Source organism: uncultured Reyranella sp., from assembly GCF_945957355.1.
Classification (GTDB): Bacteria; Pseudomonadota; Alphaproteobacteria; order Reyranellales; family Reyranellaceae; genus Reyranella.
Genome location: NZ_CAMFKM010000009.1, coordinates 168,152 through 222,257, shown reverse-complemented (window position 1 = coordinate 222,257; position 54,106 = coordinate 168,152). Strand labels below are relative to the sequence as shown.

Genomic DNA, 54,106 nt, shown 5'->3' with positions numbered 1-54,106 from the left:
AGAACACCGTGTTCTCCGACGGCGTCGCCGGCGCGCCGGTGATGATCGTGGGCGAAGCGCCGGGCGCCGACGAGGACCGGCTGGGCAAGCCGTTCGTCGGCGTGAGCGGCCAGCTGATGGACCGCATGTTCTCGGCCATCGGCATGAGCCGCGAGCGCGACCTCTACATCACCAACATTCTCTTCTGGCGCCCGCCCGGCAACCGCACGCCGACCCTCGCCGAGCAGGCCATCTGCCTCGCCTTCACGCGCCGCCACATCGAACTGGCAAAACCGAAGATCGTGGTGCTGGCCGGCGGCACGGCGGTGAAGGCCGTACTGAACACGACCGAGGGCATCACCCGCCTGCGCGGCAAATGGACGAGCCTGACACTCGACGATGGCAGCGAAGTCCCGGCGCTCCCGACCTTCCACCCGGCCTACCTGCTGCGCACCCCCGCCAGCAAGCGCCAGAGCTGGGTCGACCTCCTGTCGCTCGACAAGCGGCTGAAGGAGTTGGGCGTTCGCTGACGCGAGGGCTGGGCCGGCTGCGCTCCTGTCATCCCGAGCGCGCGAGGGATGCAGGACTCGCCGAACGGGACTCTGGTGGATTCGCCAGGTCCTTCGCGGCGCCACGCCGACAAGGAACCAACAACCCATCGGAATAGGTCTCCCAGAAGCCCCGGTGCGCAATATTGTTGCGCCGACGGCCGCCGCGACCCAAATCGGGGAGGGTGCGACATCGGCTTCGTTTGTTTCGCTTAATTCGTTTGTTTCGTTTAGCGCCGGGACTCGGGCGTTCAAATGGCCTGCTGGAGGCTCTTCCTCAGGAAGAACTTCTGATGGCCCGGCGGGAAGTTGTCGAGGGTGGCGAAGACCTCGTAGCCGCGTTTTTCGTAGAACGGGCGAGCCTGCCAGGTGTGGGTGTCGAGATGCGCCGAGTGGCAGCCGCGCTGGCGGGCATAGTCCTCGGCGGCGTCCATCAGGCGCGTGGCGTGGCCCTGGCCGCGCAGCGCCTCGTCGACCCAGAGGATCGAGACGAACAGCCAGTCCGACCAGAGGTAGCCCAGCAGGCCCCCCAGGGTTTCGCCCTTCTCGCCCTTCAGGAAGATCTTACAGGGATAGTAATCGGACCGGCCCGTCCGGCTCGCATTGAACATCCCCAGACGTTTGCCGACATAGTCCGCGGCGCGCGTATTGTCGGGATCGAAGACGAGCTCGACCTTTTCCATCAGCGCCCAGCCCCCTCAGCGCATCGCGGCGCGCTGGCGGACCAGGGCCAGCACGCTGCGGCCGATCGGCATGTCGATGCCGACCCATTCCGCCATCTCGACGACGGCGCCCAGCAGCGCCTCGATCTCGAGCGGCCGGCCACGTTCAAGGTCCTGCAGCATCGAGGTCTTGTGGGCGCCGACCTCGGCGCCGCCGGCGATGCGCTTGTCGACGTTGATGGCGAACTTCACGCCGAGCTTCTCGGCGACGGCCTGTCCCTCGACCATGAGCGCGCGGCAGACCGCGTGCGTCCCCGGATCGCCGATCACCTTGTCGAGTGTCGCGCCGGTCAGCGCACTGATCGGGTTGAAGGCCATGTTGCCCCAGAGCTTGACCCACAGCTCGTCGCGGATGCGCGGCCGCACCGGCGCCTTGAGGCCGGCCTTGATCAGCAGCTCGGAGAGCTTCGCCGCGCGCTCGCTGCGGCTGCCGTCCGGCTCGCCCAGGGTGAAGCGATCGCCATAGGTGTGGTGGATCACGCCGGGCTCGACCACGTCGGCCGCGGGATAGACGATGCTGCCCAGGACCTGCGCAGGCGGCAGCGCGGCCGTCAGCGCCCCGCCGGGATCGACCGACTCGATGCGCTTGCCCTCGAATTCGCCCCCGAGCTTGTAGGTGTACCACCAGGGCACGCCGTTGATCGCCGCGACGATGGTGGTGTGCGGCCCGATCAGCGGCTTGAGCTGCTCCATCGCCGGCAAGAGCGAATGCGCCTTCAGGGTGAGCACGAGATAATCCTGCGGGCCGATCTCCTTCGGATCGGACGCGACGCGGGGTTCCGTCACCGTCTCCTTGCCTTCGCTCAGCAGGACGAGGCCCCTCGTGCGCAACGCCTCGCCATGAGGGCCGCGCGCCACCACGGTGACGGGCGTGCCGGCCATTTCGAGCTTGGCCGCCATCAGGCCGCCGATCGCACCGGCGCCGAAAACGCAGATCGATGTCACGTCGTTTTCCTCAGGCCTTCGCCTCGCCGAGACCGAGCTTGGCCGCAAGTCCGATGCGCTGCAGCTTGCCGGTGGCACCCTTGGGGATCTCGCTCACGAACACGACCTTGCGCGGCACCTTGAAGTCGGCGGCCTGCTTGGCCACGAAGTCGCGCAGCTCGCGCTCCGTCGCTTCCTGGCCCGCCCGCAGCACGACGACCGCGCCGACATCCTCGCCCAGCATCGGATGCGGGATCGCGAAGGTCACGACCTGCTCGACCGCCGGATGATCCATCAGGATCGTGTCGACCTCGATCGGGCTGATCTTCTCGCCGCCACGGTTGATGATCTCCTTGAGGCGGCCGGTGAGGAACAGATAGCCGTCCTCGTCGAAGCGGCCCTGGTCGCCAGTGCGGAACCAGCCGTCGGCGAAGGCTTTCAGGTTGGCATCCGGATTGTTGTCGTAGCCCGCCGTGACGTTGGGTCCCTGGATCACGACCTCGCCGATCGTGCCCTGCGGCAGGAAGTGACCGGCCTCGTCCATGATGGCGATCTTCGGACCCGCGGGCAGGCCGACGGCACCCGGCTTGCGCTTGCCGGGAGGCAGCGCGTTCGATGCCATCTGATGGCTGGCCTCGGTCATGCCGTAGGCCTCGATCACGGGGCAATCGAACGCGGACTCGAGCTCGAGCATGACCTGCGGCGGCAGCGAGGCCGAGGAGGAGCGGATGAAGCGCAGCTTGGCGGCCTTCGCCGCGTCGGCATGGCTGCGCAGGCGTGTCAGGATCGCCTGGTGCATGGTCGGCACGGCCGTGTACCAGGTGGGCTTCACCTCCTCGAGCTGAGCGAAGAAACGCAGCGCGTTGAAGCCCGGCGTGCACGAGACCGACGCACCGGCGCCCAGCGACGAGAGCGTCGCGGCGATCAGCCCGTGGATGTGGAACAGCGGCATGATGTTCATGCAGCGGTCGGCCGGCGTCAGCGCCAGCGAGGTCGCGATGTGGCGCGCCGACGCTGCCAGGTTCGCGGTCGACAACGGCACGATCTTGGGCCGCGCGGTCGTGCCCGACGTGTGCAGCACCAGCGCGATCTCGCCATCCACGGACGTGCCGGGCCTGGCGGCCTGCGCGGGCTTCAGCGCGGAGACGTCGAGCGTGAAGCTGCCCGCCGGACCGTCTTCCGTCGGCACCAGCTCGATGATCGGCACGCCGACCTTCTCCGCCATCGCGCGCACGGGGCTGTCCATGCCTTTCTGCACGATCACGGCCTTGGGCTTCAGGTCGTCGAGATAGAACTCGAACTCGTCGGCGCGATAGGCCGGGTTCAGCGGTGCCGAGCTGGTGCCCGAGGCAACGGCGATGAACGAGGACGCCATTTCCGGCCCGTTCGGCGCGACCATGGCGACCCTGTCGCCGCGGCCGATGCCGACCGCGTTGAGCGCGGCCAGCGTGTCGTCCGTCAGCTTCTTCAGGCCGGCATAGGTGAGCCAGGGGCGGCCCGGCGCGCCGATCGCCGGAGCATCGGGCTTGCCCGCGGACGTGACGTCATAAACGGTCTTGATCATCTTATGTCCCTCAGGCCGCCGCCTTCTCGTCGGCCATGATGCGGTCGTAGGCCGGCAGGGTCAGGAACTCGTAGAACTGCGGCTGCTCGACCAGGTCGATCATCAGCTGCGCGGCATCCTCGTAGCGCCCCTTGTTGTAGGCCTCCTCGCCGATCTGCGCCTTCACCTTGTCGTTCTCCTCGCGCACGATCTCGCGGACCAGTTCCTTGGTGATGGCGCGCCCGTCGTCGAGCTTCTGGTTGTGGCGCACCCACTGCCAGACCTGCGCGCGGCTGATCTCGGCGGTGGCGGCGTCTTCCATGAGGTTGAACAGCGGCACGCAGCCGATGCCGCGCAGCCAGGCTTCCACGTAGCCGATACCCACGGCCACGTTCTGGCGCAGGCCGGCCTCGGTCTTGGGACCGGTCGGGATCTGGATCAGGTCAGCGGCCGTGACGTGCACGTCCTGGCGCTTGCGCGCGATCTGGTTGGCTTCCTTCATGACCGCGTCGAACTCGGCCTTGGCGATCGGCACCAGGCCCGGATGCGCGACCCAGGTGCCGTCGTGGCCGTCACCGGCCTCACGCTTCTTGTCGGCATGGACGCGGGCCATCGCCTCCTCGTTGGCCTTGGTGTCGTTCTTGATCGGAATCTGCGCGGCCATGCCGCCCATCGCGTGGACCTCGCGGCGGTGGCAGGTCTTGATCACGAGCTGGCTGTAGGAACGCAGGAAGTGCGAGGTCATGCCGACCGTGCCGCGATCCGGCAGCACCGCCCACTCCTGCTCGCGGAACTTCTTGATGAAGGAGAAGATGTAGTCCCAGCGGCCGCAATTGAGGCCGGCCGAGTGATCCTTCAGCTCCCACAGGATCTCGTCCATCTCGAAGGTGGCGACGATCGTCTCGATCAGCACCGTGGCCTTGATCGACTTCTGCGGCACGCCGAGCGCGTCCTGCGCTGCCACGAACACGTCGTTCCACAGCCGGGCCTCGAGATGGCTCTCCAGCTTCGGCAGGTAAAAGTAGGGGCCGGTGCCGCGCGACAGCGCTTCCTTGGCATTGTGGAAGAAGTAGAGGCCGAAATCGAACAGCGAGCCCGACATCGGCTTGCCGTCGACCGTCATGTGCTTCTCGAGCAGATGCCAGCCGCGCGGTCGCACGAACAGCACCGCGGTCTTTTCGTTCAGCTTGTAGGACTTGCCGCTGACCGGATCGACATAGTCGATCTGGCGGCGCACCGCGTCGGCCAGGTTGTACTGGCCTTCGACCATGTTGGCCCAGGTCGGGGTCGAGGCATCCTCGAAGTCGGCCATGAAGACGTTGGCGCCGCAGTTCAGCGCGTTGATGATCATCTTGCGGTCGACCGGACCGGTGATCTCGACCCGGCGGTCGAGGATGTCCTTGGGCAGCGGCGCGACGGTCCAGTCGCTCTCGCGGATCTTGGCGGTCTCGGGCAGGAAGTCCGGCTTCTCGCCGGCATCGAGGCGCTTCTGGCGCTCGACGCGCAGGGCCAGGAGTTCCTCACGGCGGGCGTTGAACTTGCGCTGAAGGTCGGCAACAAAAGCGACTGCCTCTTTCGTGAGCACCTTTTCGAAGCCGGGCTTGAGGGCACCGTCGATCGCAACGCCCGCCGGAAGGTCCAAAGCCGCCATTCTCGTTCCCCTCGAATTTCTTTCGGATACAGTCGAAAGGGCGATTTACCGCCGTCCACTTCCTTAGGCGAGTCTCAATTGGCGTTTCCGCCGGGGGGCTCGGCGGTGGCGACCCCAGGAGCGAAGCGAACCGGGGAAGCGGTGGACATCGCTCGGGGGGGAGGAAGATCGATGCCTGACCGCACCGTGCAGCCGGTGGACGAGAAGCCGCCTTTGGCAAAGCTGCTTCCGCTCGGCCTGCAACACGTCCTCGTGATGTATGCCGGCTCCGTCGCCGTTCCCCTGATCCTGGGCAGCGCGATGAAGCTTCCCAAGGACCAGGTGGCGATCCTCATCAATGCCGACCTGTTCGCCTGCGGAATTGCCACCTTGATCCAGAGCATCGGCTTTCGCGGCTTCGGCATTCGGATGCCGGTGATGATGGGGGTCACCTTCGCAGCAGTCGGCCCGATGCTGGCGATCGCCGCCGATCCACGGCTCGGCCTGCTCGGCATCTACGGTGCGGTGATCGGCGCCGGCCTCTTCGGCATTCTGGTGGCGCCGTTCATCAGCCGGCTTTTGCCCCTTTTTCCGCCCGTGGTCACCGGCACCATCATAACGGTCGTGGGTGTCTCCCTGCTGGGCGTCGGCGTCAACTGGGCGGCGGGAGGTGCCGGCAACCCGCACTTCGGCGACCCGCTCTACCTCGCCGTGTCGCTCATGGTGCTCCTGGTCATCCTCGGCGCCACGAAGTACTGCACGGGCTTCTTCGCCAACATTGCCGTGCTCCTGGGCCTGATCGCCGGATTGATCGTGGCATTCGCGCTAGGCGAGGTGAGTTTTGCCGGCGTCGCGCAGGCCAGCTGGGTCCAGCTCGTCCACCCGTTCCAGTTCGGCTGGCCGACGTTCGACCCGCTGGCGATCCTCACCATGTGCCTGGTCCTGGTCGTGGTGATGATCGAATCGACCGGCGTCTTTCTGGCCCTGGGCGAGGTGACCGACCAAACGATCGGGCGGAACGAGATGACGCGGGGCCTGCGGGCCGACGGCCTGGGCACCGTGATCGGCGGCATCTTCAATACGTTCCCCTACACCTCGTTCTCGCAGAATGTCGGCCTGGTCGGCGTCACCGGCGTGCGCTCGCGCTGGGTCACGGCGACCGGCGGCGTCGTCATGCTGATGCTCGGCCTTTTCCCCAAGATCGCCACGATCGTCGCCTCGGTCCCGCAGTTCGTCCTGGGCGGCGCTGGCATCGTCATGTTCGGCATGATCTGCGCCACCGGCATTCGGGTGCTGTCGCGCGTCGACTTCCGCGGCAATCCGGGCAACACCTACGTCGTTGCCGTCAGCATCGGCCTCGGTATGATCCCCCTTGTCTCGGAGCACTTCTTCAGCCAGATGCCGAAGGCGCTGGGTCCGCTGCTCCACAGCGGCATCCTGCTGGCCTCGATATCGGCTGTCCTGCTCAACGCCTATTTCAACGGGATGAGGGGCAGTGCCGACGCCGCGGCCGAGGCGACGGCAGCCGGGCGGGAGGCCGAAGCGGCGCACTGAGGGAGATGGGATGGACGCCGCTTTCTTCGTCGACTGGCTGAACCTGCTGCTGCGCTGGGCCCACATGATCGTGGGCATCGCCTGGATCGGCGCCTCCTTCTATTTCATCTGGCTGGACAACCACCTGCACCAGCCGCTCGACCCGGCCGACGTCGCCAAGGGGATCGGCGGCGAGGTCTGGGCGGTCCATGGCGGCGGCTTCTACACGGCCAAGAAGTTCAAGGTGGCGCCGGAGCGGCTGCCGCCCGAACTGCACTGGTTCAAGTGGGAAGCCTACACGACCCTGGTCACCGGCTTCTTCCTGCTCTGCCTCGTCTACTACTATGGTGCCGAAGTCGCGCTGATCGATCCGTCGGTCCTGCCGCTGACCAGGCTGCAGGCGATCGCCATCGGGCTCGGGTTCCTCGTCCTGGGATGGCTGGTCTACGACTGGCTCTGCCGCTCGACCCTGGGCCAGGACGATGTCGTGCTGGGCGGCCTCGTCTTCCTCTACTGCGTGGCCGCCGCCTGGGCGCTTTGCCACATCTTCTCCGGCCGCGGCGCCTATATCCATTTCGGCGCGATGCTCGGCACCATCATGGTGCTGAACGTCTACTTCGTGATCATTCCCGGCCAGCGCGAACTGGTGAAGGCCAAGGAAGAAGGCCGCATCCCCGACCCGATCCACGGGCTGCGCGGCCGCCAGCGCTCGGTCCACAATACCTATTTCACACTCCCGGTGCTGTTCACGATGATCAGCAACCATTACGCCGGCCTCTACGGCCACGAATGGAACTGGGTGCTGCTGCTGACGATCTCGATCGCCGGCGCCCTGATCCGCGTCTGGTTCGTCCAGCGCCACAAGGGCAATGCCAATCCGCTGGTGCTGGCGGCGGGCTTCGTCTTCATCGCCTTCACCGCACTTCTTTCGCTGCCGAGGCCGAGCGCCGACGGCGGCGAACCGGTGGCCTTCGCCGAGGTCCAGCCCATCATCCAGGCGCGTTGCACGCCCTGCCATGCCGCAAAGCCGACGCAGGAAGGCTTCCTGGCGCCGCCCAAGGGGCTCGTGCTCGAGACCCCCGCACAAATTCGCGCCATGGCCGCGGCCATCAACCAGCAGGCCGCCGCCTCGCGCGTCATGCCGCCCGGCAACATGACGAACATCACCGACGCCGAGCGCCGCATGATTGCGCGCTGGTTCAAAGGCGGCGCACAATAGAGGCATGAACGTCCGCTCCCGCGGCTTGCTGTGGCGCCGTCTGCTTTCGGCGGCCTTGGCGGCGGTCGCGATCTTCCTCTTCTGGTCCCAGGTTTCCGAACGCGGACAGCGCGAGGTCGCGCGCGGGCCCGCGATCTCCGCCGAGGCACGCGAGGCGGGCCAGGGCTGGGGCGCGAGCGTGGGCTTCGCCGACCAGCGCCGCCTCGACGATCACTACGAAAAGCATGGCAGCGAGTTCGGTCGCATCACGAAGCAGGACTATCTCCGGCAGGCGCAACTGCTGCGCGACGCGAAGGCCGGCGGACCGATCCTCGAGACGGTGCGGCGGGATGGCGTCGTCACACGTTTCGACCGTGACACCGGCGCCTTCATCGCGTTCAATCCCAACGGCGTCATAAGAACCTTCTTCAAGCCCAACGACGGCGAGCGCTACTACCGTCGGCAGTCCGAACGAGGAAGCAATTGAAGCCGCCACCGCCGCCCGGCCCACCCGACGTCGCAGAGCTGCAGGAGCTGATCGACCAGTGGGCCGGCTTTGCCCGGGACCTCGAGCGGCAGGACTACAGTTTCGACCTCGACAACTGGCTGAACGATGTCGATGTGCGCGAGCTCATCCTCGAGGCGCTGCCAATGTTCAGCCGCGAGGAGATGGGTGATCATGCCCTGAAGCTCGACGAGGCCGACCGGGCCTTCATGGCTTCGACACGCGACTTCAAGCGCTGCGTCTGGGGCCATGGCACCGCGCGGAAGGAGAAATGGACCCCCCAGGATAACTGGTGGTACTTCCGCACACCGACCCGCTCCAACGCCCAGCTTGAAGACGAGCTTGCCACGGTTCGCTAAGACGATGGCATGAGCACGCCGAAAATTCTGGTCGAGGCCCAGGGGCCGGTGACCACCATCATTATCAACCGGCCACAAGCCAGGAATGCCCTCGACAACGAGGCCGCGCACGGGCTTGCCGACGCGCTGCGCGCCTTCGAGGCCGATCCCGAGGCGCGTGTCGCCGTGCTGACCGGCGCGGGCGGCGCCTTCTGCGCCGGCGCCGATCTCAAGGAGCTGGGCTCGGGAACGGACTATTTTCCCTGGGCCGGCAGCGACGAGGGCCCTCTGCGCGCGCCGCTGTCCAAGCCGGTGATCGGCGCCATCGAAGGCCATGCCTGCGCCGGGGGCCTGGGGGTCGCGCTGTTCTGCGACATCCGGATCGTCGACGACACGGCGACCTTCGGGGTGTTCTCGCGCCGCTGGGGTGTCCCGATGAGCGACGGCACGACCGTGCGCCTGCCGCGCATCGTGGGCCAGGGACGCGCCATGGACATGCTGCTGACCGGCCGCGCCGTCGGCGCCGACGAGGCGATCGCGATCGGACTGGCCACCCGCAAGGTTGCGCGTGGCACGACGCGGGCCGAGGCCGAGACGCTGGCGCGCCAGATTGCCGGCTTCCCGCCGATCGCCATGACGTCGGACCGCCAGTCCGCCTACGAGAGCTTCGATCGGGATGAGGCGTCGGCGATCCGGCGGGAGATGGAGCTGTCGCTGGAAGCGAGGCGGCAGGAATCGCAGAGCGGCGCCGCACGCTTCGCCCAGGGCGAAGGCCGGCACGGCGCCTTCAGGAAATAGAGTCCAAGAAGTAATCCGGGAGATAGCGATATGCGGGCACTGGTTTGTCATGCCTATGGTCCGATCGACAGCCTGAAGGTCGAGGACATTCCGCAGCCCGTGCCGAAGGCCGGCGAGGTGCTGGTCAAGGTCCGTGCCGCGGGCGTGAGCTTCGCCGCCATGCTGGGCGTGCAGGGCAAGCACCAGAACAAGCCCGCCCTGCCCTACGTGCCCGGCAACGAGCTGGCCGGCCATGTGGTGGCGCTGGGCGACGGCGTGACCAACGTGGCGGTCGGCGACCGCATCGCGACGGGCGTCAGCCAGGGCGCCTTCGCCGAATACGCGACGGCCGCTGCCGCGAACCTCGTGCCGATCCCCGAGATCATGCCCTACGCCGAGGCGACGAATTTTCCGACGCTCTATCCCACGGCCTACGGCGCCCTGAAGTGGAAGGCCAACCTGCAGCCCGGCGAAGTGCTGCTGGTGCACGGCGCGGGCGGCGGCTCGGGCCTCACCGCCATCGAGGTCGGCAAGGCGATGGGCGCAATCGTCATTGCCAGCGCCGGCGGCGCCGACAAGCTCAAGGCGGCGCGCGAGGCCGGCGCCGATCATCTGATCGACTATCGTGCGGAGGATTTGCGCACGCGGGTGCTGGAAATCACCGGGGGACGCGGCGCCGAAGTCATCTACGATCCGGTCGGCGGATCGGCTTTCGATGCCTCGCTGCGCTGCGTGGCGCCCGAGGGGCGCATCATCCCTATGGGCTTCGCCAGCGGCACCGTCCCGCAAATCCCCGCCAATATCCTGCTGGTCAAGAACGTGACGGTGATCGGCTTCTACTACGGCTACTGGAACGGCTGGGGCGGCAAGGGTGTGCCGTCCCCGAAGGAAGCGGAGGCGCTCGTGAAGCGTCGTGCGCTGGTGGCTGAGGCCCAGAAGGACCTCACGCGCTGGTTCACCGAGGGCAAGCTCAAGGCGACGGTGGCCGCGACCTACGACCTTGCAGATTGGGTGAAGGCATTTCGCCTGATCGAGGAGCGCACCGTCGTCGGCAAGGCCGTCCTGGTTCCGTAACACTCGGACGCTTGTCGGTTCTGCGGTCGTTCCGGCATAGTGTGCTCACATGCCGGTCCAATGGACGATCTCCAAGCCGCACCGCCTCGTGATCGCCGTCGCGCGCGATGAGCTGCGGCTCAAGGATATCGCAACCTATCTCGACGGCGTGGCCGTCGCCGACGTCTTGTCCTACCGCAAGATCTTCGACATGACGCACGCCACGGTGATGTTGAGCGACGCCGACATGATGATGCTCGGCGCCCGCATCCGCGCCTACATGCAGGTCGCCAGGCTCGGCCCCCTCGCCATCGTCGCGGTCACGGAAGAGGCCTACCGGCAGGCAAGCCTGTTCGAGGTGCTGGCCCAGGGCGATCGCCCGGTGAGGATCTTCCGCGAGCTGCACCATGCCCGCGAGTGGCTGGACGGGTTCGACGCGGGCTCATAGGAGCGCCTGCCTCCGGCCCCGCTCGCCCGACTAAGCCGGCCACACCTTTGGAAAGGTCTCGCATTCCAGCCGGTCGCCCGGCTTCAGCCCGTGGCCCTCGATGGGTGGCGAGATCTGGCCGACGCGGGCGCCATAGCGCGCGTCATCACCGCACCAGCGTGTCGCCCAGGCGCGACGGCGGCGCGACGACGAACGGTTGCCCGAGGCGCCGTGGAGCGTGAGCGCGTGGAAGGCGATGACGTCGCCCGGCTCCATGTCCCAGGCAAGGAATTCGTGTCGGCCGCGTTCGGCATCGAGATCGGGCAGCGGCTCGAAGCGGCTGTCCTGGACCTGCAGGTCGACGCCGCCCTGCTTGAAGAATTTAGGCTGGAACCAGCGGCCCCAGCGCTGCGAGCCCTTCACGTATTCGACGCAGGTCTCGCGGTCGACCGGATCGAGCGGCGTCCACAGCGAGATCACCTGCTCGCCGTCGATCGGATAGTAGGGCTGGTCGTGATGCCAGGGCGTGCGCTCCTGCGTGCCCGGCTCCTTCACCAGGAGATGGTCGTGATAGTAGACGACCTCCCTCGAACCCATGAGCTTCGCCACGATCTCGCGCGCGGGCGATTCATGGACGAAGGCGCGTGCCGCCGGATGGCGCTGCCAGAGCTGGAAGTCGACGAAGAAGAGGCCGGGCGCGCCCTGCGGCGTGTTGATCCGCACCATGGGGCCCGGGCTGGCCATGTCGTCGTCCACCGCCGCGCGCATGCGCTCGATCCACTCCATCGGAATGGCGTTGCGCAGGCAGATCGCGCCATCTTCCCGGTAGCGGGCGATCTCTGCGTCGGTCGGCATCGGCATCGACGTCAGCTGCCCTGCATCATGCGCAACGGCGTGTAGATCAGCACCGTCTCGCCCTTCTGGTTCTTGACCAGGTTGGTGGTCCGCACCAGGGCGCGCATCGGATCCTTGGAGGTCGGCTTGATCTCGGTGAGCTCGATCTCGACATGGATCGTGTCGTTCACATAGGTCGGGCCCTTGATGTCGAAGCCCATCGACAGGAAGGCGAGACCCGTGCCCTGCAACGTGGTCGGAATCACCAGGCCTTCCGCCATCGAATAGACCAGGGCGCCCGGCACGGGATGGCCGCCGCGCATGGGCGCATGCTCGCGAATGTACTCCCTGTTCGTGAACAGCTCCTCGGAAAAGCCGCAAAGGGTCACGAAATTCAGGAGATCGGCCTCGAAGATCGTTCGGCCATAGGTGACGAACTTGTCGCCGACCTTCAGGTCGCGCCAGTTCCAGCCTTCCCCGAGCTGTTTCATGGGGCCGTTCCCTCAGTGAGCGTGGGCGAGAGTTGCGCCTTCGCGCAGCTTGTAGAGCCTGCTGCAGTAGGGACACTCGACGTGTCCTTCCGGGCCCAGGTTGAGGTACACTTTGGGATGGCCCAACGCGCCGCCACCGCCATCGCAGGCGACGCGGTCAGTATCGACAGTGATGACTTCAAACGGCTCCGTCACGATCCCACTCCTGTTACGCCGGCGAATGATAGCGGCCTCCGCGGCCGCGGTCATGCTCTCCGCCTGCGCCCCGACGGTCGTTCCGGCGGGCGGCACGGTGCAGACGCCTCGGCTGACCGAGGACCGTTATGTCGCGGCGGACGGAACTTCGCTACCGCTGACGGTCTGGCCTGCGGCAAACGGCGCCCCCAGGGCGGTGATCCTGGCCCTGCACGGCTTCGGTGATTACCGCATGGCCTGGGAGGAGCCGGCCGGGACCTGGTCCGGTGCCGGCATCACCACCTACGCCTACGACCAGCGCGGCTTCGGCGGCAGCCCGACCCGCGGCCGCTGGCCGGGTACGGACACGCTGGTGGACGATGCAAAAGCCGTGGCCGCCCTGGTGCGTGACCGCCATCCCGGCGTGCCTTTCTACCTGGCTGGTGAGAGCATGGGCGGGGCGGTGGTCCTGGTGGCAGCCGATCGCGGGACCGAGTCCGACGGACTGGTCCTGTCGGCCGCGGCCGTGCGCTCACGCGACACGTTCGGCCCGCTCGCCAGTGCCGGCCTTTGGTTCTTCGCCCATACCATCCCGTGGATGCCCGCCGGGCCGACCTCGATCGACTACAAGCCGACCGACAATCCCAAGACCATCGACAAGCTGCGCAACGACCCGATGATGCTGCGCCAGCCGCGCCTCGACATGGCCTACGGGCTGGTCGACCTGATGGACGACGCCCGCGCGTCCGCGGCGCGGGTCAAGGAGCCCTATCTCATGATGTACGGGCTGGGCGATCGCATCGTGCCGCAGCAGCCGGTGAAGGCGGCCATCGAAATCATGCCGCCGCGGCCGGACTCGAAGCTCGCCTTCTACAAGGAGGGCTACCACCTGCTGATGCGCGACAAGGCCGGCCCGGCCGTGACGGCCGATGTCGTTGCCTGGATCTCGGATCACGAGGCCCAACTCCCGTCGGGCGCGGACGCCTCCAAATCCCAACCTGAAATTTCCAGCCTCTGGGGATCGAAACGCAGCGGTCAGGCCAGCGTCAGGCCCCGCAGCGAATGATGACCGACGCGGCGCCGCGCACCTCCGACATGTCGCCGCGCGTCGGCATGTTTTCCATCTTCAACGTCGCGTAGGCGCCGCCCGTGCTGTTGCACATCGCGACCGCGCGAGTCTGGCACGCGCCCGGCTCCTTGCAGGTGATCGCGATAGCGGGCTTGCCGTCGGTCCAGGTCACTTGAGTTGCATTGGTTTCCGTCCGCGGATCTTGGCCCGGCGTGCTCTTCGCCATGCTGCAGGCCGCGACCAGACCTGCGATGCCCACCGCGAACATCCACTTCATCGTCGATCGCGTCGTCATCTGCTCTCCCCCTCGCCCCCTGAGAGGAGGCTGTCGACAGTACCTCGCAGCGCTGGACAGGTGCAAGATCGCGCGATCCATGGCCTACTGCGATGCATGAAAATCCACCTCGAACCTTTGGTTTCGTGCGCTCTCGCCGTGCTCCTGCTGATCCCCGCCTCGGCGCACGCCCAACCGTCCAACGAGCAGTTGGCGGCGCGCTGCGCCCAGCTCGGGGCGCTTTACGATCGGTACAACACCCGGCGCGGCGAAGGCTCTGGCGGCCCGGACATGACCCGTCTCGGGGCCGGCATCGATTGCCAGAAGGGCCGATACGAGCAAGGCATCAAGGCGCTGGAGGAGCTCCTGCAGCGCAGCCGCATTCCTTATCCGCCGGCCGGCTGAAGGACTACTTGCCCTTCAGCTTGAACTCGCGCCACAGCACGATGCCGCTGGCATTGTCGAGCGCCATGCCGTCGAGCTGCTTCTTCAGCTCGTAAGCCGTCGGGCGCCAGATGAGGGTGCTTTCCCCGCTCGCACCCTCGAAGCGGCCCGTGCCGCCCGTCAGCCTGAACGTGCCGCGGCAGCCGACGAGCTCGTAGCCGGCGCAGTCCCATTCACCCCAGGCGGTGGCGCCATCGTGGGCCGTGAAGGTGCAGGCGCCGCTCGCGCTGGTCTTGCGGCTCGCCTGGTCGATCTTCGACGACAGCGCGCAGCCGACGCGACCGGCCTGCTGGGGGCCTTCGTCGGTCTCGATGAACATGGGTCCGGCGAGATTTCCCGCCACGACGAGCTGCTTCTCGCCGGCCCGCACGACCGAGCCGTTGGCGAGCACCACCGCGAAAGCGTTGAAGGTCTGCGTCTCGTCCTGCGCGACGGCCGGAGCGGCGGCCAGGAAAACGAGGGCGCCCGCGAGGGCGCGGCTGAACATTGTCATGGGCCGCCTCACTTGAAGTCGATGATGACGGCGTCGGCGCCGAGTGAAACAGCGAGGCCCTGCCGGCGCGTTTTCAGGTCGATAATCACCCCGTTGGCGTTTTCCAGCCACATCTCGCCCTTGCCCTGGTCGCCATAGGCCGCCCCATAGCGCGCCTGGCCGTAGGCGCCGGGAAACTGGCGCAGCGTCTTCAGATTGTAGACGTCGCCATAGGCTTCCATCTTGGAGACGCCGAAGCCGCCGACCCCCAGGCCACCGACCGAGAAGCGGTAGCTCTTCCCTTCATAGTGGAGCGTGCCGCTACCGACGTTGCCGCTGCCGAAGAAGGCAACCTGGACCTGCTCGATGTTGACGGTCCCCGATTTGACCCGCTGCTGGGCGATCGCCGGCGCCGCCAGCATCGTTCCCACCGCTCCCACGGACCCGACCAGGGCCTGCCGGCGCCCCAGCAGGCGTACTCTCTTCCCACTCATGAAACTCTCCCCGATCAACCGTCGTCCCTCATCACTCATTGACGACGGCCGTGGCTTCAATTTCGACCAGCAGGCCGGGCACGGCAAGGGCGCTCACCGCCACCAGCGTCGATGTGACGACCGCGCCCTTGAGCGACTTGCCCAGCGCCGTCGTCACCGCTCCCATGTCGCGGATGTCGGTCACGTAGATCGTCGTCCGCACGAGGTCGCCGAGCTTCGCGCCCGCCGACTTCAGTCCGGCCTCGATCTTGCGCATGGTGATGGTCGTCTGCTGGGCCGCGTCCTTGCCCTGCACCCGCCCCTTGGGATCGAGCGAGGTCGTGCCCGACACGAAGACGAACGGCCCGCTCCTGATGGTCCGGACGTAGAATCCCGCCACCTCGGTGCCGTCCGGAAAGACTTTCTTGGCCATGCCTCGCTCCAGCTTTCGATGCGCTATGGTGGCACTCTAGGCGGCCGTTCGCGCCGGGCAAAGGAGGAAGCCGTGTCACTCGATCGCTATCGTACCGCCATCGTCACCGGTGCGAGCCGCGGCATCGGCGCGGCGATCGTCCGCGAACTGCGGATCGGCGGACTCGACGTCTATGCCGTCGCCCGCTCGGCCGATGACCTCACCGCGCTGGCACAGGAGACGGGCTGCCGGCCGATGGCGCTCGACATCGCCCATCGTGACGTGGTGCTGAGCGCGCTGGGTTCGCTCGACGCCGACGTGCTGGTCAACAACGCCTCGGCACCCGTACGCGGCGGTGTGTCGTGGGAGGCGTCACCCGACGACATCGACGTGCTGATGGACGTGAACCTGCGCGGCACCCTGAATTGCCTCGCCGCCGTCATCCCCGGCATGAAGGCGCGCGGGCTGGGACACATCGTCAACCTCGGCTCGACCTCGGGGACAGGCCCCCTGCCCGGCATGCCGGTCTATGCCATGACCAAGGCGGCCATCCACAATCTCAGCCAGACCCTGCGCCTCGACCTGCACGGATCGGGCGTGCGGGTGAGCGAGATCTCGCCGGGCCGGGTCGAGACCGGCGCCCATCTCGGCCTGATGGAAGATCGCGAGGAGGGACGACGGCGCTTCTACGACGGCTTCGAGACGCTGCAGCCCGCCGACATCGCCGAGGCGGTGATGTTCGTACTGGGCGCCCCGCAGCGCATGGATGTGAGCTTCATGGAGATCGTGCCCACAGATCAATCGTACGGCGGCTCGCAATTCCATCGACGTCGCTGATTGCCCGGCACGTCCCTTGCAGCGCTCTCGTCCATTGATCGATCAGGGAACCATGGATCTCAAGAACCTCGCTGCCATCCTCGACCCGCAGGCGCCGGCCGACCGGCCCTTCATCATCCAGGTTTCGCCCGACGGCGACGAACAGTTGCGTCTGAGTTACGGCCAGGCGCGCGCCCGCATCGCAGCCCTGGCCCGTGGCCTGCTGAAGCGCGGGCTCGGGCGCGGCGAGGCCGTGGCCATCGTCGCGGCCAACAGCGCCGACTATCTCGTGCTCTACATGGCGACCATGGCGGCGGGACTCGTGTCGGTCTGCGTCAATCACAAGCTGCCGCGCGAGACGGTAGCCCACATCATGAAGGACTCTTCGGTCAAGCTGGCGATCGCCGACGCCGAGCGCGCGCCGCTGGTCAGCTCCCTGGTCCCGACGGTCGCCATGGAAGAGCTCGCCAGCCTGCTCGACGCGGGACCGTTCGAGCCGGTCGACATGGCGCCCGAAGAGGTCGCGATGATCCTCTACACGTCGGGTTCGACCGGCCTGCCCAAGGGCGTGCCGCTGACCCATGGCGGCTACATCTGGGCGACCGGCGCCACGCCAGAGCAGCGGCCGAGCATCGAAGGGCAGAAGATCATCATCGCCGCACCGCTGTTCCACATGAACGGCCTGTTCAGCGCCAAGCTGGCGATGATCAACGGCGGGACGATCGTGCTGATGACGAACTTCACGGCCCGCGGCTTCATCCGCGCAATCGACCGCAATCGCGTCGCCATGATCACCTCGGTGCCGACCATGCTGGCGCTGGTGATGCGCGAAACCGAGGAGCTGGCGAAGGCGGACCTGGGCTGCGTCACCACGGCGGTCACGGGCTCGGCGCCGTCGACGGCGGAATTCTTCGAGCAGATGCACCGGATGTTCCCCAATGCCGAGACGGCCAACAGCTGGGGCACGACGGAGTCGGGGCCGATTGGCTTCGGGCCGCACCCCGACGGCATCCCCAAGCCCATGGGAGCGCTGGGCTATCCGCGCACCGGCATCGAGGTGAAGTTCGTCGGCGGAGCCGAGACCGGCCCCACGCAGGGCGTTCTGCACATCCGCACCCCCGCCCTCATGAGCGGCTACCTCAACCGCGAGGCCGACACGAGGAAGCGCCTGATCGACGGCTGGTACGACACCGGCGACGTGATGCGCCGCGACGAAAACGGCTTCGTCTTCTTCGTCGGCCGGGCCGACGACATGTTCCAGTGTGGCGGCGAGAACGTCTATCCCGGCGAGGTCGAGAAGCTGCTGGGCCGGCATCCCGACGTGGCGCAGGCCTGCGTCGTGCCGGTGCCCGACGAGATCAAGTACCAACTCCCGGTCGCCTTCGTCGTCACGAAGCCCGGTGCGTCACCGACCGAGGAAGCCCTGCGCCGCTTCGCTCTCGACAACGGCCCGGCCTACGCCCACCCGCGCGCCGTCTGGTTCGTCGACGAGCTGCCGCTCGCGGGCACCAACAAGATCGACCGCAAGACACTGGTCGACCGCGCCGTCGCGACCTATGCGAGAGACGACGCGAAGCGGGTTTGATTTGTCATCTCACGACCCGTAGCTCAGTCGGGTAGACTGCCCTCCGCCCCGAAGGCAGAGATCGGGAGTTCAAATCTCGCCGGGACCCGCCATACGCGGAGGCGCATGGCTATCGGCCTGCATCGGTTCCAGCAGGAAATCTAATCCAGTCAAGACACCCAGCTTGCTGCCGTCACACTCCCGTGGACATGCTTTGGGTCGTGGCTGGGGTAGCTCTCGCCAAGGCATTCGCAAAGAGGCTAGAGTTTGCTGTCCCGGGAGGGGAGGCTCGTGCCTGCATGGGCATGTCTAACCATTTTGGCGTCCGAAAGCGGCGCCTGAGACGGCGAAGCGCGTTCACGCTGGCGCCTCTGCTTCATCTGCCCACCAAGGTCACCGCTCAGGTTCCTTCGACGCTCCCGCGCGTCGGTGTCATCGCATGGGAAAGGCCCGAGACGGTCATTCGCATGGACGAAGTTTGCCAAGCGATGAAAACCGGGGGCCATCGCGACGGCGTCAACGTGTCCTTCGAGTGGCGATGGGTGTCGGGCAGCCGGGCACGGGCCGCCGCTCCCCTGCTGACCTGCGGACCCTATCTGCAAGAGGCCTACAGACGCCTGGCGCTCTACATCGTGCGAATCCTCGACGGCACCAAGCCCGAGAACCTGGCAACGGCGGATGGGATCATCGAATGAAGCGACGCGGCGTTTTCGGCGGCTTGGGCATCGTACTGCTTGCGCCGACCCTCGCGCGCGCGCAGCGATCAACGTTGCCTCTCGTGGGTGTCCTCAGCCTTTTGCCGGAAGCCGCCGTGAAGGACCAGTTAATCGCTTTCCAGCGGGGGCTTGAGGAAACAGGTCATGTCGGCGGCCGGACCGTGGCCATGGAATATCGCTGGGCCGATGGCAACCCTGACCTGCTTCCCCAACTGGCCGCCGACCTTGCGCGCAGGCGCCCCGCGGTGATCGTCGCAGCCGGAGGCAACATTGCGGCCCTTGCTGTGAAACGGGCGACATCGACAATACCCATTGTCTTCACCGCCGTCCGTGATCCGGTAGCGGACGGACTGGTCGCAAGCCTAAACCGGCCCGGCGGCAACATGACCGGGGTGGCCATCCTGGCAGGAGAACTCGACGCCAAGCGGCTGCAACTTCTTGATGAGATCGCGCCGTCGGAAGGTCCGATTTCGGCCCTGATCAACCGCCAGAATCCAAGCGCCGTGGCCCAGGGGAAAGCGCTGGAAGCAGCGGCACGCACCGTCGGCCGCACGATAAAAGTGCTGTTCGTCGGAACGATGGGCGAGTTGCACGAAACCTTCGCGGCGCTCGGGCAGCAAAGAGATCGACGCCTGGTCGTGGCGTCAGATCCCTGGTTCAGCAGCCACCGCACTGAGATCGTCGAACTTGCAGCTCGGCACCTCGTCCCCTGCATCTTCCAATGGCGTCAGTTCGTCGAGGTCGGTGGCCTCGCGAGCTACGGGCCCGACTTCAGCGAGGCCTATCGTCAGGCAGGCATCCTGACAGGCCGCATCCTGCGCGGTGAGGCGCCGGGAAATCTCCCGGTGTTGCGGCCCACGAAGTTCGAATTCGTGATCAACCGAACGGCGGCGCGGGCGCTCGGGCTCACGGTTCCGCCCGCTGTCCTCGCCCGCGTCGACGAGGTGATCGAATGAAGGGCCGCCAACTTCTTCACGGCGACGCCGGTGCCCGCCTGGCCGCTCGCCTCACGGGCACATGCCCGTAAGGTTTCCCATGTGGGCGTGCTGGTGCTGGGCCAGCTCAGCGATATTTCAAGAATCCGCGGTAAACCCGATCTTCTTCACGATCGGACCCCAGCGGTCGTAGCTCTCCTTGAGGAGCGTGCCGAGTTCCTGCGGGGTCGAGGACTTCACCTCGAGGCCCATCACCGCGAGGCCGTCGATCACGTCCTTCTGGGCGAGCGCGGCGCGCAACGCCTCGTTGGCGCGGTTCACGACCGGAGCCTGCGTGCCGCCCGGCGCGAAGAAGCCGAACCACTCAGAGAAGACCAGGTCCTTGTAGCCCTGCTCGGCAAAGGTCGGGACGTTGGGTGCGAAGCGGCTGCGGGTCGCGCCCGAGACGCCGAGGAGCCGCGCCTTGCCGGCGGCAACCTGCTGGGTGAACTCGCCGACCGGGCCGGACACGGCCTGGATCTGGCCGCCGACCATGTCCTGCACGGCAGGCTGGGTGCCGCGATAGGCGACATGCTTCAGCTCGATGCCGCCCGCCTGGCCCAGCAGCACGCCGATGAAGTGCGGGACCGAACCCGCCGCGGGCGAGCCGTAGTTCGCCTTGTCCGGATTGGCTTTGCACCAGGCGAGGAACTCCGGGATGTTCTTCACGCTGTCGGGCACGGCGGGGCCGACGCAGAAGCCGAAGTCGAAGGTGCAGGCGAGCGTGACCGGCGTCACGTCGGTGAAGGCGTCGTAGCTGAGCTTCTTGTAGATATGCGGGTAGATCATCAGCATCGACGCCGGCGTCTGCAGGATGACGCTGCCGTCGGTGGCCGCGCCCTTCATCGACTGCACGGCGATCTGGCCTCCGGCACCGGCCTTGTTCTCGACGATGGCCGCCTTCGTGTAGGAGGTGCCCTTGATGCCTTCGGCGACGCGGCGACACAGCGTGTCGGACGTGCCGCCCGGCGGGAAGCCGGTGACGATCCGTACGTTCTCGAGCGGCTGGGCGCCCTGCGCGCCGGCACGGCCCGAAAGTCCCAGGGTGGCGAGCGCGGCGGCGGCGCCCGAGGCGCGGACGAAGCCGCGGCGGCTATGGTCGATCATGTTTCTTCCTCCCGGTTTATGCGCGGACTGTCGCTCAAATGGACCGCCCCGCCAAGCCCGACCCAACTATTTGCGCGTGAGGCCGTGGAGCTCCGGCAGCGGGAAATCCTTCCAGTCCGGGACTTCCGAGACGTCCGGGAATTCCTCTCCGAACGGCTTGGTCGCGTCGATGCCGACCGAAGAGGAGTAGCCGCCGTTGGTATAGGGATCGAGCGGCGCGGTGGCGGTGCGGTCGACGATGAAGACGTCCTGGCTCGGCTTGACACGGAACGACTGCGCCCACTCGACCTCCGCCGAATTGCGGATGTCGATGTCGGGATCGACCACGATCACCCACTTCGGGTGGAGGTTGCCCGCCATCGCCGCGAGGATCGCGTGGCGCGCCTCGCCTTCGTAGCGCGGCTTCATGGCGATCACGACGTAAGTCTGCACGCCGCCCGAGCTGTTGATCGAGATGTCGCTGATCGTTGGGAACTGCGCCTGGAGCTGCCGCAGGATCGAGGTCTCGAACGGGATCTGCTTCAGCACGTGGTTCTCGGTGATCGGCTTGCCGGTCAGCAGCCCCTGGAAGATCGCGCCCTTGCGGTGCGTGATGGCGGTGATCCTGGCAACCGGCTTCAGCGAGGCCGGCGTGTAGTAGCCGGTGTACTCGCCGAGCGGGCCTTCCATCTTTTGCGTCCTGGTGTCGACCGTGAACTCGATCACGATCTCGGCGTAAGCTGGAACCTTCATGTCGTTGGTGACGGCCTTGGCCAGCTCGACGGGCGAACCGCGCAGACCGCCCGAAGTGAACCAGTCATTGGTCGAATCGCTCGACTGGACCTGGCCGGAATACATCGTAAGCGGATCGACGCCGATGACGATGGCACCGCGCAATTCCTTCCCCATCTGCGTGGCATGGGCGATATTCTTGCCGAAGCGATGGTTCGGGGCGGAGAACACGCCCAGTTCCTTCGGCCCATGGATCTGGAAACGATAGTTGCCGATGTCGGGAATACCGGTCTCGGGATTCTCCGACACAACGATGCCGGCGGTGATGTAGGGTCCGCCGTCCTTCGGGCTGTAGATCGGCACCGGCAACCTGGTGACGTCGATTGCATCGCCCGTCAGCACGATTTCCTGACAGGGCGGCGCGCCCTTGAAGTCGACGGGCGCGATCGGGTTGTTGATGCCCTTCAGGACCTTCTCGTGGATGGTCTGCTCGGTCGCCTCGAAGGCCATCAGCGCCAGCCGGCGGTTGCCATAGACGCCCGCCACCAGCGGGAAATCAGTCCCGGTCTGCCGAAAGATCAGCGCCGGTCCCTGGATCGCACTGGTCTTGGCGAGGGCCTTGGCGATGTCATATTTGGGAGAGACGGGCCGTGCGATCTCCACGAGCTCACCCGCATTCTTCAAGGCCGTCAGGAAGGCGCGCAGATCTTGATAGGGCATGGTCGATCCTTCCTGGCGGTTCACGAGTACAAGGCGTGATGCGTAGGTTTCTTGCCAATATCCATCGCCACGACATCGAGGCGGCCATCCGGGTCGGCGTGGCAGTGGGCCTGCCGCTTCTGGCGCTCGAAGCGATCGGCCGTCTCGACCTCGCCGTGTATGCCGCGTTCGGCGGGCTGGCGATGCTGTACGGCCACAGCGAGCCCGCGAAGCGTCGCGTCGAAACCCAGCTCGTCGCCGGCACGGGCCTCGTGCTCACGATGGCGGCGGCCATGGCCTGGTCCGCGGCGCACGCCCCCATCACCGTGCTGGGCGTGCTGCTCGCCCTCACGGTGATGGCCGCCGTGACCCTGGGCGCGGCGATGCGCTGGATACCGCGCGGAGAAATGTTCTTCGTGCTGGTGCTGCTGATCGTCGCCGCCATTCCTACCGAATGGGAAAAGCTGCCGCTTGCCATCGCCGTCGGCGCGGGCGGCGCGGCCTTCTCGGTATTGCTGGCCGTGCTCAATCGTATCGGCGCCCCTGCCGATGAACCGAAGCCCGATGGATGGCAACGGCGCCTGGCGGCGGGCTATGCCGAGCTCGACCGCGGCCAGCACCTGGTCGTGCTGGCGGCCGCGACGCTCGGCGTGCTGGCCGCCTGGATGCTGGCGCTTGCCCTGGGCCTTGGACATCCCTTCTGGGCCGCGGTCACCGTCGCCGCGCTGATGCCGGCGCTGGCCGCCAGGGACGTGTGGCGGCGCGCGACCCATCTCATGATGGGCACATTGGGAGGCGTCGGAATCGCGACCGTCCTGTTCTCCTTCAAGCCTGACCATCTCGCGCTGATCGCGATCATCATCGTCTGCCAGGCCGTCGCGGAGATCGCGGTGTCGCGCAATTACGGCGTCGCGCTGCTCTTCTTCTGCCCGCTCGCCATCGGCATGAGCAACCTCAGCCGCGGCGCACCGTGGCCGCCCATCCTGGTCGACCGCGTGGTCGAGGCAGCGCTGGGCGTGGCCGTCGCCTTCGTCACGATCTTCGTGGGACGCAGGATTCTCAAGGTCACTTGAGAGAACGGATCGCACACCGGACCTATTGCTGGTCGGTGACCTGGAAGGGAATGTCGCCCGAGATGGCCTTGGTTCCCTGAATGGTGACCACGGTCCAGTGCAGCATGTAGTCGCCCGGCGGCAGGGTCGGCGCCGCGGCGAAGAGGACCTGCGGCGAGGATTCGAGGCGTGGACGAAGACGCTCGATCACCTTGTCGCCCTGCTTGATGACCAGGGTCGACTTGATGTGATCGACGGGCCGGTCGAAGCGCACGAAGAATGCGCTGCTCCTGGCGCCGATACGGGCATGAGCCGCCGGTGTCGATTCCATCACGCGGACGTCGTCCGACGGCTGCTGGGCCTGTGCCGACGAGCCTGCTGTGGCCATTGCCGTCAGGAGGGCGGCGATGGCGAGGCGTCTCTTCATCATTTGCCGCTCCTGCGCCTGGCGACAGCCGGCTTCCCGGCGCCGGAGGGGCCGGTCCATCGCGGGAAGGTCCTGGTGTCGAGACCGAACAGGTCGAGCACGCGCGCGACCGAATGCGTCACGATCTCGTCGACGGTCTTCGGCCGCGTGTAGAAGGCCGGTGACGGCACCGCGACGATGGCGCCCATCTCGGTGACCGCCAGCATGCTCTTGATGTGGCCGGCGTGCAGCGGCGTCTCGCGGAACATCAGCACGACCCGCCGCCGCTCCTTCAGGCAGACATCGGCGGCCCGCGAGACGAGGCCCGACGTCACGCCGGTCGCGATCTCGCTCAGGGTACGCACCGAGCAGGGCGCCACGATCATGCCCATGGTCTGGAAAGAGCCGCTCGAAATGGAAGCCGCGATGTCACCCGGCGCATAGACATGATCGGCCAGCGCGCGCAGTTCCGAAGCCGACATGTCAGTCTCGAGCGAGCGCGTCTGGTCGCCTGCCTTGGAGATCACGAGATGGCTCTCGATCTCCAGCGCCCGCAGCGCTTCGAGCACGCGGATCCCGTAGACCGTTCCCGACGCGCCGGTGATGCCGACCACCATGCGCCGCACGGGTTCGCTCGCTGCCATTCGAATGCCCTCAGCTGCCGGTCTTGATGTGGCGCGGGTCCGAGTGGTTCAGCGGCGCCGGCTTCGCCTCCCACGAGAACGGCGTGTCGGACAGGGTATAGCGATACCACGGCGGATCGTTGGTGCGGCCGAGCCTGTGCCGCAGGTTGCCGAACGAGCGGTAGAGCACCGGATAGGGCTGGCCGTGATACTGCTTCAGGATGTCGTGCCAGGCGCGCGGCTCGGCCCGGATGAAGGCTTCCATGTCCCTGGTCAGCTCTTCTTCGGTCATGATCTTCAGCCCGGCCGGCGGATCGCCGAGATCGGTGACGGTGCTGCGCACGAACTCGTTGGGGTTCCACTCGGGCCCCAGCGGCACCGTGCAGTCCATGCCGATCTTGGAGGAGATGCCGAGCGTCGTGCTCTTGGGATCGACGGTCATTGTATTGAGCCCGTCGAGCCGCACCGTGTCCCTGTCCGGCATGTAGCGGTAGGCCATGGCGGCCAGGACCGCCTGGTCGTCCCAGATGTCGACGTCGGTGTCGAACACCATGGCGATCTTCGGCAGTCCCTGCTTGGAGCAGGTCAGCATGATGCCCAAGGCCTGCTTGGAATCGCCGGCGCCCAGCGGATGGATCTTGGCGTAGGCGATGTTGGACAGGCCGCCCAGCGGACAGCGTACCTCGCGCACGTCGATGCCGCCCTGCTTCAGCCCGTTGAACAGGTCGGCTTCGATGGCAGGCAACTGCAGCATGTTATCGGTGTACCAGGGATGCAGGCCGCCGATGGTGCAGTGCTGGAAGATGCCGCCCTTGCGGTGGGTCATCGCCTTCACCTTCAGGCGATAATTATGCTTGATGCCGCCGCCGTACATGCCGGTGAACTCGCCGTACGGGCCCTCGTCGTAGACGAGACCCTCAAGCGCCATCAGTTCGCATTCGAGCACGATCTCGGCATTGGCCGGTACCATCACGTCGATGGTCTCGCATTTGATCATCTTGGCCGGCGCGCCGTAGAAGGCGCCCAGTACCTCGAAATCGTCGGTGTCGGCGGTGACGCCGACCAGCGCCGCGATCTTGTCGATGGTGGGACCGCCCAGCACGATCGCGACTTCGAGATTCTGTCCCTTCGCCGCCGCCGCCATCGCGTGGATGCGCTGGCGGTGCGAGGTGCAGGTCATGTCGACCGACTTCTCGTTCTTCGTCCGGAACATCGAGCGGTAGATGCCCCAGTCGTAGACGCCGGTGTCGGGGTGCTTGCTGATGAAGAGATTGTCGTTGGTATAGGCGTGGCCGTCACGATCGTGGTGCAGGAACAGCGGCAGGCGCGTCAGGTCGACATCGTCGCCCTTCAGGATCACCTCCTTGCAGGGCGCCGTGGTCACGGTCTCCCACTTCACGCGGCCCTTGGAGCGCGCGACCATCTCGAGGCCGGTTCGCGTCTTGTCGCAGCCCATGGCCCAGGCGAACATTTCCTGGTTCGAATAGGCATTGGCCAGCACCGAGAACTCGGTGTCCTTGATCTTCTCGATCAGGACGGCCTTGGTCGGATTGGCCTCCATGATCTTCGGCACCTGGTCGACACGGACCTCGTCCTTGACGCGGACGAGGAAGCCCGCCTTGTCCATCGACTCGACGAACTCCGAAAGAGACTGCTGCATTGTCCTACCCGGATGAAAAAGGAGATCAGGAATAGGCCGGCGCGGTCCTGCCGTGCTCGGCGAGGGCCCTGAGGTGATGCAGCATCATGCCCCAGAGGGCATTGCACTTCTCGAAGTTGCCCTTCTGATGCGGCCAGCCTGAATGGGCGAAAGTGAGATGGACTCGCCCGTGCGGCGTCGTGCCGAGATTGAAGGAGACGCTGGTGCCCGCCGCGTCACCTGGCCCCTGGATGCACTTCCAGACGACGCTGTCCGCGCCCTGCGACGCGACCTCCCAGACGAAGGTGGGACCGTCGGCATATTTCAGGGTCCACTGGCTCCCCACGCCGGCGCCGCCGGAGACTTCCGCCATGGTCCAGCCCCGGAGCCCCTCCAGGGTCGTCAGGGCGGCGTGAACCTTGGCGGCATCCGCCCTGATGTTGACGGCGTGACGAAGCGCGTGATCGGACACGGCGGAACCTCCCGAAAAACCTCAACAAATACGTGGATATGACGCCGCTGGACTTGCTACGGCGACCTTAACAGTCGGCATGAAGCGATCAACCTTGGCCGTCGGATCACCCGGCGTGAGTGCGTTGCACCGCGCAGGCCCCTCCGGTATGGTCCGCCGCGCCGGACCCGTAGCTCAGCTGGATAGAGCGCTGCCCTCCGAAGGCAGAGGTCGTGAGTTCGAATCTCGCCGGGTCCGCCATAAAATCCTTTGAAATCGACGATTGCGTCGAGGTGGTTTTCCACTGATCGCGCGAGCACGCGCAGAACGCGCAGGTTCGTTGGGCACATCGTTGACACGCCGGTTGTTATTTCGTTCCAGCGTTGGGGAGACTAATCATGCGCCAAGGCAGGATAGCTATTGGTTTAGCCAGCGCTCCCAGAATCGCTTGGCGCGCACGATGGCGTCCTTTGCAGCTGCGTCGTTGTATTGCAGCCAATGGCCCAAGTATCGGTCGCCCGCGGTGACATTTGGGTCGAGGAAAGAATGATGTGTGGCTGGATACACAACCAGCTCCACCATTGAGCGATCACTTGGTGCGCGCGATGTCCCAATGACACTCTCTCCGGCAACCATAGCGCGGCAATCGTCGGCCGGCGTCCAGTTGTCTAGTTCGCCGACCAATACGAGAGTAGGCCCAACCATAATACCCGAGCTGCCTGAGCAGGGAGGATAGAATGCGAGCGCAGCCCTGAACCTCCCAAGGTACGATTTTTCGACCCCATTTCGCTCAAAAGCAGCAAGCGTTGCTCCGGCGCCGAGCGAGATTCCCATTAAGCCGATCTGGTCACCGCGCACGAACGGCTGGCCCGCAAGGAAACTCAGCGCGCGATAACCGTCATGAATTTGGTCGCTCGCACCACTACTGCACGACGATTTTCTTCCTCTCGGTGTAAGACTATCGGGTGCGACTGCCACATAACCCCAGCGTGCGAGCCGGTCTGCCCAATCCACAATGACGCTGTTGATGCCACCGCAGCCATGTAACACGACGATAGCTGGAAAGGGCCCGGCACCGGATGGTCGGGCAAGGTAGGCAGGTATCGACTTCTCTGCGTCGCTACCGCCTGAAATCTCTACAAGCGAACCGGCGTGACCCGAACTTGCTGCCACCCCGAGGACAACGGCGGCACACAGCAGAGATTTCGGCCAATGCATGCGACGATCCTCGCCTCTGTTCACCCATAATAGGAGCTCAATGAAGGGTGCGTCCAACGCGCGTGCCAATGCCGGATGTAACTCACTTTCTCCACGCTCGACGGATTCGCGGGAATCAGCTTAGTGATGATCATCATGGCCCGAACCAGTCCACCAGCACGCTCATGTGCGCGGTGCACTTCTCGTCCTTGGCGGCGATGTCGAGCACGACCTCGCCGTTATAGGCGACACCCTTCGCCGGATCGGGCTGCAGGAGCTCATCGCACTTTCGCACCAATTCCGAGCCCGGGCGGGCTAGGAGCGACGGGGGAATGTCCCGTCGCCGATAGCCTTCGAGGGACTTCTCCCTCGGGATTTGTCAGATGCGCTCGATGATGATCGCGGGCGCCATGCCGCCGGCGGCGCACATCGTGACGAGACCGAACTGCTTGTCCTGCCTCTCGAGCTCGTCGAGGACGGTGCCGATCAGGATGGCGCCGGTCGCGCCGATCGGGTGGCCGAGCGCGATCGAGCCGCCGTTGACGTTGACCTTGTCGCGATCGAGATCGAGATCGCGCACGAACTTCTCGGAGACGACGGCGAAGGCCTCGTTGATCTCCCAGAGGTCGATGTCGCTGGTCTTTAGACCGGCCTTCTCCAGGACCTTCCGGGCCGCCGGCACCGGCGCGTTGAGCATCAGCTCGGGGCTGTCGCCCATATTCGCCATGGCAACGACGCGGGCGCGCGGCTTGAGGCCATGGGCCTTGGCGTAGTCGGGCGACGCGAGCAGCACGGCGGCCGAGCCGTCGACGACGCCGGAGGAATTGCCGGCATGATGGACATGCTCGATCTTCAGGTCGGGATAGGCCTGCAGGATCAGCGAGCGATAGGTCGTGCCCTTGTCGTCGAGCGGGACGTCGGCCATCGCCGTGAAGGCGGCCTTGAGGTTCGCCAGTCCCTCGCGAGTCGTCTGCGGACGCGGATATTCCTCTCGATCCAGGGCGAGCGTGCCGTCTTCCTTGTAGACGGGGATCAGGGACTTGTTGAAGCGGCCCTCGGCGATGGCGATCGCCGCGCGCTGCTGGCTGATGTAGCCCGCCTCGTCCAGCGCTTGGCGCGGGATCTTCTCCAGCGTGGCGATGGCGTCGGCGCAGATGCCCTGGTGCGTCTGGGGATGATGCAGGCGCAGGCGCAGATTGCCGTTGTCCATCACGGGCGGCCCGCTGCCGCGGCTGCGGTCCATCGACATCATCTCGGTCCCGCCGGCGACCACCAGGTCTTCCATGCCCGACTTGATGCAGGCGGCGGCGAGGCTCACGGCGCTGATGCCCGAACCGCAGAAACGGTCGATCGTGATACCGCTCGCCTTGACGTCATAGCCGGCGTCGAGGGCGGACATGCGGCCGAGATCGCCGCTCTGCTTGGAGACCTGGGCGGCCGTGCCCCAGATCACGTCGCCGACTTCCTTGGTGTCGATCTTGTTGCGTTCGGCGATCGCCTTGAGGACGGTCGCGCCGAGCTGCTGCGGATGAACCTCCCACAGCGCGCCCTTGCCCGCCTTGCCGACGCCGCGCGGTGTGCGGCAGGCATCGATGATCCATGCTTCGGTCATTGCTTGATCCTTTCCGGGGCTCGGTTCAGCGGGGCGCCATGCGGATGGCGCCGTCGATGCGGACGTCCTCGCCATTGAAGTAGCCGCAGGTGATCATCGTATGGGCGACCTGCGCATATTCCTCGGGACGTCCCAGACGCTTGGGGAACGGCACCGAAGCGGCCAGCGCCGCCTTGACGTTGTCCGGCGCACGCGCGAGCAGCGGCGTGTCGAAGATGCCGGGCAGGATCGTATTGCAGCGAATTCCGTCATTGGAGAGGTCGCGCGCCACGACCAGCGTGATGCCGACGACGCCGGCCTTCGAGGCCGTATAGGCGACCTGGCCGATCTGGCCGTCCTCGGCCGCGACCGATGCGGTGTTGAGGATCACGCCGCGATCCCCGTCGGGCTGCGGTGCAAGCGTCAGCATGCCCGCCGCCGACTTGGTGATGCAGCGGAATGTGCCGATGAGATTGACGTTGATGATGCGCTCGAAGTTCTCCAGCGGATATTCCTTGGGAGCGCCGGTCGTCCGGTCGAGCGATGCGGTCTTCTGGGCGCCGCCGCCGACGCCGGCGCAGTTCACCAGAATGCGCTCCTGCCCGTTGGCCGCCCGCGCCTTCGCGAACCCGGCATCGACCTCTTCGGTCGACGTCACGTTGACCTTGCAGAAGACGCCGCCGATTTCCCGGGCGAGCGCCTCACCCTGCTCCGCGTTGAGGTCGAAGATCGCGACCTTCACGCCGTGCGAGGCCAGCATGCGCGAGGTGGCGGCGCCGAGACCGGACGCGCCGCCCGTAACGACCGCGGCCACTGTCTTGTCGAGTTGCATGAGCGAAGATTCCCCCCGGGACATGATGTTGTGAGTGGTTGGCCGGGATTTGTTAAAACATCGCGACCGCAGTTGGCCAGAGGTGTGTATCTGCTGTTCGAAACACAGAACCGCGATTCGAAAGCGAAGCCGGCCGACCGGCCGGCACCTGTTGGCCAGATACGAGGGGCGCGCGACAATCGCGATACGGGCCAGGCAGTTCCCTATGAATGTTCTGCAAGGCGCACCCTCCCCTGCACTGTCGCTGCCTGCGGCGATTTTGGGCTGGAATTTACATCACTTTCGATGCAATTTTATTGTTCGGAGCTTCCGGCGCGTGTCGCCAGATGAAGGGAGGCCCCGATGGAGCGCGTGCGCAGCCATTGGGAAGATGTTGGATGAAGAAGATTGGAACGACGTTCAGCCGGCACAGGCGGTGGTCACTCGGGTTGACCGCGCGAACAGTGCCGAAGACGACAACGGTCATGCCAGACGTCAGCGGCAGCGTGCCGGGCAGTGGCGACAATCCGGACCTCGGGCAGTTCTCCCTCCTCACTTACTGATTTCTCGCTGCAACAGCGGACCCGCCGGCCATGCCCTTGCACTGGACAATCGACTCGAAGATCAAGCTTTTCGCTGCCACGGCCGACGGCCATGTCACCTTGGACGATGTGAACCGAATGCTCGACGCCATGGCCGGCGCGAATGCCCACGGCTATCGCAAGTTGTTCGATGGGAGCCTGGGCGACACCCAGATGGGCCCTGCCGATCTCCTAAGCCTGGGCGTGCGCATGCGATCGATCCACGCCACCGGCACCATGGGCCCGCTCGCCATCGTGGTGCCGGACGACAAGTACTACCTCGTCGCGCGCGTGCTCGGCATGCTGGCGGCGGCCAGGCGACCCATGCGCGTATTCAAGGATCCGGCGAGGGCCCGGCAATGGCTGGACTCGCCTTCGATTCGCGCGAAAGTTCCGGAACTTCTCGCCAGCGAAGCATCGCAGGATGGCCCCTGAGCCAACCGAAATCCGGCCAGGCACATCACGAACTGGAGGACGAATCGGCCGAACGGACGGGTGTGTTTACGTCGGCGATTGGGTCCGGCACTCTTCCCGAAGGAAACAACAGTCAGGGAAGCCTCGCTTGGGCCCGGTATTTCTCCACGACTTCTTCTACGAATTCGTCACCCTGCTCGTTATCCTCGATCCGTTCGCCACCGTGCCTCTCTTCCTCATGGTCACGGCCGGCCTCGACCGGCGGCGGTCACTGCTGGTCGCGGCCTATGCGCTGGGCGTCGCCTTCCTGATCCTTCTGTTCTTCATCGTGCTGGGGCGCCCGCTCCTGTCGGCGCTCCACATCCCCATGCCCTCGTTCCAGCTCGCGGGATCGATCATCCTGCTGCTGTTCGGGCTCAAGATGGCGCTCGGCAAGGTGGCGGAGGAAGCGATGGACGTCCCGGCCGACGCAACGCCGCTCCAGCGCGCGGTCTTCCCGCTGGCCATTCCCGGCATCGCCGGCGCCGGCGCGATCCTCACCGTGGTGCTGCTGACGGACAACAACGTGCGCTCGATCGGCGAACAGGTGACGACGACGGCGATCCTGGCACTCTGTCTCTGCCTGCTTTTCGTCGCCTACGCCCTCGCCGGAACCCTGTTTCGCCTGCTCGGAAAGTCGGGCATCGAGATCGTGAGCCGCGTGTTCGGCCTCATCCTGTCCAGCATCGCCGTCACCGGACTGATCGTCGCGATCAAGCTGAGCTTCGGCCTGACCTGAGGGTCAGAGTCTCAGCACCCAAGCCTCGACTTTGCCTTTCCCCTTGACCTCGATCTCGCCACGCGCCTCGAAGACGAACTGGTCCTTGAGCTTCTCGTAGACAGGGCGCGTGACCTGCACCGAATCGGGAATGCCACCCGATTCCATGCGGCTCGCCAGGTTCACCGTGTCGCCCCACAGGTCGTAGATGTACTTGCTCTTGCCGATGACGCCGGCCACGACCGGACCGCTGTTGATACCGACGCGCAGCTTCATCGACACCCCGTGCTCCATCGCGTGTTCGCGCGTGATGTGCACCATGCGGATGGCCATGCGCACCATGCGCTCAGCATGGTTGGGTACCGGGACCGGCAGGCCGCACACCGCCATGTAGGCATCGCCCACCGTCTTGATCTTCTCGATCCCCAGCTCGCCGGCGGCGACGTCGAAACGCGTGAACAGGCCGTTCAGCAGGGTGACGACGTCGGCCGGAGGCATCTCCGACGACAGGGCCGTGAATCCCACGAGATCGGCAAAGGCAACCGTGACCTCCGCGAAACCGTCGGCGATCCCCTGCTCGCCGCCACGCAGGCGATTGGCTATCGGTGCCGGCAGCACGTTGAGCAGGAGTTCCTCGTTCTCGCGGTTCTTCGCCTCGATGACGACGTTCTTCTGGTTGATGTCGTCGATCATCCCGTTGAAGGCGAGGCAGAGCTGGCCGATCTCGTCGCGTGTCCGCACCGGCACGTGTGCCTCGTGGTCGCCGGCCGCGAAACGGCGCACGCCGGCGGTGAGTTCGCGCAACGGGCCGAGCAGCGAGCGCGAGAGCCAGGCCCCCGTCACGACCACCACGAGGAAGGCGATCGCCCCCACGATCAACAGGTCCCGCTCGAGGCGGTACACCGGCTCGAATGCTTCCGAGCTGTCGATCTTGGCGACCAGCCCCCACTTCACCCCGGAAATCCGGACCGGTCCCCACGACGCCAGGGTCGCAATGCCGCGATGGTCCATGACCTGGCCAGTCCCCTCGACGCCGCCGATCGCTGCGCGGGCCGCAGCGGTGTCGGCATGCTGGTGAAGGATGGGCGATCCGTAACGCTTGATGGCCGCGATGTCCTCCTCCGACGCGCCGCCTGCCTTGAGCTCCGCAAAATAGGCAGCAGGATTCTCGAAGAAATTCCGGCCGCTCGACCGAACGAGGAAATCCGGACCGACCAAAGCAGCCTCGCCGGTGACACCGAAGCCCTCGTTGCGCCAGCGGCGGCCACCGGTGATGATCGCGTCGATCTCTTCTATCGACAGTTCCGCGATCAGCACGCCTGTCACGACCCCCTGGTCGATCACCGGCGCCGCCATGAAGGCCTCGGGAATGCCGTCCGACGGCAGGTACGGCGAAAAGTCCTCGAGGCACGTGGCCGACGGGTCGGGCGCCGTTGCACAGCGCGCCGCCGCCGCGGCAAGTCTGGACTGCCGATAGGGGCCGGCGCGCAGCGACGTGGCGAAATCAGGATCCTTGTCGACCGAGTAGATCAGACGGCCGGTGCGCGGGTCGACGATCATGAAATCGTCGAACCCCACGGTGGCGGCCGCGGTCCGCATCAACGGGTGATAGATCGCGTGGATCCTGCTGTAGGTGCTGCCATCCCCCGGGTTGTCGAGCAGATCGCGCCGCCCCTCGGGATGGGGATTCCTGACGATGTACAGGTCCTGCAGGAAGTAAGGCGCGGCCGTCATCGGCATGAACTCTTCCGCACTCACGTCCTTGCCGAGCAGCTTGCGCACCATCGGCATGTACTGGGTGTCGTACCAAGCATGGACGGACTGCTTCACGTCCGCAGGCACTTCCTTGCCGTCCAACTCGTCGACGGCCTCGCGGAAGCCGCGCGTTGCGTCGACCACCATCTTCGAGGCCGCGAGCAGGCGCACCTCGTTGCGCACGGTGCGGAAGTAGGATTCGACCTGATGGGCCTTGGTCTCGCGCGCCGCGGTGAGCTGGGCGAAGATCGCGCGTTCCAGCGCCTCGCGGGCGCGGATGTATCCCAGGACGCCGGTGATCATCACCGCCACGGCGCCCAGCAGCAGCAGGATCGCGAACAGCTTGGCCGCCAGGCCCCAGCGTATGGGGCGTGACTGGGCGACGACCTCCGGCACCGGGAGCGCCCTACCCCTTCTTGGCGCCGTACGTGCCGCCGGAGTTGATCGCACGGATCTCGGCCGCGGACTTGGCCTTGCGCATCTTCTCGAGCTTCTCGGCCTCGTCGGCCAGCATCGCCTGGGCGTTCTTCAGCACCGCGCGGGCATGCTGGGCGGGGAACTTCACCGCGCCGTTCTCGTCCATGTGGATCAGCTCGCCCGGCGCCACGTCCATGCCGCCGACCGACACGGGCGCATTGACCGACTGCACCGCCATCTCGCCATGACCGGCCGTGACGCCGCCCAACAGCATCTGGAACTTCATGCGGCGGATCGCGTCGACGTCGCGCGACGGGCCGTTCGACAGCAGGCCGACGCAGCCGACGGCCTGCATCGAGGTGGTCATCATCTCGCCGGCGAGGCCTGCCTTGTTCATCAGCTCGGGCGGCCACTTCTGCTGGATGACCAGGATGGTCGGCTTCTTCATGGCGTCGAGCGCGTCGACCACGTCCATGAACGTCAGCCGGCCGGCGAAGTTCGGATCGGGCAGGCCGTACACGCAGGTCACGGCATAGCCGATGATGGCGCCCATCTCCGGGTACATGCAGCGAATCGACGTATCGGTGTACCAGTTCTCGGTCCACGGATTGTAAAGGCCGAGGCAGAGGGGATTTTTCGGGTAGGTCGCGACCACGTTGGTGATGGTCGGCGTGTCGATCTTGCGCAGCTCGGCGAACAGCTGGTCTTCGGAAAGCTCGGTCATGTCGGTCGTTTCCCCCTGGGTACGGCCTCGTTCTTCGCGCGAAAGGAGCCGGCCGGCAAGGCCCCTCCCCGCCCCGCTTTCCTGCGGGTTCACGGCACGAAAATCAGGAAGACGAAGGTCGCGAACAGGACCAGGTGGACGAAGCCCGGCAGGATGTTGGTCCGTCCGCCGCCGAAGGTCACGAGGCTGACCCCGAAGGTGAGAGCCAGCAGCACGACGTCGTGCCTGTCGATGCCCAGTTCGAGCGGCTGGCCGAGCGCCATGGCCAGCATGCTGACGGCCGGGATCGTCAGGCCGATCGTGGCCAGCGAGGATCCGAGCGCCAGATTCAGGCTCTTCTGCAGTTCGTTGCGCCGCGCCGCCCGCAGCGCCGCCATGGTTTCGGGCAACAGCACCAGCAGCGCGACCAGCAGGCCGACCGCATCGAGCGGAGCGCCGATGGCCGTCACGACGGCCTCGACGGAACCGGCAAAGCCTTTCGCCAAAAGCACCACGGCGACCAGCGCCACCAGGAGCTGGCCCGCACTCTCCCAGAACTCCCCCGCCGTGGGGCCGGCGCCGGAATCGCCATGGTCCTCGCCGGAATCGGAGAGGAAGTAGTCGCGATGGCGGATCGTCTGGACGTAGAGGAAGACGCCGTAGAGCACGAGGGTGACGAAGCTCACGAACACTAGCTGGATCGGCGAGTAGAGCGGACCCGGCGCGCTGGTGGTGTAGGTGGGCAGGATCAGGGTGAGCGTGGCCAGCGGCATCAGCACGACGAGATAGGCGTTGGCACCGGGCAGGCGGAATCCCTGCTCGCCATAGCGCAGGCCGCCCACGATCAGGCAGAGGCCGACCATGCCGTTGCAGACGACCATGATCACCGAGAACACGGTCTCGCGCGCGAGGCCTGCATTGCCGTCGCCCGCCAGCATGATGGACAGGATCAGCGCGACCTCGATCACCGTCACGGCCACCGTCAGGACGAGCGTGCCGTAGGGTTCGCCCAGCCGGTGCGCGATGACGTCGGCGTGATGGACCGAGGAGAAGACCGTTGCCATCAGCACGGCCAGCTCGACGACGGGCAGCGCAGTTGCCATCGCCGGCGGCAGCGATCCGCGGGCAATAAAAAAAGAGATGATCAGGGCTACGATGAGGCCGGCCGCGGGCACCAGCCGCCAGTGGAGGTGCTTGCGCGCGCCCGCCATCGCTCAGCGTGCCTGTCGCCGCTTCCACCACTCCGCGAGTTCGCCGACCACGCCCTTGCGGAAGGCGAGCACGATGACCACGAAGATGGCGCCCTGGATCACCAGCACGAACTCGCCGGTCGCGGCGAGGTAGTTCTGCATCGTGATGATGATGAAGGCGCCGACCACCGGACCGACGATCGTGCCCAGGCCGCCGACCAGCGCCATCAGCACGACCTCGCCCGACATCGCCGCGCTCACGTCGGTCAGGGTAGCGAACTGAAGCACCATGGCCTTGGTCGAGCCGGCGAGGCCGGCCAGCGCCGCCGACAGAACGAAGGCCAGCAACTTGTAGCGGTCGGCCTCGTAGCCCAGCGACTGGGCGCGCTGTTCGTTGTCGCGGATGGCCTTCAGCACCTGGCCGAACGGCGAATGGATGATCCGGTAGATGGCGCAGTAGCCGAACACGAAGATGGCCAGCACGACGTAGTAGAGGACGCGGTCGTCCTTGGTCGGGATCAGCCCGCCCAGCAACGCCTTGCGCGGGATGCCCTGCAGCCCGTCCTCGCCGTGCGTGAACGGTGCCTGGACGCAGAAGAAGTAGATCATCTGCGCGAAGGCCAGCGTGATCATCGCGAAGTAGATGCCCTGGCGGCGGATCGCCAGTGCACCCGTCACCAGACCGACCAGGGCGGCGCCACCGACACCGGCCAACAGGCCGAGTTCGGGCGGCATGTCCCAGGCCTTCACGACATGGCCGAAGAAGTAACCCGCCGTTCCGAAGAACATGGCGTGGCCGAAGCTCATCAGCCCGACATACCCCAGCAGCAGGTTGAAGGCGCAGGCAAACAGCGCGAAGCAAAGCGCCGTCATCAGGAACACGGGATAGGCGAACCAGGGCGCGGCCAGCGCCAGGACGGCCAGGACGGCAATGAGGAGGCGTTGCGCGTTCATTTGGTCTGCCCGAACAGGCCGGCCGGCTTGATCAGCAGGACGAGCGCCATGACGACGAAGATCACCGTGTTGGAGGCCGGCGGATAGAACACCTTGGTCAGGCCCTCGACCAGGCCGAGGCCGAAGCCGGTCACGATAGAGCCCATGATCGAGCCCATCCCGCCGATCACAACGACCGCGAATACGACCAGCACGAGGTTGACGCCCATCAGGGCCGAAACCTGCTGGATCGGTGCCGCAAGCACCCCGGCGAGGGCGGCGAGCGCCACGCCCAGCCCGTAGGTCAGCGTGATCAGCCGCGGCACGTTGATTCCGAAGGCGCGAACCAGGGTCGGGTTCTCGGTGGCCGCGCGCAGGTAGGCGCCGAGCTTGGTGCGCTCGATGCCGTACCAGGTGGCGAGGCAGATCACGAGCGCCGCCACCACGACGAAGCCGCGATAGGTCGGCAGGAACATGAAGCCGAGGTTGGTGCCGCCCGGAATGGGATTGGGATAGGGCGCACCGGAGGATCCCCACTTCCACTGGAACAGCCCCTCGATCACCAGCGCGAGGCCGAAGGTCAGCAGGAAGCCGTACAGATGGTCGAGATGGTAGATGCGCTTCAGCAGCAGCTTCTCGATCACGATGCCGAACAGGCCGACGATGATCGGCGCGATGACGAGCGAGGCCCAGAACGGCACGTCGAGCAGGCCAAGCAGCAGCCAGGCCGCGAAGGCGCCCATCATGTACTGCGCGCCGTGCGTGAAATTGATGACGTTCAGCATGCCGAAGATGACGGCAAGGCCGAGGCTCAACATGGCGTAGAAGGCGCCGTTGATCAGGCCGAGCAGAAGCTGGCCGAACAGCGCCTGGGGAGCAATGCCTAGAAGTTCGAACATGGCGGCCTCACACCCCCAGATAGGATTGCAGCTTGCCGATGCTCTGCTGGACGTCGCTCGATGCGATCGTGTCGATCACGCGACCGTCCTCCATCACATAATGGCGGTCCGCGACCGTGGCCGCGAAATGGAAGTTCTGCTCGACCAGCAGGATGGTGAAGCCCCGGCTCTTGAGCTGGCGGATGATCTCGCCGATGCGCTGGACGATCACCGGCGCCAGACCTTCCGTCGGCTCGTCGAGCAGCAGCAGGGTGGCGCCGGTGCGCAGGATTCGGCCGATGGCCAGCATCTGCTGCTCGCCGCCCGACAGTTTCGTGCCCTGGCTGGTCCGCCGCTCCAGCAGGTTGGGAAAGAGCTTGTAGATCTCCTCGATGCTCAGCCCACCCGGCTTGACGACCGGCGGCAGGCGCAGGTTCTCGTCGACGTTCAGGCTGGAGAAGATCCCGCGCTCCTCGGGGCAATAGGCGATGCCCAGCCGCGCGATGTGATCGGACGGCATGCCGATCGTCTCCTTGCCGTCGAAGGCGATCGAACCGGTGCGCTTGCCCAGGATGCCCATGATCGAGCGCAGGGTCGTCGTCTTGCCGGCACCGTTGCGTCCGAGCAGGGTGACGAGTTCGCCACGGCGGATCTCGAAATCGACGCCGTGCAGGATGTGCGACTCGCCGTACCAGGCCTGCAGGCCGGCGACTTTCAACAGGGTCTCAGCCATGACCGGTTCCGACATAAGCCTCGACGACGGCGGGATGTTTGGAGACCGTGGCGTAGGGTCCCTCGGCCAGCACCTCACCGCGCGCCAGCACGGTGATCGTGTCCGAGAGGTCGGCGACGACGGACATGTTGTGCTCGACCATCAGGACGGTGCGGTCCTTCGAGACGGTGCGGATCAGGGCGGCGATGCGCTTGATGTCTTCCTGGCCGAGGCCGGCCATCGGCTCGTCGAGCAGCATCATCTCGGGCTCGAGCGCGAGCGTCGTGGCGATCTCCAGAGCCCGCTTGCGGCCGTAGGGAAGATCGACGGCCTGCGCCTCGGCGAATTCGGCAAGTCCCACGGCGGCCACCAGCTCCGTCGCCCGTGCATCCAGGCTGCCAAGCACGCTTTCGGAGCGCCAGAACTGGAACGAAATACCCAACTTGCGCTGCAGCGCGACGCGGACGTTTTCACGCACGCTGAGATGGGGAAACACCGCAGATATCTGGAAGGACCGGGCCAGCCCCATGCGGGCGATGGCGGCCGGCGAACTGCCGGTGATGTTGCGGCCGTTGAAATGGATCTGGCCGGCCGTCGGCGACAGGAAGTGCGTCAGCAGGTTGAAGCACGTCGTCTTGCCGGCGCCATTTGGCCCGATCAGCGCGTGAATTGTGTGGCGCCGGATCCGCAGATTGACGTTCTTGACCGCGATGAAGCCCTTGAACTCCTTCGTCAGCCCAGACGCCTCGAGAATTATTTCTTCGTTGGCCATCGGCTCTCCCTGTCTCGCGAATTAATCGAAGCTTTGCGTCGCTGTCCAGCACTGGCGTCGCGCCCGGCCCGCGGCTAGATTTCGGCCACTAGAAACGGGGAAAACATTGGGAGGATTAAAATCGTGAAGTTTACAACCAGCATCCGGCGTGCCGGAGCGGCCGCGGCCGTCGCCGGTCTCGCCGTCGTCGGCGTGGCCGCCTACGCCCAGGCCCAGGCCCCTCAGCCGCTGAAGATCGGCGTCATGGAAGGCTTCTCCGGCGTGTATGGCGATCTCACCCAGGGTGAGGTCGAGGCCATGCAGATGGCGATCGACGATTTCGGCGGGAAGGTCCTCGGTCGTCCGATCGAGATCCTGCAGGCCGACCACCAGACCAAGCCCGACGTCGGCGCGGCGATCGCCCGCAAGTGGTACGATGTCGATGGCGTGAAGATGATCACCGGCATCGGCACCTCCTCGGTGGCGCTCGCCGTCCGCAAGATCGCCCAGGAAAAGGGCATGATCGACATCAACACCGGTGCGGCGTCGGCCGACCTGACCGGCCCGGCCTGCTCCGAGACGGGTGCGCACTGGGTGTACGACACCTATGCGCTGGCGAAGGTGACCGGCGGCGCGGTCGTGAAGGATGGCGGCGACTCCTGGTACTTCCTCACCGCCGACTATGCCTTCGGCCATGCGCTCGAGCGCGACGTGACGGCAGTCGTGACGGCGGCCGGCGGCAAGGTCCTGGGCGGCGTCAAGCATCCGCTCAGCACGCAGGACTTCTCGTCGTTCCTCCTGCAGGCCCAGGCTTCGAAGGCCAAGGTCATCGGCCTCGCCAATGCCGGCCAGGACACGATCAACTCGATCAAGCAGGCCGGTGAGTTCGGCATCACCAAGGCCGGCCAGCGCCTCGCCGGTCTGCTGGTCTTCTCGACCGACGTGGCCGCCCTCACCCTGCCGGTGGCGCAGGGCCTGGTGCTCACGGAGGCGTTCTACTGGGACCTCAACGACGAAACCCGGGCCTGGACCAAGCGCTTCCGCGCCAAGAAGGACAAGATCCCCAGCATGCTGACGGTCGGCGTCTACAGCTCGACCCTGCACTACCTCAAGGCCGTTCAGGCGGCCGGCACCGACGAGCCGAAGGCGGTGATGGCCAAGATGCGGGAGCTTCCCGTCAACGACGTCATGACCAAGAACGGCAAGCTGCGCGAAGACGGCCGCCTGGAGCGCGACATGTACCTCTTCCAGGTCAAGACGCCGGCGGAGTCGAAGAGCAAGGACGACATCTACAAGCTGATCGCCACGGTGCCGGGCGCCGAGGCCTATCGTCCGATGAAGGACGGCAAGTGCCCGTTCGTGAAGAACTGATCCTCAGCGGATCGTAGAAGTGAAAGGGGCGCCTTCGGCGCCCCTTTTTTCATGCCCGACGGGACGAGGTTTCTCGAACTGCCATTCCTTGACGTCCCACAGCGCATCCCATCTGATGCGCACGAGGAGCAAGGGGAGAAGCGTCGCGTGGCCGTTCAGGATCGGCCCCTCAAGGGGGCCTGGGGAATCACTGCTCTCATCTTCCTCTTCATGCTCGTGAACTTCGCCGACAAGATGGTGGTCGGCCTCGCCGCCAAGCCGATCATGGAGGACCTCAAGATCACCCCGGAGCAGTTCGGGCTGATCGGCTCGGCGTTCTTCTTCCTCTTCCCCTTCTCCGCCATCCTGGTCGGCTTCGCCGCCAATCGCATCCCGGCGCGAAACGCGCTGCTCGCCATGGCGATCTTCTGGTCGTTGCTGCAGTTTCCGATGCTGGGCCTGGTGAGCTTCGAGGTGCTGATCGCCTGCCGGGTCCTGCTCGGCGCCGCCGAGGGGCCGGCCGGCCCGGTGGCCACGCATGCGCTCTACAAGTGGTTTCCCGATTCGCTGCGCGCCGTCCCCACGGCGGTGGTGGCGCAGGGCTCGGCAATCGGCGTCGTCGTGGCGGTGCCGGCGCTCAACTGGATCATCGTCCACCATTCCTGGCACTGGGCCTTCGGCGCGATCGGCATTGCAGGCCTGTTGTGGAGCCTCCTGTGGTTCTTCTTCGGCCGCGAAGGCACGCTGGTCGACCCTCCGGTGGCGACCCATGTCGACGGCGAGGTCCGCGTCCCATACCGCGACCTCCTCACCTGCCCCACCATCCTGGCGGCCTGCTGCACGGGTTTCGCCAGCTACTGGGGACTGGCGCTCGGTCTCACCTGGTTCACCCCCTACCTCGTCGACGGGTTGGGCTTCAGCCAGACGCTCGGCGGCAATCTCAGCGTCCTGCCCTGGATCGCCGGCCTGGTGGTCGTGCTCGCCGGTGGCTGGCTCTCACAGCGGCTGAAGGGAAGCGGCGTCTCGAGCCGGGTTTCCCGCGGCGCTCTCGCGTCGGTCGCCGTCATGGCCGGCGGCTGCATCCTGCCGTTCATCGGTCTTACGCCCGTGCCCGACCTCAAGCTTGCGATCCTGGTCGCCGGTACCGCAATCGGCAGCACGATCTTCGTCGTCGTGCCCCTGGTCGTAAGCGAGCTGACCCCACAATCGCAACGCGCCGCCATGCTGGCCATCGTGAATTCGGTCATGACCCTGGGCGGTGTCGTCGCGCCCTTCGCGATGGGAGTCGTCGTTCAGGACGCGTCGACGCGCCTCGCCGGCTACGACGACGGCTTCACCATCCTGGGTGGCCTCCTTTTGGTGAGCGGCCTCATCGGCCTGCTCTTCATTCGCCCTGAAGTCGATCGCAAGAGATTGGCGGCGCGCGTCGCGAACCGCGAAAGGTCCCGTCATTCCTTGACGTAGCGGCGGCGTCTCCGTCAGATGGGAACGCGCGTCCGGTCAACAGGACGCCGAGGAGAAACACCCAAGTGACCGTCCAGGACCGGCCCCTCAAGGGGGCCTGGGGCATGACCGCCCTGCTCTTCCTCTTCATGCTGATCAACTTCGCCGACAAGGTCGTCGTCGGACTGGCGGCCGTCCCCCTCACCCGTGACCTCGGCCTGACGCCCGAGCAGTTCGGTGATATCGGCTCGGCGTTCTTCCTGCTGTTCGCGGTCTCGGCGATCGTCGTCGGCTTCATCTCCAACCGCGTACAGACCAAGCACACGCTGCTGGTCATGGCGATCATCTGGTCGTTGGTGCAGTTTCCGATGCTGGGCATGGTGAGCCTTGAGACGCTGATCGTGTGCCGCGTCATCCTGGGCGCCGGCGAAGGCCCGGCCGGCCCGGTGGCGACCCACGCCATCTACAAGTGGTTTCCGGACTCCCTGCGCGGATTGCCAACCGCCGTCATCGCCCAGGGATCCGCCTTCGGCGTCATCATCGCCGTCCCCCTGCTCAACTGGATCATCGGGACCTACTCCTGGCACTGGGCTTTCGGGGCACTCGGCATCGCCGGCCTTGTCTGGACCGTGCTGTGGCTGGTCTTCGGTCGCGAAGGCACCCTGGTCGACCGGCCGGTCAGCACCGGCGACGGCAACGAGCGCGTGCCCTATCGCTACCTCCTCACCTGTCCCACCATCCTCGCCGTCTGCGCCGCGGGCTTCGCCAGCTACTGGGGTCTGGCGCTGGGCCTCACCTGGTTCACGTCGTACCTGGTCGCGGGCCTCGGCTTCAGCCAGAAGCTCGGCGGCAACCTCACCGTGCTGCCATGGGTCTTCGGTGCCTTGGTCGTTCTGAGCGGCGGCTACATCTCACAGCGCCTGAAGAAGAAGGGTGTCTCCAGTCGCATCTGTCGCGGCGTGCTGCCGTGCATGGCGATCGTCGCCGGCGGGTGCGCGCTCCCATTCGTCGGCGCCATGCCGACGGACGCTCTCAAGATCGCCTTCCTGGTGTTTGGCTCCGCCATCGGCAGCACGATCTACGTGGTCCTGCCGATGATCATCAGCGAGCTCACCCCGCACCCGCAGCGCGCCGCGATGCTGGCCATCACCAACTCGGTCGTGACCTTCGCCGGTATTCTCGCGCCCAAGATCATGGGATCCATGATCCAGAATGCCGCGACACCCCTTGCCGGATACGAACAGGGCTATGTCATTCTCGGCGGACTGCTGCTCGTCGGCGGCTTCGTCGGCCTGCTCTTCATCCGCCCCGAAAAGGATCGCAAGCGGCTGGCCGCGCATGCCGTCTCGGGCGTTCCCCTTCAGCCCGCCCGCGCCTGAGCCCGATCGAAACAGCTGCTCGCGCTTGACGATGACGCCGTGGCCGCTGCGCGAGTCCGGCGGCTTCCATCGTCGATCGCGCTGTCGATCACTGTTCGATCCCGACCAGGCTCGACGGCATGCGCCTCCGTCCCCACGTGAGGCGCTCGACCTCAGGGCACGATGTCATCCCTTCACCGCGCCGGCCGTCAGGCCCGACGACATGTAGCGGCGGAAGGCGTAGTAGATCGCCGCCGGCGGCAGCGCGTAGAGAAAGCCCGCCGTCATCAGCAGTTCCCACGGCGAATCGTCAGCCGAGAGGAAGTTGCCCAGCGCCACCGGCAGGGTGATGGCCGTGTTCTTGGAGAGCAGCAGGAACGCATAGAGATATTCGTTCCACGCCAGCAGCAGCGCATAGGTGCCGACGGCGATCAGCGACGGCACCATCAGCGGCAGGTAGATCATGCGGAAGAGCTGGAACGGCGAGGCGCCGTCGATCATTGCCGCCTCGTCGAGTTCGACCGGCAGCTTGTCCGACGCCTGGCGCAGGATCCAGATTGCGTACGGCGAAGCGATGGTCGCCATGGCCAGAACGAGTGCCCAGTCGTTGTTCAGCAACCCGTACATGCCCATGGTCTTGTACATGGGCACGGCGAGGAACGCGGCCGGGATGAAATAGGTGAGCAGGGCCAGGTTCATCACCATGCGGCCCCCCTTCATGCGCAGCCGGCTGATCGCGAAGGCCGCCGCGGTCGCCACGAACAGCGTGATCGCCGCCGTGCCGACCGAGATGACCAGCGAGTTGAACATCTGCAGCCAGAAATGATTGAGGAAATGGTGCTTCTGGGAAAGCACCGTCTCGAAATTCCGCAGGGTCGGATGGGTCGGCCAGAGCTGCCCCGAGAAGGCCGCGTCCTTGGGCGAAATCGCGAACAGGAACATGTGGTAGATCGGGATCAGCGTCCACAGCAGCACCGGGATGCCGATCAGCAGCAGCCCGGCCTCGAAGCCGATATTCTTGAGCAGCCGGCGCGGGCTCATCGCGAGAGTCGCTTCATCATGAAGTAGACGAGGGGCAGGATCAGCGGCAGCGCGCAGACGATCGATGCCATGGCGAGGCCGACCTGGTCGAGGCGCAGGTAGCGGATACCGAGCGTCGCCAGAACATGGGTGAGGTCTGCCGGCCCACCGCCGGTGAGCAGATACACGCTGTTGAAGTCGCCCACGGTGAAGATCATCGAGAGCAGGGTGCAGGTGACGTAGAGCGTGCTCATCGACGGCCAGGTAATGTAGCGGAAGCGGTGCCAGGCTCCCGCCCCGTCGACCGATGCGGCCTCGTAGAGCTCGCCCGGGATGCCCAACCGGCCGGCCAACAGGATCAGAGTCCAGAAGGGCAACGACTTCCAGATGTGCACCAGCATGGAGAAGGTCAGCGCCAGCGCCGGATCGTTCAGCCAGTTCGGCCCATCTTCGGCGGTCAGACTGAAGATGAGCTGGTTGATCACGCCCCACTCAGGATTGAGCATGAATCGCACCGACAGGATGGTCGGGATCGACGGCACCGCCCAGGGCAACACGAACAGGACGGCAAGGACCTTCACCCACCAGCGCTTCTGCAGGAAGAAGCCGGACAGGAAGAGTGCCAGCGCCATCTTCACGTTGATGGCGACGACCAGGAACACGAAGGTGTTGACGACCGTCCGCAGGAAGATCGGATCGGCCGCCAGTTCGATATAGAGCTGCGGGCTGCGCGCCAGCCAGAAGCTGTAGCCGACCGGGAACAGCACGAAGCCGACGAAGATCGCAACATAGGGCGCGACGAACAGCAGGCTCCAGGCCTGCCGCTCCGACAGGCCAAAGCCTGCCCACCGGGATTTCTCCCGGCGGACCGCCGTATCGATCGTAGTCGCCGTCATACGCGAACTCTGGGAAGCAGGTTACTTGGCGACTTCCTTGATGCGGGCGATCAGCTCGTCCACCGCCTTCTCGACGGAGACCTTTTCGCTCACCACGCGGTTCATCGCCTTGGCCCACACATTCTCGTTGTTGAGGATGGTGAACTTGTAGTTCTTGGTGAACTCGAACGGCAGCGTGCCCGCCTTGAACTGGTCGTACACCGCCTTGCGATGCTTGTCGGCCTGCCAGAACGGGCTCTCCTGGCTGGCCTTGGTTACCGGAAACCAGCGGCCGAGCGCACCCTCGACATAGGGGCGGAGATTCTCCTCCTCGAGCAGGAACTTCAGGAACTCCCGCGCGCGCGGCTTGTTCTTGGAATCCTGGAAGATGACGCCGACCTTCACCGCCGTGCGATAGACCATCGCCGTGCCGTCGGGCTTCTTGGGAAAGCCGGCCGTCGCGATCAGGTCGTCATAGGCCTTGCGGCCGGCGGCGCGCTGCTCGGGCGTGAGCTGCTCGTTGTTGGCGTCGTCCAGCCACTTGGCCGCGATCGAGATCGTGTAGTTGTGCGTCATGATCGTCGTGCGATTGTGGAAGGCGACGTTGTTGTCGGGATCCTTCCAGGTCGTCGACGAGGGCGGCGTGCAGCCCTTGGTGTAGATGTCGGTGTAGTCGCGCAGCGCGGCGATCAGGCCTTCACGTACCTTCGGATCGTCGACCAGCAGTTTGCCGGAATCGTCGACCAGCTTGACGTTGTAGGCATCGACCCAGCTCAGGAACGACTGGAAGGAGTCGGTCGATTCGACGCCCATCGGATTGCCGATGCCGTAGACGCGGCTGCTGGTGGCCTTGCGATAGGCCGGCTGAACCTTGTTGCACCAGAAGGACCAGTATTCCTTCCAGGTACCGGGAATGTCGTTCTCCTTGAAGCCGGCCGTCGCCAGCATGTCCTTCCAGTACTGGATGTGCAGTGTCTGCTGCTTCAGGACGAAGCCGTAAAAGGCCTTCTTCTTGGCCTTGTCGTTGTAGAGATAGGCCGTCTCGATGGTGACCGGTGCGAACCGGTCCTTCATCGGCTCGATGACGTCGGAGATGTCCTCGAGCTTGCCGTCGTAAGCCCACTTGCCCGCGACCTGCACGTCATAGGTGTCGGAATAGGCGATGTCGGGTGGCGAACCGGAATCGAGGGCGGCCACCGTCTTGGGAATCATGTCCTGCACGGCATATTGCGACAGGTCGACCTTCACGCCGGTCTTGGCCTCGAACTTCTTGATCGCGGCGAACAGCGCATCGTCCTCGGACTTGTAGAAGCCCTTCACCCACCAGACGTTGAGCTTCTCCTGGGCAAAGCCCGGGGCCGCCGAAAAGGCGATCGCGAGCGCCGCGGCGCCGGCCAGAATCCGTCTCATGGTTCCCTCGTCCTTCTTAGTTGTCTGACAACTTGCTTATCAGTCCACCCTGCGGGAGTCGAGAAAAGACCGAAATACGCGGGAGCATTGCACAGCGTGCGAGAATGGCAGGCCATGACGTGAATGGCCAAAGACATTCAACTCGGCATCTGGCAGGCCCTCCAGCAACTCGGCCACAACGCCGACCGGGATGAACGGGCTGCCGTCGGGGTGCAGCAGGAGGGTCGGGCATTTCACGTCAGGCAGCCGCGGCGTCAGATCAGTCCCGATGAGAACGCCGAGTGCGTTCAGGATCGAGGCCCGCTGCCACCTCTCCTGTTCGGCCGCGAACCAGGCCAGCTGCTCGGCCGGCAGCGCGCCGTCATGGAAGCGGTCGCGCAGGAAGGCATCCGACCAGCCCTTCGAGCCGCCTTCGTCGAGCTGGCGCCGCCACGCCTCAACCCTCTGGATCGAAGCCCCGAGATGGGCGCCGTTGCTGACGGTGAGCGACGCGATCCGCTCCGGCCGGGCGAGCGCCGCCGCCAACGCCACCGTCCCGCCGATCGATTCGCCAGCCAGATGAAAGCGCGCAGCGCCGGCGGCATCGGCCACGGCAAACAGGTCGTCGACCAGCAGGTCGAGGGACCATTTGAAATCTTCCGCCGGGATCGTCGAGCGACCGTAGCCACGCATGTCGAAGGTGACGAGCCGGTAGGCATCGGCCAGCGCCGGCCGCCACCCGGCCCAGATTCCGGCACTGGCGCCGATCCCGTGATGGAACAGGATCGGCAGGCGCGGCCGCTGCCACGGCGCCACGACATCCTCGACGTCGTAGTGAAGGGCGCCGTGTGGAGTGGCGGCGAGAGGCATCGTCAGTCGGCGCGGATGCCAGCGCCCTTGATGACCTCTTCCCACTTCTTGCGATCGGCCATGATGGTCGCCTTGAACTCGGCCGGCGACCCGATGATCGTATCCATGCCGCTCTCGGCGAAGCGCTTCTGGACGTCCGGCTTGGCGACGGCGGCCCGGAGCGCCTTGTTCCAGAAGTCGACCAGGTCGGCCGGCAGGCCCTTGGAGCCGAAGACGCCGAACCAGTTCACCACCTGGAAGCCCGGCAGGAACTTCGAGATCAGCGGCAGGTTGGGGAAGAGCGGCGAGGGCTTGGGCGAACCGAAGGCGACCGGGATCAATCCCCCGCCGTTAATCTGGCCCAGGAACTCCGGCATGTTGCCGAACATCATGTCGCAATTGCCCGAGATCATGTCCTGGATGGCGGGCGCGCCGCCACGATAGGGCACGTGCAGGATGTTGATGCCGGCCATCTTCTTGAAGAGTTCGGCAGCGAGATGCTGCGACGTCCCGTTGCCCGCCGAAGCATAGGTGAGCTTGCCCGGGTTCTTCTTCGCAAAATCGATGATCTCCGGAACCGTGCGATACTTCATGTGCTTGCCGACCACCAGCATGTTGGTGACACCGGCGATGTTGGCGATCGGCGTCAGGTCGGTGTCGACGTTGATCGGCAGCTTCTGCCCCGGCATCACCGGCGAAACGCACAGGGCCGCCATAGCGGCGAGGCCGATCGTGCGGCCGTCCGGCGGGGCGTTGGCGACGATCTCGTTGGCGATGAAGCCGCTGGCGCCGGTCTTGGTATCGACGATCACCTTCTGTCCGACTTCAGAGGTCACGGCCTCGGCCACGATCCGGCACAGAAGGTCGGCCGTGCCGCCTGGCGCGAAGCCGCAGAGAAAGCGCACGTCGCCGCTGATCTTCTGCGCAAGGGCCGGCCAGCCGGCCAGCGATCCCACCAATGCCGCCGCGCCCGTAGTCACGAATGTTCTACGTTGCATTTTTCATTTCCTCCCTGTGTTGCAAAAAGCCTAGCATACTTCTCGGATGAGCAAGCCCCTCCGCCGCGGTGTGCTCGCCGGCCTCGCCGCCCTGCCCGCCGCGTCGCCGTGGGCTTCGGCTCGTGCCCAGGCGCCGGATTTTCCAGATCGGCCGTTGCGCTTCATCGTGGGCTTCCCGCCGGGTGGCCCCAACGATCTCCTGACGCGGCTGATCGCGCCCGGCATCGGCGAACGGCTTGGCCGTGCCGTGGTGGTCGAGAACAAGGCCGGCGCCAATGGCGAGATCGCGGCCAGCTTCACGGCCAAGAGCCCGCCCGACGGCTCGGTGTTCATGCTGGCGTCGAACGGCTCGACGACGGTTGCCCCGGCGCTCAGCCGCAACATGCCGTACGACGTCCGCACCGATTTCGTCGCCGTGGCGCCGGTTGGCATCAACCCGATGCTGCTGGTCGTGCGTCCCGACCTGCCGGCAAAGACCATCGCCGAGTTGCTGGCGCTGGCCCGCGCTCGGCCCGGCAGGCTGAATGGCGCCTCGGCCGGCGCCGGCGGGGCGACCCACCTCGCACTCGAACTCTTCAAGGCGATGGGCCGGCTCGACATCGTGCACGTGCCCTACAAGGGCGGCGGTCCTGCAATGGCCGATCTCATGGCGGGCCAGGTCGATCTCTATTTCGGGGGCCTGTCGACGGCGCTGCCGCACGTGAAGGCCGGCAAGATGCGTGCGCTGGGCCAGACCAGCCTCGAACGTTCGGCGGCGGCGCCGGACATTCCCACCATCGCTGAGTCGGGGCTGCCCGGCTACGAGGCCGCGATCTCCTATGGCGTGTTCCTGCCCGCCGGCGCGCCGAAGGCACTCGTCGAGCGCCTGCACGCGGCCGTCGACGCCACCATCCGTTCGCCCGATGTCGCACGGAAATTCACCGAACTCGGCGCCGATCCGCAATTCGGATCGCCCGCCGAGTTCACGGCCTACGTGGCCCGGGACTTCGCCAAGTGGGCCCGCCTCGCGAAGGAAGCGGGCCTCAAGGCGGAGTGATCCCTTACTGGACGCCCTACTGGACCGACGAGAAGCCCGTCGGCGTCAGCATCTGCACCGAGACGTTCTCGACGATGGCGCCGTCCTTCTCGGTCTCGGCGCGCTTGGCCAGCCACTCCGGGTCGGCCGCGAAGGCATTCCACTTCTTCTCGCGGTCGGCCAGCGACTCCCAGGCGAGGAAGTAGGTCAGTTCCTGGTTCGACTCGCCGATCAAAGTGGTGAAGAAGCCGGCCTGCTTGATGCCGTGCCGCTCCCAGATCTTGAGCGTGATGGTGTTGAAGCGATTGAGCAGCGCCGGAAGGCGGCCCGGCACGCACCTGTAGACCCGCATTTCATAGATCATCGTCTCTCTCCCTAGAATTGGCCGCCGAAGCGCGGCACGAACCCATCGCCTTCGTGGTCGATGTGGCAGCTGAACGGTGCTCCGAAGTGGCAGGGCATCAGCCGGGCGCCGCTCCCGGCGCAATGCTCCAGCGCCGCGCGCCGGCTCGTGCGCGCGCCCACGGCATCGGCGCAGGCGAAGCTGTTCCACTCGGGATGATAGACCTGCAGCGCGTGGTGCAGGATGTCGCCGCAGAACAGCGCCTTCTCGCCACGCGATTCGAACTTGATGGCGATCGTGCCCGGCGTATGCCCCGGTGCCGGTTCGACCGCGAGATTCTCGTCGAGCCGGGCCGCGCCATCGACCATCTGTGTCAGCCCCGCCTCGACCACCGGCAGCACCGAGTCGCGGAACGAGCCGGCATTGACCGGTCCGGTCGCGGGATCGCTGTCGAGCTTCAGGTAGTGATCGTAGTCGGCACGGCTGAACACGTACTTCGCGTTCCTGAACGTCGGCACCCATTTGCCGTTCTCGAGCCGCGTGTTCCAGCCGACATGGTCGACATGGAGATGCGTGCACATCACCATGTCGACCTGGTCGGGCTCGACGCCGGCTGCCTTGAGCCGTTCGAGATACTTCGTCTCCATGAGATGCCACTTCGGGCGATGGGGACGCGACTTGTGATTGCCGACACAGGTATCGATCAGGATCGTCTTGCCGCCGATCTTCAGCAGCCAGCTGTGGATGCTGAGCTTCAGGAAGGAAGATGCCTCGTCATAGTGCGATGGCACCAGCCAGTTGCGGTGACGCTCGACGACGGCAGGATCCCAGTCGGGAAAGAAGGTCTTGGCGTCGAAGTTCGGTTCGTAGCTCTCTTCGATGCGCACGGCCGTGCCGGCGCCGAGCTTCACTTCGACCATCCTGACCTCCCCTGTTCGTCCGGGAGATTAGCGTCGCAGGACGGTTGCGGGAAAGACGCCCGTTTCGCGCCTAGAACGGCAGGCGCGCGGCGTCGACACGCTCGACGTGCCAGTGTGTCAGCGCCGCGATGGCGGCGCCACCGAGCGGCGCCACGACGAGCAGCGCGATGAAGAGTACGCCGAGCAGCCAAGGCTCGAACAGGTTCGGCATCAGATGACCGACGGTCACGGTCGATATGAAGAAGAGAACGGCGAACCCGACACCGGCGAGCAGGCCACCAAGAGCGACCAGAAGGAACGAAGCGGTCAGCGAACGACCGATCAGATGGCTAAGCCCGAAGGCGGCCCCGGCGGCGACAAGTGCTGTAACGGTTTCCATCGCGGTTCTCTCCAATACGCTCTCGACTTAGGAGAAATCAGAGTCGACACTGTTGTCTCCCACGTACTCTGAAACATCCAACCTTCGTCGAGAACCGACCAATTGCGCATGTCTGAACCTGCATTCGACTGGCTTTCTGCATCGGAACTTTCAAAACTGCTGGCGCGCGGGGAAGTTTCTCCAGTCGAGATCGTCGACGCCATGTTGGCGCGTGCATCGACGCTTCAACCTCACCTCAACGCGCTCGTCCTCCTCGACACCGAAGGCGCACAAGCCGCTGCAAAGGCTGCAGAATCACGCTGGCAAAAGGGGCAGCCCCTGTCGCCGTTCGACGGCATTCCGACGACGATCAAGGACACGACGAACGTCAAGGGGTGGCCGACGCGCTATGGATCGCAGGCCACGGACGAGACTCCGGCCAGCGACAACGCCGCCGTTACCGACAGGTTTCTTGCCGCCGGCATGATTCTTGTTGGCAAGAGCACGACTCCGGAATTCGGCTGGAAGGCGCTCACCGACTCGCCGCTGCAGGGCACGACGCGCAACCCCTGGAACCTCGCCCACTCGCCTGGAGGTTCCTCCGGCGGTGCCTCGGCGCTCACGGCGGCCGGCGTCAATCCGTTCAACCATGGCAATGACGGCGGCGGCTCGATCCGCATCCCCGCGGCGCATACCGGCCTCGTCGGCCTGAAGCCGTCCTATGGACGCATTCCGCAATACCCCGCCGATGCCCCCTTCGCCGACGTCATCAGCCAGGGCGTGCTGGCGCGCTCGGTGCTCGACACCGCGATGGCCTTGAACCTCACGGCAGGCCCCGACCCGCGCGACTGGCGCTCGCTGCCCGCCGAAGCACGCGACTACACGATCGGCCTCGATGCCGGCGTGCGCGGCTGGAAGATCGGCCTAAGCCTCGATCTCGGACACGTGAAAGCCGATCCGGAAGTGCGCGAGCTCGTCGCGGCCGCGGCGCGGCGTTTCGAGGATCTCGGCGCGCATGTCGAGGAAGTCGGCCCGATGTTCGAGCCGCTGCAGGAGCATTTCGAGCCGCTGTGGATCGGCAGCTTCGCCACGCGCTTCCGGCAGATCCCAACCCAGCTTCACGGCAAGCTCGATCCGGGTCTGCGGGCTCTCATGGAAAAAGGCCTGGCGATCACACTCGCCGACTATGCGAAGGCGTTCGAGGCCAGGAGCAGGCTGGCGCGCGATCTCGCGCTCTGGCATCGCACCTACGATCTGCTGCTCGCGCCGGTCACGCCGACGGCCGGCCCGCCGGTGGAAACGCTTTACAACTCGGACGCCTTCCCGCGCTGGACCAAGGGTGCGCCCTACACGCTGCCCTGCAATCTCACAGGCCAGCCGGCTGCCTCGATGCCCGCGGGCCTGACGAAGGCTGGACTGCCGGTCGGGTTGCAGATCATCGGTGCACCGCATGCCGACGCGACCGTGCTGCAGGCAATGCGCGCCTACGAAAGCGCGAGCGGCTGGACCTGGCCGCAACCACGCGTGCTTGAGACACTCAAGAGATTGTAGAGACGCGCGCCGTCAGGCGGCGCGCGACACGTTGCCGGGCGGCGTCGGACGAACGACGCGCAACGCGATGACGAGGACCCGATAGCCGAGGAAGCCGGCGCAGAGCGCGCTGGCCGCCGCGACGTAACCCGGCTCGATCAAGGCTTCGCCAAGCATCGCCGAAGTGAAGTCGATGCCGGACAGCGCGGCGAGCGCGAGCGCCGCGATGAATCCGTCGATCGTCGCGGGCAGCGACACGAGACCGGCCTCGCGGTTCGATTGCACGCTCAGCATCCATCCGCGGATGCGGCCGATCACCGAGCCGACGGCAAAGGCGCCAACCCACAGGATGTCGAACAGGAAGCTCGCCTCGAACACGCCCGCAAGCAGCATCAGCGTCGCCATCAAGGCGAAGCCGCCCGGCAACGCCACGCGGCCCAGGGTCGTCACACCGCCGCGCGACTGCGCCGCCATCGTCCAGAGGCAAAGGGCAGCGAACAGAAGCGTGAGGCCGTTCGCCAGACTCAAGGTCGAAACCATGGCTAGAGGAAACGACAGGGCACGAAGCGAGTAAAGCGCTGAGGCTGCACAGACACTGTCGCCTGCTCGCTTTCGCGGCTGCAGCCGAGGAGAAATCGATCGAGCCTCACAGGCGCTGAAAACAGAGACAAAGGCGTCGAAAGGTCCAAAACAAAAGGGCCGGACGATTTGACCGCCGGACCGGCATGGGCGGGCCACGGTCCCGACGGCCGCTGCGCTGCCCGGTCCGGCCACGTCGTCGCAGGCCCTGCCGGCGCGTTCGATTCGACGGCATGGCGCGACCTGCAGCGCCCGCCGGCCCTCCATCTTCACCGCCGACCGGCGAAGACGGCCAGCCAAAAGAAAGCGGCGCCGGTCTTGCCGGCGCCGCTGAAACCAATCCGGATACGGGATCAGGCGTCGGCTTTCACGCCGGCGGTGTTGATCACCTTCTCCCACTTGTCGATCTCTTCCTGGAGGAACTTGCCGGTATCCTCCGGCGTCGCGCCCACGGGAATCACGGCCTGCTCGGCCAGCCGCTTGCGCAGCGCCTCGTCCTTCACCGCCTTCGAGACTTCGGCGGACACCTTGTCGACGATCTCCTTCGGCGTGCCGGCCGGCGCGAGGAACATCACCCAGGTCGACGATTCGATCAGCGGACCGCCCGCCTCCACGATGGTCGGCACTTCCTCGACACCCGGCACGCGGTTCTTCGACAGCATGGCGAGCGCACGGATCTTGCCGGCGCGTACCTGGGTCATCACGCCGATCGGCGCGTCGATCAGGAGCTGGATGTTGCCCGAGGCGAGATCGGCCAGCGCCGGCGCCGTGCCCTTGTAGGGCACATGCTCCATCTGGATCCCGGTCACCT

The 54,106-nt window shown here is 65.9% G+C and carries 60 protein-coding genes and 1 tRNA gene (2 of these 61 cut by a window edge); 23 read left to right on the top strand and 38 right to left on the bottom strand.

Annotated features, from left to right (window positions below; all coding sequences use genetic code 11):
• Window positions 1-509, top strand: partial view of a uracil-DNA glycosylase gene (locus Q0Q48_RS16745; RefSeq protein WP_295139870.1) — the 3' portion only. The gene continues 340 nt to the left of window position 1, outside the view; only the last 509 of its 849 coding nucleotides appear in the window; its start codon lies beyond the left edge, outside the window; the stop codon is at window positions 507-509.
• Between the two features lie 269 nt (window positions 510-778).
• On the opposite strand, the gene Q0Q48_RS16740 is transcribed toward Q0Q48_RS16745, so the two are convergent.
• The 4 genes from Q0Q48_RS16740 to aceB are packed head-to-tail and all read right to left on the bottom strand — an operon-like array spanning window position 779 to window position 5,367.
• Window positions 779-1,210 carry a GNAT family N-acetyltransferase gene (locus Q0Q48_RS16740; protein WP_295139869.1) on the bottom strand — a complete coding sequence of 144 codons (432 nt, stop codon included), beginning with the start codon at window positions 1,208-1,210 and terminating at the stop codon, window positions 779-781.
• Window positions 1,211-1,225: 15 nt separating this feature from the next.
• Entirely contained in the window at window positions 1,226-2,194 is a 969-nt protein-coding gene (locus Q0Q48_RS16735) for a 2-dehydropantoate 2-reductase (protein WP_295139867.1), read from the bottom strand.
• Between the two features lie 10 nt (window positions 2,195-2,204).
• Window positions 2,205-3,737: an acyl--CoA ligase gene (locus Q0Q48_RS16730; RefSeq protein WP_295139866.1), complete on the bottom strand. Its 1,533-nt coding sequence runs from the start codon at window positions 3,735-3,737 to the stop codon at window positions 2,205-2,207.
• A 10-nt stretch (window positions 3,738-3,747) separates the two neighbouring features.
• A complete protein-coding gene (aceB, locus tag Q0Q48_RS16725) occupies window positions 3,748-5,367 on the bottom strand; it encodes a malate synthase A (RefSeq protein ID WP_295139864.1) in 1,620 nt (539 codons plus the stop codon).
• Window positions 5,368-5,538: 171 nt separating this feature from the next.
• Here aceB and Q0Q48_RS16720 point away from each other — a divergent pair, with 171 nt between their 5' ends.
• The 7 genes from Q0Q48_RS16720 to Q0Q48_RS16690 are packed head-to-tail and all read left to right on the top strand — an operon-like array spanning window position 5,539 to window position 11,198.
• Entirely contained in the window at window positions 5,539-6,900 is a 1,362-nt protein-coding gene (locus Q0Q48_RS16720; protein ID WP_295139862.1) for a nucleobase:cation symporter-2 family protein, read from the top strand.
• Between the two features lie 10 nt (window positions 6,901-6,910).
• A complete protein-coding gene (locus Q0Q48_RS16715) occupies window positions 6,911-8,098 on the top strand; it encodes a urate hydroxylase PuuD (protein WP_295139860.1) in 1,188 nt (395 codons plus the stop codon).
• 4 nt (window positions 8,099-8,102) lie between these two features.
• Window positions 8,103-8,564, top strand: coding sequence for a hypothetical protein (locus Q0Q48_RS16710; protein WP_295139858.1), 462 nt, complete (start codon window positions 8,103-8,105; stop codon window positions 8,562-8,564).
• Window positions 8,561-8,941: a hypothetical protein gene (locus tag Q0Q48_RS16705; RefSeq protein WP_295139856.1), complete on the top strand. Its 381-nt coding sequence runs from the start codon at window positions 8,561-8,563 to the stop codon at window positions 8,939-8,941. Before Q0Q48_RS16710 ends, Q0Q48_RS16705 begins: the two co-directional genes overlap by 4 nt.
• A gap of 9 nt (window positions 8,942-8,950) precedes the next feature.
• Window positions 8,951-9,718, top strand: a complete 768-nt coding sequence (locus Q0Q48_RS16700) for a crotonase/enoyl-CoA hydratase family protein (protein WP_295139854.1) — start codon at window positions 8,951-8,953, stop codon at window positions 9,716-9,718.
• Between the two features lie 30 nt (window positions 9,719-9,748).
• On the top strand, window positions 9,749-10,771 hold the full coding sequence (locus Q0Q48_RS16695) for an NADPH:quinone oxidoreductase family protein (RefSeq protein WP_295139852.1): 1,023 nt from the start codon (window positions 9,749-9,751) through the stop codon (window positions 10,769-10,771).
• 49 nt (window positions 10,772-10,820) lie between these two features.
• Window positions 10,821-11,198, top strand: coding sequence for a hypothetical protein (locus Q0Q48_RS16690; RefSeq protein ID WP_295139851.1), 378 nt, complete (start codon window positions 10,821-10,823; stop codon window positions 11,196-11,198).
• A gap of 30 nt (window positions 11,199-11,228) precedes the next feature.
• Here the strand turns inward: Q0Q48_RS16690 and Q0Q48_RS16685 are convergent, their stop codons facing one another.
• The 3 genes from Q0Q48_RS16685 to Q0Q48_RS16675 are packed head-to-tail and all read right to left on the bottom strand — an operon-like array spanning window position 11,229 to window position 12,697.
• The gene (locus Q0Q48_RS16685) at window positions 11,229-12,032 is read right to left on the bottom strand and encodes a phytanoyl-CoA dioxygenase family protein (RefSeq protein WP_295139848.1); all 804 of its coding nucleotides are present in this window, start codon (window positions 12,030-12,032) and stop codon (window positions 11,229-11,231) included.
• Window positions 12,033-12,043: 11 nt separating this feature from the next.
• On the bottom strand, window positions 12,044-12,502 hold the full coding sequence (locus Q0Q48_RS16680) for an acyl dehydratase (RefSeq protein WP_295139846.1): 459 nt from the start codon (window positions 12,500-12,502) through the stop codon (window positions 12,044-12,046).
• A 12-nt stretch (window positions 12,503-12,514) separates the two neighbouring features.
• Entirely contained in the window at window positions 12,515-12,697 is a 183-nt protein-coding gene (locus Q0Q48_RS16675) for a zinc-finger domain-containing protein (RefSeq protein WP_295139844.1), read from the bottom strand.
• A 25-nt stretch (window positions 12,698-12,722) separates the two neighbouring features.
• On the opposite strand from Q0Q48_RS16675, the gene Q0Q48_RS16670 reads away from it, so the two are divergent.
• Window positions 12,723-13,742, top strand: a complete 1,020-nt coding sequence (locus tag Q0Q48_RS16670) for an alpha/beta hydrolase (RefSeq protein WP_295139842.1) — start codon at window positions 12,723-12,725, stop codon at window positions 13,740-13,742.
• Here the strand turns inward: Q0Q48_RS16670 and Q0Q48_RS16665 are convergent.
• Window positions 13,723-14,040 (bottom strand): hypothetical protein, encoded by a 318-nt coding sequence (locus tag Q0Q48_RS16665; protein WP_295139841.1) that lies wholly within the window; start codon window positions 14,038-14,040, stop codon window positions 13,723-13,725. The two genes, Q0Q48_RS16670 and Q0Q48_RS16665, sit on opposite strands and share 20 nt — an antisense overlap.
• Window positions 14,041-14,136: 96 nt before the next feature.
• On the opposite strand from Q0Q48_RS16665, the gene Q0Q48_RS16660 reads away from it, so the two are divergent.
• The gene (locus Q0Q48_RS16660; RefSeq protein ID WP_295139839.1) at window positions 14,137-14,424 is read left to right on the top strand and encodes a hypothetical protein; all 288 of its coding nucleotides are present in this window, start codon (window positions 14,137-14,139) and stop codon (window positions 14,422-14,424) included.
• 4 nt (window positions 14,425-14,428) lie between these two features.
• Here Q0Q48_RS16660 and Q0Q48_RS16655 read toward each other — a convergent pair whose 3' ends face one another.
• The 3 genes from Q0Q48_RS16655 to Q0Q48_RS16645 are packed head-to-tail and all read right to left on the bottom strand — an operon-like array spanning window position 14,429 to window position 15,841.
• Entirely contained in the window at window positions 14,429-14,956 is a 528-nt protein-coding gene (locus tag Q0Q48_RS16655; RefSeq protein WP_295139837.1) for a hypothetical protein, read from the bottom strand.
• Between the two features lie 8 nt (window positions 14,957-14,964).
• Window positions 14,965-15,429 carry a hypothetical protein gene (locus Q0Q48_RS16650; protein WP_295139836.1) on the bottom strand — a complete coding sequence of 155 codons (465 nt, stop codon included), beginning with the start codon at window positions 15,427-15,429 and terminating at the stop codon, window positions 14,965-14,967.
• Window positions 15,430-15,460: 31 nt separating this feature from the next.
• Entirely contained in the window at window positions 15,461-15,841 is a 381-nt protein-coding gene (locus tag Q0Q48_RS16645) for a Rid family hydrolase (RefSeq protein ID WP_295139834.1), read from the bottom strand.
• A gap of 72 nt (window positions 15,842-15,913) precedes the next feature.
• Here Q0Q48_RS16645 and Q0Q48_RS16640 point away from each other — a divergent pair, with 72 nt between their 5' ends.
• The 4 genes from Q0Q48_RS16640 to Q0Q48_RS16625 all read left to right on the top strand — a co-directional run bounded on the left by Q0Q48_RS16640 (window position 15,914) and on the right by Q0Q48_RS16625 (window position 19,872).
• Window positions 15,914-16,657, top strand: a complete 744-nt coding sequence (locus Q0Q48_RS16640) for an SDR family oxidoreductase (protein ID WP_295139832.1) — start codon at window positions 15,914-15,916, stop codon at window positions 16,655-16,657.
• A gap of 52 nt (window positions 16,658-16,709) precedes the next feature.
• Window positions 16,710-18,221, top strand: coding sequence for a class I adenylate-forming enzyme family protein (locus tag Q0Q48_RS16635; protein WP_295139830.1), 1,512 nt, complete (start codon window positions 16,710-16,712; stop codon window positions 18,219-18,221).
• 278 nt (window positions 18,222-18,499) lie between these two features.
• A complete protein-coding gene (locus Q0Q48_RS16630; RefSeq protein ID WP_295139829.1) occupies window positions 18,500-18,895 on the top strand; it encodes a hypothetical protein in 396 nt (131 codons plus the stop codon).
• On the top strand, window positions 18,892-19,872 hold the full coding sequence (locus Q0Q48_RS16625) for an ABC transporter substrate-binding protein (RefSeq protein ID WP_295139828.1): 981 nt from the start codon (window positions 18,892-18,894) through the stop codon (window positions 19,870-19,872). Before Q0Q48_RS16630 ends, Q0Q48_RS16625 begins: the two co-directional genes overlap by 4 nt.
• 117 nt (window positions 19,873-19,989) lie before the next feature.
• Here Q0Q48_RS16625 and Q0Q48_RS16620 read toward each other — a convergent pair whose 3' ends face one another.
• Both Q0Q48_RS16620 and Q0Q48_RS16615 read right to left on the bottom strand, forming a co-directional pair.
• On the bottom strand, window positions 19,990-20,997 hold the full coding sequence (locus Q0Q48_RS16620) for a Bug family tripartite tricarboxylate transporter substrate binding protein (RefSeq protein WP_295139826.1): 1,008 nt from the start codon (window positions 20,995-20,997) through the stop codon (window positions 19,990-19,992).
• A gap of 66 nt (window positions 20,998-21,063) precedes the next feature.
• Window positions 21,064-22,428: a UbiD family decarboxylase gene (locus Q0Q48_RS16615; RefSeq protein WP_295139824.1), complete on the bottom strand. Its 1,365-nt coding sequence runs from the start codon at window positions 22,426-22,428 to the stop codon at window positions 21,064-21,066.
• A 38-nt stretch (window positions 22,429-22,466) separates the two neighbouring features.
• On the opposite strand from Q0Q48_RS16615, the gene Q0Q48_RS16610 reads away from it, so the two are divergent.
• Window positions 22,467-23,480: an FUSC family protein gene (locus Q0Q48_RS16610; protein WP_295139823.1), complete on the top strand. Its 1,014-nt coding sequence runs from the start codon at window positions 22,467-22,469 to the stop codon at window positions 23,478-23,480.
• A 22-nt stretch (window positions 23,481-23,502) separates the two neighbouring features.
• Here Q0Q48_RS16610 and Q0Q48_RS16605 read toward each other — a convergent pair whose 3' ends face one another.
• Genes Q0Q48_RS16605 through Q0Q48_RS16590 form a run of 4 tightly spaced genes read right to left on the bottom strand, consistent with a single transcriptional unit; the run spans window position 23,503 to window position 26,599 of the window.
• A complete protein-coding gene (locus Q0Q48_RS16605; RefSeq protein ID WP_295139820.1) occupies window positions 23,503-23,889 on the bottom strand; it encodes a copper resistance protein CopC in 387 nt (128 codons plus the stop codon).
• Window positions 23,886-24,509 carry a UbiX family flavin prenyltransferase gene (locus Q0Q48_RS16600; protein ID WP_295139818.1) on the bottom strand — a complete coding sequence of 208 codons (624 nt, stop codon included), beginning with the start codon at window positions 24,507-24,509 and terminating at the stop codon, window positions 23,886-23,888. Before Q0Q48_RS16600 ends, Q0Q48_RS16605 begins: the two co-directional genes overlap by 4 nt.
• Before the next feature lie 10 nt (window positions 24,510-24,519).
• Entirely contained in the window at window positions 24,520-26,148 is a 1,629-nt protein-coding gene (locus tag Q0Q48_RS16595) for a UbiD family decarboxylase (RefSeq protein WP_295139816.1), read from the bottom strand.
• A gap of 25 nt (window positions 26,149-26,173) precedes the next feature.
• A complete protein-coding gene (locus Q0Q48_RS16590) occupies window positions 26,174-26,599 on the bottom strand; it encodes an SRPBCC domain-containing protein (RefSeq protein ID WP_295139814.1) in 426 nt (141 codons plus the stop codon).
• A gap of 163 nt (window positions 26,600-26,762) precedes the next feature.
• Here Q0Q48_RS16590 and Q0Q48_RS16585 point away from each other — a divergent pair.
• Window positions 26,763-26,839, top strand: a tRNA-Arg gene (locus tag Q0Q48_RS16585).
• Between the two features lie 156 nt (window positions 26,840-26,995).
• Here Q0Q48_RS16585 and Q0Q48_RS16580 read toward each other — a convergent pair.
• The 4 genes from Q0Q48_RS16580 to Q0Q48_RS16565 all read right to left on the bottom strand — a co-directional run bounded on the left by Q0Q48_RS16580 (window position 26,996) and on the right by Q0Q48_RS16565 (window position 30,198).
• Window positions 26,996-27,796, bottom strand: a complete 801-nt coding sequence (locus tag Q0Q48_RS16580) for a dienelactone hydrolase family protein (protein WP_295139812.1) — start codon at window positions 27,794-27,796, stop codon at window positions 26,996-26,998.
• 133 nt (window positions 27,797-27,929) lie between these two features.
• Window positions 27,930-28,070 carry a hypothetical protein gene (locus tag Q0Q48_RS16575; RefSeq protein ID WP_295139811.1) on the bottom strand — a complete coding sequence of 47 codons (141 nt, stop codon included), beginning with the start codon at window positions 28,068-28,070 and terminating at the stop codon, window positions 27,930-27,932.
• A gap of 84 nt (window positions 28,071-28,154) precedes the next feature.
• The gene (locus tag Q0Q48_RS16570) at window positions 28,155-29,387 is read right to left on the bottom strand and encodes an acetyl-CoA C-acetyltransferase (RefSeq protein WP_295139809.1); all 1,233 of its coding nucleotides are present in this window, start codon (window positions 29,385-29,387) and stop codon (window positions 28,155-28,157) included.
• Window positions 29,388-29,412: 25 nt separating this feature from the next.
• Window positions 29,413-30,198 (bottom strand): SDR family NAD(P)-dependent oxidoreductase, encoded by a 786-nt coding sequence (locus tag Q0Q48_RS16565; protein WP_295139808.1) that lies wholly within the window; start codon window positions 30,196-30,198, stop codon window positions 29,413-29,415.
• A gap of 659 nt (window positions 30,199-30,857) precedes the next feature.
• Between Q0Q48_RS16565 and Q0Q48_RS16560 the strand changes: the two genes are divergently transcribed.
• Both Q0Q48_RS16560 and Q0Q48_RS16555 read left to right on the top strand, forming a co-directional pair.
• Window positions 30,858-31,193 (top strand): hypothetical protein, encoded by a 336-nt coding sequence (locus Q0Q48_RS16560; protein WP_295139806.1) that lies wholly within the window; start codon window positions 30,858-30,860, stop codon window positions 31,191-31,193.
• A 127-nt stretch (window positions 31,194-31,320) separates the two neighbouring features.
• Complete coding sequence (locus Q0Q48_RS16555) at window positions 31,321-31,950, top strand: MarC family protein (protein WP_295139804.1); 630 nt, start codon at window positions 31,321-31,323, stop codon at window positions 31,948-31,950.
• Between the two features lie 3 nt (window positions 31,951-31,953).
• Here Q0Q48_RS16555 and Q0Q48_RS16550 read toward each other — a convergent pair whose 3' ends face one another.
• From Q0Q48_RS16550 to Q0Q48_RS16520, 7 genes are all read right to left on the bottom strand, one after another.
• Window positions 31,954-34,038, bottom strand: a complete 2,085-nt coding sequence (locus tag Q0Q48_RS16550) for an adenylate/guanylate cyclase domain-containing protein (RefSeq protein WP_295139896.1) — start codon at window positions 34,036-34,038, stop codon at window positions 31,954-31,956.
• Window positions 34,039-34,090: 52 nt separating this feature from the next.
• A complete protein-coding gene (locus Q0Q48_RS16545; protein ID WP_295139802.1) occupies window positions 34,091-34,825 on the bottom strand; it encodes an RraA family protein in 735 nt (244 codons plus the stop codon).
• 89 nt (window positions 34,826-34,914) lie between these two features.
• Window positions 34,915-35,907, bottom strand: a complete 993-nt coding sequence (locus Q0Q48_RS16540) for an ionic transporter y4hA (protein WP_295139894.1) — start codon at window positions 35,905-35,907, stop codon at window positions 34,915-34,917.
• 111 nt (window positions 35,908-36,018) lie between these two features.
• A complete protein-coding gene (locus tag Q0Q48_RS16535) occupies window positions 36,019-36,948 on the bottom strand; it encodes a branched-chain amino acid ABC transporter permease (protein ID WP_295139801.1) in 930 nt (309 codons plus the stop codon).
• Complete coding sequence (locus Q0Q48_RS16530) at window positions 36,945-37,826, bottom strand: branched-chain amino acid ABC transporter permease (RefSeq protein WP_295139800.1); 882 nt, start codon at window positions 37,824-37,826, stop codon at window positions 36,945-36,947. Before Q0Q48_RS16530 ends, Q0Q48_RS16535 begins: the two co-directional genes overlap by 4 nt.
• A 7-nt stretch (window positions 37,827-37,833) precedes the next feature.
• The gene (locus Q0Q48_RS16525) at window positions 37,834-38,538 is read right to left on the bottom strand and encodes an ABC transporter ATP-binding protein (RefSeq protein ID WP_366915293.1); all 705 of its coding nucleotides are present in this window, start codon (window positions 38,536-38,538) and stop codon (window positions 37,834-37,836) included.
• The gene (locus Q0Q48_RS16520) at window positions 38,531-39,289 is read right to left on the bottom strand and encodes an ABC transporter ATP-binding protein (RefSeq protein WP_295139796.1); all 759 of its coding nucleotides are present in this window, start codon (window positions 39,287-39,289) and stop codon (window positions 38,531-38,533) included. Before Q0Q48_RS16520 ends, Q0Q48_RS16525 begins: the two co-directional genes overlap by 8 nt.
• A gap of 192 nt (window positions 39,290-39,481) precedes the next feature.
• Here Q0Q48_RS16520 and Q0Q48_RS16515 point away from each other — a divergent pair, with 192 nt between their 5' ends.
• From Q0Q48_RS16515 to Q0Q48_RS16505, 3 genes are all read left to right on the top strand, one after another.
• Entirely contained in the window at window positions 39,482-40,639 is a 1,158-nt protein-coding gene (locus tag Q0Q48_RS16515; protein WP_295139892.1) for an ABC transporter substrate-binding protein, read from the top strand.
• A 147-nt stretch (window positions 40,640-40,786) separates the two neighbouring features.
• Window positions 40,787-42,082 carry an MFS transporter gene (locus tag Q0Q48_RS16510; protein ID WP_293869054.1) on the top strand — a complete coding sequence of 432 codons (1,296 nt, stop codon included), beginning with the start codon at window positions 40,787-40,789 and terminating at the stop codon, window positions 42,080-42,082.
• A gap of 65 nt (window positions 42,083-42,147) precedes the next feature.
• Window positions 42,148-43,440, top strand: a complete 1,293-nt coding sequence (locus tag Q0Q48_RS16505) for an MFS transporter (RefSeq protein WP_366915292.1) — start codon at window positions 42,148-42,150, stop codon at window positions 43,438-43,440.
• A 165-nt stretch (window positions 43,441-43,605) separates the two neighbouring features.
• Here Q0Q48_RS16505 and Q0Q48_RS16500 read toward each other — a convergent pair whose 3' ends face one another.
• From Q0Q48_RS16500 to Q0Q48_RS16480, 5 genes are read right to left on the bottom strand one after another with little or no spacing between them, the layout of a single operon-like run.
• Window positions 43,606-44,460, bottom strand: coding sequence for a carbohydrate ABC transporter permease (locus Q0Q48_RS16500; protein WP_295139793.1), 855 nt, complete (start codon window positions 44,458-44,460; stop codon window positions 43,606-43,608).
• A complete protein-coding gene (locus tag Q0Q48_RS16495) occupies window positions 44,457-45,335 on the bottom strand; it encodes a carbohydrate ABC transporter permease (protein ID WP_295139791.1) in 879 nt (292 codons plus the stop codon). The genes Q0Q48_RS16500 and Q0Q48_RS16495 overlap by 4 nt, the downstream gene beginning before the upstream one ends.
• A gap of 21 nt (window positions 45,336-45,356) precedes the next feature.
• On the bottom strand, window positions 45,357-46,724 hold the full coding sequence (locus Q0Q48_RS16490; RefSeq protein ID WP_295139789.1) for an ABC transporter substrate-binding protein: 1,368 nt from the start codon (window positions 46,722-46,724) through the stop codon (window positions 45,357-45,359).
• A 39-nt stretch (window positions 46,725-46,763) separates the two neighbouring features.
• Window positions 46,764-47,519 carry an alpha/beta hydrolase gene (locus Q0Q48_RS16485; protein WP_295139787.1) on the bottom strand — a complete coding sequence of 252 codons (756 nt, stop codon included), beginning with the start codon at window positions 47,517-47,519 and terminating at the stop codon, window positions 46,764-46,766.
• 56 nt (window positions 47,520-47,575) lie between these two features.
• Complete coding sequence (locus Q0Q48_RS16480) at window positions 47,576-48,550, bottom strand: tripartite tricarboxylate transporter substrate-binding protein (RefSeq protein WP_295139785.1); 975 nt, start codon at window positions 48,548-48,550, stop codon at window positions 47,576-47,578.
• 46 nt (window positions 48,551-48,596) lie between these two features.
• Here Q0Q48_RS16480 and Q0Q48_RS16475 point away from each other — a divergent pair, with 46 nt between their 5' ends.
• Window positions 48,597-49,586 (top strand): tripartite tricarboxylate transporter substrate binding protein, encoded by a 990-nt coding sequence (locus Q0Q48_RS16475; RefSeq protein WP_295139784.1) that lies wholly within the window; start codon window positions 48,597-48,599, stop codon window positions 49,584-49,586.
• A gap of 16 nt (window positions 49,587-49,602) precedes the next feature.
• Here the strand turns inward: Q0Q48_RS16475 and Q0Q48_RS16470 are convergent, their stop codons facing one another.
• From Q0Q48_RS16470 to Q0Q48_RS16460, 3 genes are all read right to left on the bottom strand, one after another.
• Entirely contained in the window at window positions 49,603-49,929 is a 327-nt protein-coding gene (locus tag Q0Q48_RS16470; RefSeq protein ID WP_295139782.1) for an NIPSNAP family protein, read from the bottom strand.
• A gap of 11 nt (window positions 49,930-49,940) precedes the next feature.
• The gene (locus Q0Q48_RS16465) at window positions 49,941-50,828 is read right to left on the bottom strand and encodes an MBL fold metallo-hydrolase (protein WP_295139780.1); all 888 of its coding nucleotides are present in this window, start codon (window positions 50,826-50,828) and stop codon (window positions 49,941-49,943) included.
• A gap of 70 nt (window positions 50,829-50,898) precedes the next feature.
• Window positions 50,899-51,207 carry a hypothetical protein gene (locus tag Q0Q48_RS16460; protein WP_295139778.1) on the bottom strand — a complete coding sequence of 103 codons (309 nt, stop codon included), beginning with the start codon at window positions 51,205-51,207 and terminating at the stop codon, window positions 50,899-50,901.
• Window positions 51,208-51,315: 108 nt separating this feature from the next.
• Between Q0Q48_RS16460 and Q0Q48_RS16455 the strand changes: the two genes are divergently transcribed.
• Complete coding sequence (locus Q0Q48_RS16455; RefSeq protein ID WP_295139776.1) at window positions 51,316-52,737, top strand: amidase family protein; 1,422 nt, start codon at window positions 51,316-51,318, stop codon at window positions 52,735-52,737.
• A gap of 12 nt (window positions 52,738-52,749) precedes the next feature.
• On the opposite strand, the gene Q0Q48_RS16450 is transcribed toward Q0Q48_RS16455, so the two are convergent.
• Window positions 52,750-53,256, bottom strand: a complete 507-nt coding sequence (locus Q0Q48_RS16450; RefSeq protein WP_295139774.1) for a hypothetical protein — start codon at window positions 53,254-53,256, stop codon at window positions 52,750-52,752.
• Between the two features lie 392 nt (window positions 53,257-53,648).
• Window positions 53,649-54,106, bottom strand: the final stretch of a protein-coding gene (locus Q0Q48_RS16445; protein WP_295139772.1) for a tripartite tricarboxylate transporter substrate binding protein. The gene runs 517 nt beyond the window's last position; only the last 458 of its 975 coding nucleotides appear in the window; its start codon lies off the right edge, out of view; its stop codon occupies window positions 53,649-53,651.

Excerpts from the sequence above, each read along its gene's own strand:
- Q0Q48_RS16580 (WP_295139812.1), bottom strand. The coding sequence starts at position 27,796 with ATGCATTGGCCGAAATCTCTGCTGTGTGCCGCCGTTGTCCTCGGGGTG.
- Q0Q48_RS16455 (WP_295139776.1), top strand. The coding sequence starts at position 51,316 with ATGTCTGAACCTGCATTCGACTGGCTTTCTGCATCGGAACTTTCAAAA.
- Q0Q48_RS16560 (WP_295139806.1), top strand. The coding sequence starts at position 30,858 with ATGCTCGACGCCATGGCCGGCGCGAATGCCCACGGCTATCGCAAGTTG.
- Q0Q48_RS16720 (WP_295139862.1), top strand. The coding sequence starts at position 5,539 with ATGCCTGACCGCACCGTGCAGCCGGTGGACGAGAAGCCGCCTTTGGCA.
- Q0Q48_RS16600 (WP_295139818.1), bottom strand. The coding sequence starts at position 24,509 with ATGGCAGCGAGCGAACCCGTGCGGCGCATGGTGGTCGGCATCACCGGC.
- Q0Q48_RS16645 (WP_295139834.1), bottom strand. The coding sequence starts at position 15,841 with ATGGCCAAGAAAGTCTTTCCGGACGGCACCGAGGTGGCGGGATTCTAC.
- Q0Q48_RS16460 (WP_295139778.1), bottom strand. The coding sequence starts at position 51,207 with ATGGAAACCGTTACAGCACTTGTCGCCGCCGGGGCCGCCTTCGGGCTT.
- Q0Q48_RS16715 (WP_295139860.1), top strand. The coding sequence starts at position 6,911 with ATGGACGCCGCTTTCTTCGTCGACTGGCTGAACCTGCTGCTGCGCTGG.
- Q0Q48_RS16595 (WP_295139816.1), bottom strand. The coding sequence starts at position 26,148 with ATGCAGCAGTCTCTTTCGGAGTTCGTCGAGTCGATGGACAAGGCGGGC.
- Q0Q48_RS16660 (WP_295139839.1), top strand. The coding sequence starts at position 14,137 with ATGAAAATCCACCTCGAACCTTTGGTTTCGTGCGCTCTCGCCGTGCTC.
- Q0Q48_RS16680 (WP_295139846.1), bottom strand. The coding sequence starts at position 12,502 with ATGAAACAGCTCGGGGAAGGCTGGAACTGGCGCGACCTGAAGGTCGGC.
- aceB (WP_295139864.1), bottom strand. The coding sequence starts at position 5,367 with ATGGCGGCTTTGGACCTTCCGGCGGGCGTTGCGATCGACGGTGCCCTC.
- Q0Q48_RS16470 (WP_295139782.1), bottom strand. The coding sequence starts at position 49,929 with ATGATCTATGAAATGCGGGTCTACAGGTGCGTGCCGGGCCGCCTTCCG.
- Q0Q48_RS16635 (WP_295139830.1), top strand. The coding sequence starts at position 16,710 with ATGGATCTCAAGAACCTCGCTGCCATCCTCGACCCGCAGGCGCCGGCC.
- Q0Q48_RS16690 (WP_295139851.1), top strand. The coding sequence starts at position 10,821 with ATGCCGGTCCAATGGACGATCTCCAAGCCGCACCGCCTCGTGATCGCC.
- Q0Q48_RS16570 (WP_295139809.1), bottom strand. The coding sequence starts at position 29,387 with ATGACCGAAGCATGGATCATCGATGCCTGCCGCACACCGCGCGGCGTC.
- Q0Q48_RS16545 (WP_295139802.1), bottom strand. The coding sequence starts at position 34,825 with ATGACCGAGCTTTCCGAAGACCAGCTGTTCGCCGAGCTGCGCAAGATC.
- Q0Q48_RS16480 (WP_295139785.1), bottom strand. The coding sequence starts at position 48,550 with ATGCAACGTAGAACATTCGTGACTACGGGCGCGGCGGCATTGGTGGGA.
- Q0Q48_RS16670 (WP_295139842.1), top strand. The coding sequence starts at position 12,723 with ATGATAGCGGCCTCCGCGGCCGCGGTCATGCTCTCCGCCTGCGCCCCG.
- Q0Q48_RS16490 (WP_295139789.1), bottom strand. The coding sequence starts at position 46,724 with ATGAGACGGATTCTGGCCGGCGCCGCGGCGCTCGCGATCGCCTTTTCG.
- Q0Q48_RS16530 (WP_295139800.1), bottom strand. The coding sequence starts at position 37,826 with ATGTTCGAACTTCTAGGCATTGCTCCCCAGGCGCTGTTCGGCCAGCTT.
- Q0Q48_RS16700 (WP_295139854.1), top strand. The coding sequence starts at position 8,951 with ATGAGCACGCCGAAAATTCTGGTCGAGGCCCAGGGGCCGGTGACCACC.
- Q0Q48_RS16520 (WP_295139796.1), bottom strand. The coding sequence starts at position 39,289 with ATGGCCAACGAAGAAATAATTCTCGAGGCGTCTGGGCTGACGAAGGAG.
- Q0Q48_RS16605 (WP_295139820.1), bottom strand. The coding sequence starts at position 23,889 with ATGATGAAGAGACGCCTCGCCATCGCCGCCCTCCTGACGGCAATGGCC.
- Q0Q48_RS16495 (WP_295139791.1), bottom strand. The coding sequence starts at position 45,335 with ATGACGGCGACTACGATCGATACGGCGGTCCGCCGGGAGAAATCCCGG.
- Q0Q48_RS16610 (WP_295139823.1), top strand. The coding sequence starts at position 22,467 with ATGCGTAGGTTTCTTGCCAATATCCATCGCCACGACATCGAGGCGGCC.
- Q0Q48_RS16630 (WP_295139829.1), top strand. The coding sequence starts at position 18,500 with ATGGGCATGTCTAACCATTTTGGCGTCCGAAAGCGGCGCCTGAGACGG.
- Q0Q48_RS16525 (WP_366915293.1), bottom strand. The coding sequence starts at position 38,538 with ATGGCTGAGACCCTGTTGAAAGTCGCCGGCCTGCAGGCCTGGTACGGC.
- Q0Q48_RS16620 (WP_295139826.1), bottom strand. The coding sequence starts at position 20,997 with ATGATCGACCATAGCCGCCGCGGCTTCGTCCGCGCCTCGGGCGCCGCC.
- Q0Q48_RS16710 (WP_295139858.1), top strand. The coding sequence starts at position 8,103 with ATGAACGTCCGCTCCCGCGGCTTGCTGTGGCGCCGTCTGCTTTCGGCG.
- Q0Q48_RS16500 (WP_295139793.1), bottom strand. The coding sequence starts at position 44,460 with ATGAGCCCGCGCCGGCTGCTCAAGAATATCGGCTTCGAGGCCGGGCTG.
- Q0Q48_RS16535 (WP_295139801.1), bottom strand. The coding sequence starts at position 36,948 with ATGAACGCGCAACGCCTCCTCATTGCCGTCCTGGCCGTCCTGGCGCTG.
- Q0Q48_RS16740 (WP_295139869.1), bottom strand. The coding sequence starts at position 1,210 with ATGGAAAAGGTCGAGCTCGTCTTCGATCCCGACAATACGCGCGCCGCG.
- Q0Q48_RS16665 (WP_295139841.1), bottom strand. The coding sequence starts at position 14,040 with ATGACGACGCGATCGACGATGAAGTGGATGTTCGCGGTGGGCATCGCA.
- Q0Q48_RS16655 (WP_295139837.1), bottom strand. The coding sequence starts at position 14,956 with ATGACAATGTTCAGCCGCGCCCTCGCGGGCGCCCTCGTTTTCCTGGCC.
- Q0Q48_RS16565 (WP_295139808.1), bottom strand. The coding sequence starts at position 30,198 with ATGCAACTCGACAAGACAGTGGCCGCGGTCGTTACGGGCGGCGCGTCC.
- Q0Q48_RS16465 (WP_295139780.1), bottom strand. The coding sequence starts at position 50,828 with ATGGTCGAAGTGAAGCTCGGCGCCGGCACGGCCGTGCGCATCGAAGAG.
- Q0Q48_RS16615 (WP_295139824.1), bottom strand. The coding sequence starts at position 22,428 with ATGCCCTATCAAGATCTGCGCGCCTTCCTGACGGCCTTGAAGAATGCG.
- Q0Q48_RS16730 (WP_295139866.1), bottom strand. The coding sequence starts at position 3,737 with ATGATCAAGACCGTTTATGACGTCACGTCCGCGGGCAAGCCCGATGCT.
- Q0Q48_RS16685 (WP_295139848.1), bottom strand. The coding sequence starts at position 12,032 with ATGCCGACCGACGCAGAGATCGCCCGCTACCGGGAAGATGGCGCGATC.
- Q0Q48_RS16475 (WP_295139784.1), top strand. The coding sequence starts at position 48,597 with ATGAGCAAGCCCCTCCGCCGCGGTGTGCTCGCCGGCCTCGCCGCCCTG.
- Q0Q48_RS16540 (WP_295139894.1), bottom strand. The coding sequence starts at position 35,907 with ATGGCAACTGCGCTGCCCGTCGTCGAGCTGGCCGTGCTGATGGCAACG.
- Q0Q48_RS16625 (WP_295139828.1), top strand. The coding sequence starts at position 18,892 with ATGAAGCGACGCGGCGTTTTCGGCGGCTTGGGCATCGTACTGCTTGCG.
- Q0Q48_RS16450 (WP_295139774.1), bottom strand. The coding sequence starts at position 53,256 with ATGGTTTCGACCTTGAGTCTGGCGAACGGCCTCACGCTTCTGTTCGCT.
- Q0Q48_RS16650 (WP_295139836.1), bottom strand. The coding sequence starts at position 15,429 with ATGAGTGGGAAGAGAGTACGCCTGCTGGGGCGCCGGCAGGCCCTGGTC.
- Q0Q48_RS16695 (WP_295139852.1), top strand. The coding sequence starts at position 9,749 with ATGCGGGCACTGGTTTGTCATGCCTATGGTCCGATCGACAGCCTGAAG.